Origin of the sequence: Pseudoduganella guangdongensis (assembly GCF_009857475.1) — a bacterium.
Classification (GTDB): Bacteria; Pseudomonadota; Gammaproteobacteria; order Burkholderiales; family Burkholderiaceae_D; genus Rugamonas; species Rugamonas guangdongensis.
This window is the reverse complement of record NZ_WWCJ01000016.1, coordinates 1-56715: the sequence shown is the minus strand read 5'-3', so window position 1 is coordinate 56715 and position 56715 is coordinate 1. Positions and strand designations below refer to the sequence as shown.

The following is a 56715-nucleotide window of genomic DNA, read 5'->3' as shown; positions in this document are numbered from 1 at the left end:
ACGCGCGCGCGGCGTTCGGCGGCCGGCACGCCGAGCAGGTAGAGCGGGTAGTCGACGTTGTCGTGGGCGGTCATGACCGGCACCAGGTTAAAGCCCTGGAAAACGAAGCCGATGGCCTGGCGCCGCAATGCGGTGCGGCGCACGTCGTCGCCGGCCGGCAGGGGCTCGCCGTCGAACAGCAGTTCGCCGCCGTCGGCCGTGTCGAGCAGGCCGCACAGGTTGAGCAGGGTGCTCTTGCCGCTGCCGGAAGGGCCGGTGATGGCGGCGATTTCGCCGCGCACCAGCCCCAGGTCGACCGATTTCAGGGCGCGGATCACGTTGCCGCCCAGGGTGTAGGACTTGCTGGCGCCGCGCAGCGACAGCAGCGGTTCGCCGGCCCTCATTGGCCCAGCTCCTTCAGGCGGGCGGCGGCCTTGGCGACGTGCGGCGTGGTGGCCTGGGTCGCCACCACCTGGCGCAGGTAGCCCACTTCGTCGGCGCTGCGCTTTTCCTCGGCGGCCACGCGCGCGGCGACGCTGAACAGGTTGGCGCGCACCGGGGCCGGCGCCTGGGCCAGGGCTTGCGAATCGAGCGCCGCTTGCAAGGCGCGCTTGCCGCCGCTGCGGCGGTTCATGAATTCGGGCATGGCGAGCAGGGTGCTGGCGGCCACCAGGCGGGTTTCGATGCTGGCCGGAGTGCCGCCCAGCAGCAGGGTGTCGTGTTCCGGCGCCAGCAGCGACAGGGCCTTTTCGATCATGTCGGCGCCTTTTTCGGTGAACTTCATTTTGTCCCAGGGCATGAACGCGTCGCGCCCGCGCAGGGTGAAGCCGGCGCCCTGGTAGGCCAGGTAAACCGGATTGCCGGGCTGGCTGCCGGCCAGCTTTTCAAAGGCGTCGATCGAGGCGTCGCGCGCGGAGGCGTCGCCGCCGGCGCCGGCCACAAATTGCTGGCGTGCGGCGCTGAAGGCGGCGTTGTCAGGTACCGCTGCGGCCAGAGCGTTGCCGTAGGCGAGGGCGATGGCGAGGGTGAGGATGGCGTGTTTCATGGGTGCTCCGTAGTCGTTGTTGATGCTGTAAGACTACGGAGCAGGCACCGGCGGCGCCACCGCGGTGCGACGAAACCCGGTTGCGGCGGCGCGAAACCGGGCTGGATGGCGGGCTAGCCGACGTGGTACACCATGGCCGCGCCGCCGACCGGGGTGCCCTGGGCATTGAGTTCGGCCACATTGATGGTGAACTGTTCGCCTTCTGCGGCACTGGCCGGGATTGTGCTGCGCAGGGCCAGCGGATACATGACAGCAGGTTCCTTCTCCATGCTGACCTTGACCACGGCATTACGGATCTCGACATAGCGCTTGCCATTGCGCAGGACCACGTCGCCGCCTTCCACGCTGACATTGCCCAGGGTGCGTTGGGGCAGGCAGTCGAAGTGGGAGCCTTTGGCCAAGGTGAGGATGCCGCAGCAGCAGCCGAAGCGGGTCTTGACCCGGGTGTCATGCAGGAAGACCAGGCCGCAATCCCGGCCCATGTCGTCCCCGCCATGTTCATGGCCCTGGTCGGGCGCCGGGTCGACCTGGTTCTCGAAATCGATGGCAGGGAAGGCGGAGCCGTCTTCGTCCAGCGACAGGGTAAGCGGCATGTCGTGCGGCAGGCGGCTGCGGTCGATCACCAGCGTCATGCGCGTTTCGCGGTTGAAGCGGTTGCCGGCGATGAAGGGGAAGGCGGCGCCGGCGCCGGCCAGCACGTCGATCACCGTCAGGTTGCGCTGCGCCAGGTTGTTCAGGCGGGCGCTGATCGGGTCGCCCGTCAGCGGCGCGCTGGCGAAGGCGTAGTCGTTGTCGGAATTGACCACGGCCAGCAGGCAGGGGTGCCATGGGTGGTTGGTCTGCCAGCCGTAGAGCGACTCCACCTGCGAGGCCTCGATGCGGAACTTGGCTATGGCCGTGCCGCCCGCCGGCACGCTGGCGAAGCTGGTGGCGATGCCGGTCGGGCTGACGTGGGTGGCGTCCACCGCGGTCCAGTCGGGCGGATACACGAACTGCAGGCCGACATACGGGATGATGCGGGTGCTGACCGTGACGTTGCGGGCGTCGCGCGCGCCGTTGTTGGTGACGCGCACATAGATGTAGTTGGCCTGGCCGCGCTCCACGTTCTTCGACTGCAGCGGGTCGCCCGGCATGAAGACGTTATCGTCGTTGATGCGCACCACAATGTCGGAGAAGTCCCAGAAATTGCCGCCGGTGAAAGGCTCGGCGCCGCTGTCGGACGGGGAGTCCTTGATCATCACGTCGGCCTCGTCGAGGGCGCGGAAGACGTTGATGCGGCCATAGCCCATCTCCTGGTTCCAGCTGCCGTTGGGGTAGCCGGCCGTGCCGGCATAGGCCACCGCGCCCACCTTCTGCGCGGTGCGCTCGATGTGGGCGCGCACCTGCACATTGTCCAGTGTCGGGTAGACGCTGCGGATCAGGGCCGCCAGGCCGGCCACGTGCGGCGTGGCGGAGGAGGTGCCGTTGAACAGCAGCTCGTAGTCGCCCGTGTCGTAGCCGCCGCCGCCCTGGATGTCGGTGGTGGGGATATGCACGCCGGGCGAAACCACCGAGATTTGCGGGCCGAAGTTGGAGCCCCAGGGCTCGCCGTCGGGGCTGAGCGGGGTCTTGCGGTTGTCCACCTCGTCCGAAGCGCCGACCGCGATCACCAGCGGGTTGGTGGCGGGGTAGGTGATGGGGCCGTTGTAGTTGTGGGTGGCCACGCACATCACCAGGTCGTTGTTGAAGGCGTTCTGGATGGCCGGGTCGATGATGGCCGGGCTCCAGGCATTCCAGCCGAAGCTCATGCTGATCACGCTGGCGCCATTGGCCACGGCGTAGTTGATGCCGTTGGCCACTTCGACATCGGTCCAGGCGTCGAAGGCGACCGGCAGGATGCGTGCGTCGCCCGCTACGCCGGTGACGCCGGTGCCGTTGTTGTAGGTGGCGGCCACAATGCCGGCGCAGGCGGTGCCGTGGTTGCCGGTGGGAGAGCCGTCGCCGCTCATGGTGCCCAGGTTGATGCCGTTGGCGGAAAAGCGCAGGTCGGGGTGGCTCAGGTCGCAGCCTTCGTCCAGCACGCAGACCACGGCGGTGGCGATGCCGGTGGTGATGTCCCAGCCGGTGGTGCCGGGGCCGCCGGCCTCAATGCGCGTCATGTCCCATTGCTGCGGGAACAGGGTGTCGTTGGGCGCGATCGAGGTGGGCGTCAGCAGCGGCATGGTCTCGAACTGGAAGTCGGCGATCGGCGCGTTGGGCAGCTGGCGCAGGCGCTCGCGCAGCTGGTAGGCGTTGATCTCCTTCACGTTGGCGATCTGGAAGTAGCGGTGCCCATTCAGGTAGCGCGATTTCTCTGTGACTTCCTGGATCATCGGTTCGGCCGCGCCTTTGCTGCCCAGGCCTTCCGGCAGCTTGGCGGCTTTGTCGCGCGACTGGCGCAGCTTGATGACGGCCACGTGGGGCAGGGGCGCGGCCAGGGCGCGCCGGCCGCGCTGGCCGGCCATGCGGTAAACGGGGCCGAGCCAGTCCAGGCTGAGCGCCGCCCCGGCTTCTTCGATTTTTGCCAGCTGGGCGTCGTCCAGCGGGCGGCGCGCTTGCACGAAGTAGCGCGTCCTGGTGTGGTTGACGCGCTCGCCGGGCACCATGCCTTCGTCGGCTTCGTCTTCCAGGAATAAGTCCAGGCCGTGCAGGAAAGCTTCGACTGCGCTGCGCTCCTTCGGCTGCTTGAGCGCGAGCAGAAGGCGCGTGCGGTCGAGGACCAGCGTGGCACCGGATGCGTGGCTCATCTCTTGCGGAAAGTTCTTCATGATGTCTCCTGGCGAGGTGGGGAAGCCCGCTTTTTGTCGCGGGGTTCAGGCCAGTCTAGGAGGCTTATTTGTTCTGGTTTTGACCTGCGTCTATCATGCGCCATATACCCACCAGGAGACGTATGAAAACCTTCGCCACTGTCCTTGCCGGCGGGGCAGGCCGAAGTCACGGCTTTGCAGGTCGAAATCGCGGCCGGCGTGGAAACGGCTACCCAATAGCACACTTACTATTAAGCAATAGTGCTCAAATCTTATAGTGGGTATATAATGCGCGCTATTTTCGCGGCAACAGACCGCGGCCTGTGGGGGGAATAAGGAGACTACATCACATCACCCACAAGGAAAGAACATGATGAAGTTGTCCAAGATGCATAAGCGTCTTCTGGCAATCGGCGCGACCCTGCCGATGGCCGCCCTGGCCCAGGAAGCAGCCCAGGCCCCAGTCGGTCAGTTGGAAGTAGTGACCGTGACCGCACAACGCCGCGCTGAGAATATCCGCGAAGTGCCGGTATCCGTGTCCATGATCAAGGACGAAAAGCTGGACATCCTGCTGTCCGGCGGCCAGGATATCCGCGTCCTGGCGGGCAAGACCCCATCGCTGAACGTCGAGTCGTCGACCGGCCGTGTATTCCCGCGCTTCTACATTCGCGGCTACGGTAACGCCGACTTCGCCGTGTTCGCGTCGCAGCCGGTTTCCCTGATTTACGACGATGTGGTGCAAGAGAACCCTATCCTCAAGGGTTACCCGATGTTCGACCTGGCCAATGTGGAAGTGCTGCGCGGCCCGCAAGGCACCCTGTTCGGCCGTAACACCCCGGCCGGCGTGGTCAAGTTCGAATCGGCCAAGCCAAGCCTGCGCGGCGTGGAAGGCTTCTACAACGTTTCCTACGCAAGCGACGCCACCGTCAACCTGGAAGCAGCCGCCAACGTGCCGCTGTCGAAAGAGTGGGCCCTGCGCGTATCGACCCTGCGCCAGCACCGCGACGACTTCGTCGACAGCACCTTCACCGGCGAGAAAGACGCGCTGGAGGGCTACAACGAGCACGCCGAACGCGTGCAGGTGCTGTACCAGCCGAACGGCATGTTCAATGCCCTGTTCAATGTGCACCAGCGCGCCACCACCGGCAGCTCGCGCCTGTTCCGCGCCAACATCATCAAGAAGGGTTCCAACACCTTCGTCGACGGCTTTGATGCGGACAAGATCGCCATCAACGCACGCGAAGACCAGGAACTGAAAACCCAGGGCGCCAGCGTGCGTATGAGCTGGGATCTGGGCGCGCACAAGCTGTACTCGATCACCGGTTACGAGACCGTGGCCAAGTACAACTCGCGCGGCGACATCGACGGCGGCAACCCGACCAACGCGCCGGCAGTGCCGTTCCAGGTGGCGACCGGCTCCTTCGTACCGGACATCAAGCAGTACTCGCAAGAGTTCCGCGTTGAATCCAAGTACACCGGCCCGCTGAACTGGCAGGCAGGCGCCTACTTCTTCGACGAGAAGGCAGTGGCAGGCCAGGACAACTTCAACGTTGCCGGCGACCGCACCTCGCGCGTGAAATCGCAGCAGAAGAACGAAGCCTACGCCCTGTTCGGCTCCGTGAACTACGCCGTGAACGACGCGTTCACCGTGCGCGGCGGCCTGCGCTACACCGAAGACAAGAAGGACTTTGAAACCCTGGAAACCACCGGCACCGTGCTGGTGGGCCCGAAGACTGTTTCGCAGTCCAAGGACAAGTTCAACTGGGACCTGAGCGGCACCTACAAGCTGAACAAGGATGTCAGCGTGTACGCCCGTTACGCGACCGGCTTCCGCGCGCCTTCCATCGCTGCTCCTTCGACCTCGGTGCCGATCACCGTGGCCGATGCAGAAACCATCACCTCGATCGAAGCCGGCGTGAAAGCGGACCTGTGGAACCGCCGCGCGCGCGCTTCCCTGAGCGTGTACGACTACGACGTGAAGAACCAGCAGTTGACCGTGGTCGGCGGCAATTCCAACGTCACCAAGCTGATTAACGCTGCCAAGACCAAGGGCCGCGGCATCGAAGGCGAGATCGAAGGCTTTGTCACCAACGACTTCAAGGTTTCCGCCAGCGCGTCGTACAACTTCACCGAGATCCGCGATCCTTCGCTGTCCCTGAACAAGTGCGCACAGTGCACCATCCTGGACCCGATCAACGGTGCCGGCCGCGTTTCCATCGACGGCAACGCACTGCCGCAAGCGCCGAAGTGGATCATCAACCTGAACGCCCGCTACAACTACCCGCTGGCAGAAGGCAACCTGTTCGTGCTGACCGACTGGTCCTACCGTTCCAAGGTCAACTTCTTCCTGTACGAAGCAGTTGAATTCACCGGCGCACCGCTGACCGAAGGCGGCCTGCGCGTGGGCTACAACTGGGCCGGCGGCAAGTATGAAGTGGCAGCCTTTGCACGCAACATCACCGACCAGCGCCGCATCACCGGCGCCATCGACTTCAACAACCTGACCGGCTTCATCAACGAGCCGCGTCAGTTTGGCGTGCAGTTCAAGGGTTCGTTCTAATCCTTTTTGGGGCTGACTCTTGTCAGCCCCAAAATCGATGGCTATAATACGGCCTCTTTTCCCTGATAGCTCAGTCGGTAGAGCGACGGACTGTTAATCCGCAGGTCCCTGGTTCGAGTCCAGGTCGGGGAGCCAGAATTTCAATGCAAAAAGCCCAGCTATATTCGCTGGGCTTTTTGCATTTCAGGTGGCGCATTTGCCAAAGCCTGCCCTGACTCGGCGGTGTATGCCGGCGCATGAAATTTTTGGTCAGACCGAATTTTAAATTGGTCAGTCCGATTGTTGTTTTTTAGTGTGACTGGGTAGATTTGAGCGATTGCAACTTTCCAGCACTTTGCGTCAATATCGACGTTTGTTCGCCAGGATTTCGCGGAATTTAGCGTATTTTCCCGTTTGCCGGCATGCGCTTCCGTTAAAAAAGACAAATTGACAAGAAAATTGGCCTGACCGAATCTGGCTAAGGTGGTCCGGCCAATTCGCATCAGGAGTCACTTCAGCCGGCCCTCCAGCCCACAACAATCAATGGAGACAAGTCTATGAAGAATACGGAACTGAAAATGCTATTCGCCGCTGCCGGACTAGCTGCGGCTGCGGGCGCCATGGCGGGCCCGGTTGGCTACGGCGCGGCCACCACTGGCGGCGGCAACAAGGCGCCGGTGAATGTGTCCAGCCTGGCGCAGATGCAGGCCGCCATCAACGCCTATACCGATAATTCCGGCCTGGTGCTGAACTACACCGGCAAGTTTGACTTCAGCACCATCACGGACGTTTGCGCGCAATGGCAAAAGCCGGCGCAGACGCTGTCAGTCAAGAACAAGAGCAATATCACGATCCGTGGCGCGGCCGATTCCAGTGCCAATTTCGGCATCCATATCGCGGGCAACGCGCACAACATCATCGTGCAGAACATGATGATCGGGCTGCTGCAAGGCGGCGAGGCAGCCGATTCGATTTCGATCGAAGGCATGTCGTCCGGCCAGCCAAGCAATATCTGGATCGACCACAACACTATCTTCGCGTCGCTGACCAGCTGCCCCGGCGCCGGCGACGCATCCTTTGACGGCGGCATCGACATGAAGAAGGGCGCGCACCACATTACGGTGTCGTACAACCACGTCTACAACTACCAGAAAGTGTCGTTGAACGGCTATAGCGACAGCGATACCGCCAATGCCAACGCGCGCACCACGTACCATAACAACCGCTTTGAGAACATCAAGGCGCGCCTGCCGCTGCAGCGTTTTGGCCAGAGCCACATCTACAACAACTACTTCAACAACGTCCTGACCTCCGGCATCAACGTGCGCATGGACGGGGTATCCCTGATCGAATCGAATTATTTCGAGAACGTGAAAAATCCCGTGACATCGCGTGACAGCAGCCGGATCGGCTACTGGGAACTGCGCGACAACTATGTCGGTCCGGGCATCACCTGGGACACGCCGAGCGGCGCGGTCAATGCCACCACTTGGGGCTCGACCCAATCGTATGGCCCGACCGGCTACGCCTATACGGCGATTCCCGGCGCGAACGTGAAGGCCAAGGCGATTGCCACGGCTGGCGCGCGTACCAACCTGGCCCAATAATCCAGTACCTATCGCGAGGGATCATCATGAAATTACTTACGCTGATGGGCGCAGCCATAGCGCTGCTGGCTGCGCAGGCGCACGGCGCCGATATCGATGCCAAATCACTGACTGGCGCCAGCACGCCGTTCCAAAGCGCCGCTTACGGCATACGCAATTTTTCCGCGCCGGTGCTGGATGCGAACGGCAAGCACAGCCCCGCCAATTACAAGCCCGCGCCGGCGCTGCCGCAGTGGCAATTTGCGCTGGCCGATCCGACCGGCGGCGTGCTGTCGTTTGAGCGCCAGACGGCGCCGCAAGATGGCTGGCACACATGGTCGCGCAAGGGCACGGTGGTGGTGACGGGCGGGTCGGCTGCGACGGCCAACCGCGTCTACACGGTGTACAACGGGCAGCAGCTGGTCGCGGCGATCAACGAGGCCGGCAACGAGCCAAAGATCATCCGTGTGATCGGCCATATCGATATGCGTTGGAGCGCCAATAACACGGTGTTCCGCGAGTACACCAGCTTCCAGGATCAGAAGATGGGCGGCTCGGTCATGCTGCCTTCCAACACCACGCTGGTAGGGATCAACGATGCGGGCGGGCGCCCGGCGCGCATCACTGGCACCACCATCCTGATCGGCAATGAGCTGCCGCTTGCGGCCGGCGGCATTCCGGAGACCGACTTCAAGAACTGGATCGCAGCAGGCAAGGATGGCGAGGACTTTCCGACCTGGACCCGCAACATTATCATCCGCAACCTGCAGATCGATACGCCCTGGGACGTGAACCCGGAAGATAGCAGCAACGCCTACGCCGACGGTATTGCCATCTCGCGCGCACAAAACATCTGGATCGACCATGTCACGCTCAGCGATGGGGATACGCCGGATTCGCTCGCATCCGATACCCGCCACGATGGTGCGCTCGACATTGTGCGTGGTTCGGATTATGTCACCGTCGCCAACAGCCGCTTCTTCAAACACGGCAAGCTGACGCTGGTCGGCAACGGCGACAGCGGGCGCGCGTGGAGCGACCAGGGCAGGCTGCATGCGACCTTCAGCGGCAATTGGTGGGACAGCCTGGGTTCGCGCTTGCCGCTGGTGCGCTTTGGACAGGTCCACCTGTTCAATAACCTGGTCAGCGGCGATACGGCGACCAAGAATCCGGACCTGAAATTCGGCAGTGGCCTGGATGCGCGGTACAAGTCGCAAGTGCTGGTGCAAAACCAGTATTACAGCTTTGTGCTGCTGAAGCCGTCCGAGTTTTGCGGCAAGGTGATCAAGGGTTCCGGCTACAGCGGTTTCCGCTCGTCTGGCCACTTGTTCATCAGCACCCGCAACGACTCCGGAGCATGGGTCGGGCCCGCCATTCCGATGGATGGCCAATGTGGCTTGACGCTCGCCAGCGGTGCGGATGCCTGGACTCCGCCGTACTCCTATAACTTGCTGCCTGCTGCGAATACACAGGCTTCGGTGACCGCGAATGCGGGTGCGGGCAAGTTGAACTAAGCCGGGCGGTGTCGCCGGGGGATGTATCCTGGATGGCTTTGTAGGGCGCGAAAAAGCGACTACACTAGGGGCAAAATGGAGGCGCCAATGAAAGCTCGGTTCCTGGCCGTTCTGGCGGCTATCACCCTGGCAGGATGCAGCACCCCGCGACACCAGCCGCCCGGCGAAAACCATGTCTCCGATAAGGGGCCGCAGGCGGGCCAACAGCAGCCCTTCATCTGCCGCACGGAGGAATCCGGGCTGGGGCAGCCCCTGGTAGACAACCAGCAGGGCATCGGCCATCCGGTGCGCGCCGCGGGCGGCGCGGTTATCGGCTACAGCAGCCAGTGCGCCATCCGGACGCGCATCCAGCATTTCTATTTCACGGGAAGCGAATTCAAGCCGCTCGAGGGCGGCGGCGTATCGCTGCCGGCGGATGTGCAAAAGATCGTCGTCAATGGCGCCACCATCCCCTTTGTGGTGCGCGTGGAGGTCGGCACCATCAACCGTTTTATCTACACGATCGCAACGCTGGAGCGCGCGGCCTGGAACCGCAAGCTGGTGTACTGGATGCGCGGCGGTGTCGGCATCGGCCACCAGCAGGGCACGGCCATGTGGATGAATAATGGCTTGAACGGGTCGGAGAAGAAGCTGATGCCCAAGCTGCTGGCCGAGGGCTATGCGGTGGCCAGTTCCTCCGGCAACCAGACCGGGGTCCACTACCATATGCGCCTGGCGGAGGAAACGGCGGCCCAGACCAAGGCGCACTTTGCCGCTACCTACGGCACGCCGCTGTACACGGTGGCTATCGGCGGCTCGGGCGGTGCGGTACAGCAGTACCTGTTTGCGCAGAACCGGCCGGGCATCTTTGACGCGGGTATTCCGGTGCAGCCGTATCCGGACATGGTGACACAGTCGATCCCGATATCCGACTGCCCTTTGCTGGGACAGTACTTCCGCGACGAGGTGGGGCGCAATCCGGCTTCGCGCTGGGCGGTGTGGAGCGCGCAGTCGCTGGTGCAGGGCATGCACGCCAACGATACCGCGCGCAACCCGATCACGGGCACGCCGGGCAGCACGGAGTGCATCAACGGCTGGCGCTTTGCGATGCCGACGGTGCTGAACCCGCGCTATCGGGATGTCCGCTTCGACAAGGCGCTGGAATTCTACGGCTACCGATTGGATGCGCTGGATAAGGTCAAATGGACGCACTGGAACGATCTGGAGGACGTCTATGGGGTGGATGCGGATGGCTTCGCGCCGATCCCGATCGACAATGTGGGCGTGCAGTATGGCTTGTCCGCGCTGGTGGCCGGCAAGATCGATGCCGCCGAATTCCTGCAGCTGAATGCTTGCGTGGGCAGTTGGAAGGAGCAGCGCGACTTCGTGACATGGCAGGCGGAGCGCGATCCCTTCGACGCCGCCAATATGCGGCACAGCGCGACCTGCCGCGATCCGGGCGGGGTTCCGGCGCCAAGGCGGGCGGGTGAGCAAAAGGCGATCCGCGCCGCCTTCGACTCGGGGCACGTGTTCACCGGCAAACGCCTGGGCATTCCGGTGATTACCGTGCTGCCACACCAGGAGGCCACGCTGGATATGCACAATGCACGCCAGCCGTTCTCGATCCGCGCCCGGCTGCTGGCCGCCAACCCGGAGGAGGCCAAGCGCCAGGTGATCTGGTTCGCACGCGCGGACACGGACCTGACGGGGCAGGTGATGGGCGCCTTGTCGGTACTGGACAAATACCTCTCCGGCGGCAGTGCGCCGGCGGAGTTCGCCGACCGCTGCGTGGATAGCGCGGGTGCGGTGATCGGTTCCGGACCGGGCGCCTGGAGCGGCGTCCTGGATGGCGGCAAGCCCGGCGCCTGCACGCAGGCTTTCCCGATCTACAGCAGCCCGCGCATGGTGGCGGGTGAGTCGATCCGTGGCGATACCTTTAAATGCAAGCTGAAGCCCCTGGCGACTGCGCTCGGTGACGGCACTTACGGGCCGTCGCCACGGTTCACCCAAGCGCAGCAGACGTGGCTGGCACGGATATTCCCGCAGGGTGTGTGCGATTACAATAACGGGTTATGAAGATCCCACCACTGAAATACCTGGTTCCCGGCACTGTCGCGGGACTGTTGTTGGCCTATACCGGCATTGGATTCCTGGCTGTGCCGGCGCTTGTGAAGTCGCAAGCTGCGCAACTGGCGGCCGAAAAGCTGCATCGCCAGCTCAGCATCGAAGAAGTGACGTTCAACCCGTTCACGCTCAGTGCGTCCGTGCGCGGCTTGAAGATGATGGAGCCGGATGGCAGCACCGTCTTTGCCAGCTTTGAGCGGCTGGCGGCCGACCTGTCGTGGCAGTCCGTGGCGCGCCTGGCGCCGGTGGTGCAGGAAGTGCGCCTGACCAAGCCTTACGTCCACCTGTCGCGCAGCGCGGCGAATAAATACAATATCGACGATATCCTGCAGCTCGCGGCCAGCCAGCCGCCGTCGCCTGAACCGGCGCGCTTCTCGGTCAATAATATCCAACTGGAAGAGGGTAGCCTGGCGTTCGAGGACAAGCCTGCCGGCGTGACCCATAAGGTGCAGGACTTGAAACTGGGTTTGCCGTTCGTTTCCTCGCTGCCGTCCGATGTGGCGATTTTTGTGGAGCCGCTGTTCAGCGCCAACATCAATGGCTCGCCGCTGCTCTTGAAGGGCAAGGCGCGCCCATTCACCGAACCTAAAGAGTATGCGCTGGACCTTAAGCTGGATAAGGTGGATTTGACGACCTACCTGGGCTACCTGCCGTTCAAGCCCGGCTTCCGCCTGCCGTCCGCGCAGTTCGATGCGCAGCTCAACCTGGCCGTGGTGCAGCCGAAGGATAAGCCGGCATCGCTGACGCTGGGCGGGGAGGCCAGCCTGACGGGAGTGCAACTGCAGCAGCTGGACGGGAAACAGGTGGGCAAGCTGGATGCGCTGAAGGTTAAGCTGGGCAAGCTGGATTTGCTGGCGCAACGTTATGAGATTGCCCAGGTGGGCGTCGCTGGACTGGAGCTGGATGTCTTGCGCGGCAAGGATGGGAAGCTGAACCTGGACCAGCTGGCGCCTGCCGCGCCGCAAGCCGCGCCAGCGCCGGCACCGGCGCCGGCGGCTCCTAAAACGGGGCCGCTCGTCGTGCTCAAGGAGCTGAACGTGACGGGGGCGGCCTTGCGCTATGCCGATGACACGCCCCAGGCGGCCTTGCGCGCCGACCTGGCGAAGTTCGGCCTGCGGGTGCAGGACATCGTTTTTGATGGCGCCAAGCGTACGCTGGATATCGCCGCGGTGACCTCCGAAAGCGCGGAGATCAGTGTCCACCAGGGCAAGACCAGCGGCAAAGCCCCTGCCAAGGCCGGCGCGCCGGCGAAGGATGAAGCGCCGCTGCAAATCAAGCTGGGCAAGTTGGCGATTAATGAATGGTCGGCCAAGGTGCGCGAGGAATTCCACGACGAGCCGACGCTGATCAAGCTGTCGCCCTTGTCGCTGACGATGGAGGGCTATTCCAGCGCTCCCGGAGCAACGGCAGAAGTGGCGTTGAGCACCGGTATCAACAAGGGGCAGCTGGATATCAAGGGCCAACTGGCGCCGGCCCCCTTCAAGGCCGACCTGGCGCTGGACCTGAAGAATTTCGACTTGCTGCCGCTGCAGCCCTATGTCACGGATTATGTGAACCTGCGCCTGGTGCAGGGCGCCGTGACCAGCAAGGCCAGGCTGCGCCTGGATACCGGCAAGGATGGCGCGGTGACCGGCGGCTACAAGGGCGATGTCAGCGTGAACCGCCTGTCCACCGTCGACAAATCCAGTTCCAACGATTTCCTGAGCTGGAAGTCGCTGGCGTTCGGCGGCATGGATGTGAACTTCAAACCGTTCACGCTGAATATCGAGCGCGTGGCGCTGGACGACTTTTTCGCGCGCGTGATCATCGACCCGAATGGCCGCATCAACGTGCAGGACGTGGTACGCAAGGAAGGCGAGGAAGGCAAGAGCCTGACTGAGGCGGGCACCCGCGCGCAGGAGGCGAAAGCCGCCAGGGCGAAGGAGCGCGCTGTTGCACAGGCCCCGGCCGCGCCGGCAGTCGCGCCGGCCAAGCCCGCCGAGCCGCTGCCGCCGATCCGCATCGGCAAGCTGGTGCTGTCCGGTGGCCGCGTGCGATTCACCGACAACTTCATCAAGCCAAACTACACAGCCAACCTGAAAGACCTGGGCGGTACCGTTACGCGCCTGTCATCGAACCCGGCGCACGATGCCAGCGTTGACCTGCGCGGGCAGGTGAGCGGTGCCCCCTTGCTGATTGCCGGCCGCGTGCATCCGCTGAAGCAGGAGTTTTCGCTCGACCTGCGCGCCGATGTGCGCGGGATGGAGTTGTCGCAGCTCTCGGCGTACTCCGATAAATATGTCGGCTACGGCATCGAGAAGGGCAAGATGACATTTGAAGTCGCCTACCAGCTGGAGAACCGCCAGTTGAAAGCCGAGAACCGTCTGCTGCTCGACCAGCTGACGTTCGGCAAGGAGAGCACCAACCCGGAGGCGACCAAACTGCCGGTGCAACTGGCGGTGGCGCTACTGAGCGACCGCAATGGCGTGATCGACATCAATGTGCCGATTGGCGGCTCGCTGGACGATCCGCAGTTCTCGGTGGGCGGCATAATCCTCAAGGTGATCGGCAATGCGATCACGAAGACGGTGACAGCGCCCTTCGCCCTGATCGGCGCCCTGTTTGGCGGCGGCGAGGAGTTGTCGATGCTGGAGTTCGACAAGGGCCGTGCAGTCTTGCTGCCAGCGTCGGAAGGGAAGCTCAAATCGCTGGCCAAAGCGCTGACCGAGCGGCCCGGCCTGAAGCTGGATGTTACGGGCCGCTTCGACGAGGAGGCGGAAAGCGAAGCACTCAAGCGCGTTGCGTTGGAACGCAAGCTGCGCCAGCTTAAGACGCGCGACTTGCAGGCGCGCGGCGCCGCGCTGCCGGAAGGCGGCGTGGTGGTCGCCAGGGAAGAGCAGCCAGCCTTGCTGGCGCGCGCCTACAAGGACGAGACTTTCACCAAGCCGCGCAATGCACTGGGCCTGGTCAAGTCCTTGCCGCCGGAGGAAATGGAAAAGCTGATGCTGGCTAATATCAAGTTTGAGCAGGACGACTTCATCACGCTGGCCAACCGCCGCGCGCAGGCCGCCAAGGACTGGCTGGTGGGGCAGGGCCAGGTGGCGCCGGAGCGTATTTTCCTGGTGGCGCCCAAAGCCGGCGCGGCGAGCCGTGTTGACTTCGCGTTGCACTAGGGGGCGGTGTGGCGCTGCACTATGAGCTGATCGACGGCGATCCGCGCCTGCCTTTGCTGGTGTTCCTGCATGAGGGGCTGGGTTGCGGCGCAATGTGGAAGGGCTTTCCAGAGCGCCTGTGCGCGCAAACCAGCTGTGCGGGCCTGGTGTATGACCGGGAGGGCTACGGGCTGTCCTCCCCGGCCCGCGCGCCGCGCACCATCCACTACCTGCACCTGTCTGCGCTGCAGGAGCTGCCGGCATTGCTGCAGCAGGTTGCGCCGGACCGCGAGCATATCGTGATCGGCCATTCGGACGGCGGCAGCATTGCGCTGATCTACGCCGCCGGCCGTCCCGCTGCCTTGCGCGCTGTCGTTACCGCCGCCGCCCACGTGTTCGTGGAGGACATCACCCTGGCGGGCATTCGTCAAGCGGTCCAGGCCCACGCCGATGGCAAGCTGCACGGCCTGGCGTGCTACCACGGCGAGAAAGCAGGGCAGGTGTTTTCCGCCTGGGCCGATACCTGGCTGGCGCCGCCTTTCAGGCATTGGAATATCGAGTACCTGCTGCCGGCCATCGCTTGCCCTGTGCTGGCGCTGCAGGGGGACGACGACCAGTACGGCTCGGGCGCCCAACTGGACGCCATTGCGCGCGCGGTACCGGGCGCCCGCTCCCTGCTGCTGCCAGGCTGCGGCCATAGCCCGCACCTGGAGCAACCCGAGGCCACGGCGCAGGCCATGGCGGCTTTCATCAATTCTTTGGCGGCGGGCTGACGGCAGGCTTGTGCGGCTTTGCGTGCTTGAGCATTGCTGCCAGCAGGGTGACGTCTTCGTCGCTCTCCACCGGGGCTGCGCTGCGCGCCAGCGGCGCCGCCTGCTGCGCCGGGCGCCTGGCTTGCTTTGCCGGCTCCCTGGCCGCAATGACCGCTTTTCCGGCTGGCGCCGCGCTGGCCGCTGCGGTGCTAATGGCCGGCGCCTTGGCCATTGGCGCTTCGGGAGCGTTTGCCTGACTAACAATGGTCGCCGCCTGCGGCTCGCTGGCCTCGACCAATTTGCGCGGCGCGGCTACCGCCACCGCGCCTTGCGGAATCGCTGGTGCCGCCTGTTCCGCCGATGGCTGCGGCGCCTGCGGGCTTTGCAGCCACAGCCAAGCCAGCGCACCCAGCGACAGCAGTCCGGCGGCCACCGCCAGCCGTGATTTCAGTGTCGCGCCCAGACTCCAGCCACCGGCGCGCGCCGGCACATTGCCGCCGTGCGCCAGGCGCGCCAGGATCCGATAGCTGTCATCCCTCTGTACTGGCCCCACAAACAAATTTGGCTGCATGACGTCTCCCAAAGCTTGATTTCGCTCGACCCGCAAGGGCGCGGGCCGGCATAGGATGCCAGTGTCGCGTGCTGCATGCGCTTTCGTATTGATGGAACGCACCATGTTGCTATTTACCGTTGCGGGCATCTTCATCGCCGCCGTCGCCGCCGGCTGGCTGTTGCTATTTCCCCCCAAACGCAAGCCAAGCCCGCGCCAGCGGCGCTATTTCCTGGCGGGGGCGGGCACCCTTGCCCTGGCCGGGCTGCCGCCATTGCTGGTACGGCTGATGCGCCCGCAGCAGATGCTGCCGGCCTTCGAGGCCAGCGCGCACGCGGCCGATCCGCAGATCGGAGCCTTACTGCAGGGAGAGCAGCTGGTCGCGCCGCCGCCCCTGCCGCCGCTGGCTTTTACCACGGCGGAGGTGGAGCTGCTGCGTCCCATGTTGTCGCTGGCGGACCGCGACTGGCAGCGGCTGGACCAGGACTTTGCGCGCCGGCTGCTGCTGGTGTTCAATGTGATGCGCGAGCGCCACGGTTACGAGATGGCGTTGCTGGAGGGGTACCGCAGCCCGGAGCGGCAGGACCGCCTGGCCGCCGCAGGCAGCCATGTCAGCAACGCGCGCGCCTTCCAGAGCTTCCACCAGTTTGGCCTGGCCGCCGATTGCGCCTTCGTGCGCGAGGGGCGCCTGGTGATCAGCGAGCGCGATCCCTGGGCCATGCGCGGCTATCAACTGTATGGCGAGGTCGCCGAATCGCTCGGCATGGTATGGGGCGGACGATGGACGATGATGGATTTTGGCCACACCGAATTGCGCAAGCGCGATGCCAAGGCTTGAGGCGGCTCAAGGGCTGGTGTTGCGCTTGGTGGCAACATCGGCCAACCTGCCTCCCTTTCCCTGCCCATCATGCTGCAACGAATCTGGTACGCGATCACCGACCGTCGCCTGTTGAACATACTGGCCTTTGTGCTCCTGGCCGGCTTGCTTTTCCTGGGCGCCGAACTTTTGCAACTGGCCCTGATCTGGGCGTTCGGCGCGCTGCTTGCCGTCGCGCTGCTGGCGCTGGCGGTATGGGGCGCAAAACGCTATCGCGAGCGACGGCGGCAGGAGGAGCCGGCGCCGGCTGAAACGCGCGCCCAGGCAGACCTTGATGCCGTGCGCAGCGCCATGCTGGAGGCGCTGGGAACGATCAAGAACTCGCGCCTGGGGCGCAGCACCGGCGCGCGGGCACTCTATGAGCTGCCCTGGTATATGGTGATCGGCAATCCGTCGGCGGGCAAAAGCAGCGCGATCACGCAATCCGGCCTGCAGTTTCCCGTCGCCGGGGCGAAGGCGATCCAGGGCGTGGGTGGCACGCGCCATTGCGACTGGTTCTTCACCGCCGAGGGCATCCTGCTCGACACGGCCGGCCGCTATGCCGTGCAGGCGGCCGACCGCGCCGAGTGGCAGGGTTTCCTGGGACTGCTGAAGAAGCACCGGCCGCGCGCCCCGGTCAACGGCATCATCATCGCCGTCAGCATTGCGGAACTGGGCGGCGACGATCCGGAGGCGGTACTGCAACTGGCGCGCAGCTTGCGCCAACGGGTGCAGGACCTGATCGAAAAGCTGGAGGTGTTTGCACCGGTGTATGTTATGTTCACCAAGGCCGACTTGGTGGCGGGCTTCGCCGACTTCTTCGGCGATGCCGAACCGGCGGAGCGTGAGCGCATCTGGGGCGCCACCATGCCTTTCAAGCACAAGTCGGGGAGCCGCGACCTGCTTGCCTTCTACGAGCAGAGCTTTGACGAGTTGTGCGCCGGCCTGCATGAGGTGGCCATTGCCACCATGACGCAACGCCGGCGCGAGCTGGTGCCGTCCGGCGTGCATACTTTCCCGCTGGAGTTTGCGGCGCTGCGCGCGCCGCTCAAAGCCTTCCTTGCCACGCTGTTCGAGGACAACCCTTTCCAGTTCCGCCCCGTGTTCCGGGGCTATTACTTCACCAGCGCGCTGCAGGAGGGACAGCCATCGTGCGCCCAGTCGCTGCACGTGGCGCAGCGTTTCCGCCTGTCGCTCCCGGCGGGCGGGAAGCCGCGCGCCGGCGGCCAGACGGGCTACTTCCTGCCCCAGCTTTTCCGCGAAGTGATTTTCGCCGACAAGGACCTGGTGGCGCGCTATGCAAGCCGCAAGCAGCGCTGGACGCGCAACGGCGCATTCGCGGCGGCCATTTTGCTACTGGGGGCGGCGCTGGGGGCGTGGACCTGGTCGTACTCGGGCAACGCGCAATTGGTGGCCAATACGGCGGCGGACCTGGACAAGGCGGTCAAAATGCAGGCGCAGCGGGCGGACCTGCAATCGCGGCTGGAGGCGCTGCAACTGCTGCAGGACCGCATCGAACAGCTGGACAGACTGGATCGCGACAAGCCATGGCTGCTGGGCATGGGGCTGTACCAGGGCGAGGCGCTTGGACGCAAGCTGCGCGACGAGTATTTCAAGGGCATGGCGGAAATCCTGCTCAAGCCGGTAGCAAGCAGCCTTGAGTCGCAGCTGTACGCCATGGGCCGGCGCGAAGCGGGCAGCGTGGAGGAGGCCTACAACGCGCTGAAGGCCTACCTGATGCTGGCCGAAAAATCGCACGTGGAGACCGGCCATCTGGGCGACCAGCTGACGCGCCACTGGCGCGGCTGGCTGGAAACCAACCGCGGCGCCATGCCGCGCGAAGAGCTGCTGCGGCGGGCCGAGGGCTTGCTGGCCTTCTTTCTGTCGCAGGTGAGCGACCCGTCCTGGCCGCGCATTGAAGCCAGGCTGGCATTGGTCGACGCGTCGCGCGAGCAGCTGCGGCAGGTGGTGCGCGGCATGACGGCGCGTGAACGGGTCTATGCCGAGATCAAGGCGCGCGCCAGCACGCGCTATCCGGCGATGACGGTGGCGCGCATGGTCGGGGAACAGGATCGCGAGCTGGTGCAGGGCAGCCACGCGGTGTCCGGCGCCTTCACGCGCGAAGCCTGGGAGGGCTATGTGCGCGGCGCGATCCGCGATGCGGCCAATAGCACGCTGCAGTCGAGCGACTGGGTGCTCAAGACCGCCGAGCGCAACGACCTGACGCTGGAGGGCAGCCCGGAGCAGGTGCAAAAGGCGCTCACCGAAAGTTACCTGGCGGACAAGGCGGCCGGCTGGGGCGAGCTGCCGCTGCATGAATGGCTGCGCGCCGTGGTGAAAGACCCGGCGCAGCTGGCGCAGTTTGATGAGCTGCTGGGAGGGTCCGCCGCTACGCCAGCCTGAGGCCTGGTGTATGATCCGCGCCATGAACACCATGCCACGGCGCCCGATGTGCGCCACCTGCCTGCGCCCCGCCGCCACCTGCATCTGCCATTGGGCGGCGCCGGTGGCCAGCGCGGTCGACGTCCTGATCCTGCAGCACCCGATGGAAGTGGCCAATGCCAAAGGCAGTGCGCGCCTGCTGCACCTGTGCCTGCCGGGCAGCCGCATGGAAACCGGCGAGCAATTCGAGGAAGCGGCGCTGGCCGCGCTGCTGGGCCGCGGCGGGCGCCAGCCGGTGCTGCTGTATCCCGACACCCCGGGCGACCGCTCGCTCGGCATCGCCCCGCCGCCGGCCTACGAGGCCGCGCTGGCGCCGCAGCAGGTGCAGTTGATTGTGCTGGACGCCACCTGGCGCAAAAGCCGCAAGATGCTGTATCTGAACCCGCTGCTGCAAGCCTTGCCGCGCCTGCCTTTGCGCGACACGCCGCCCTCGCATTACCTGATCCGCAAAGCGCATGCGCCGGACCAGCTGTCCACGCTGGAGGCGAGCTGCTACGCGCTGGCGCAGCTGGAAGGGGACGAACACCGCTACGACCGCGTGATCGCGGCCTTCGATGGCTTTGTGGCGCAGCAGCAGGAACAGGCCGCGCACGGCGGGCGCGCTAGCTGAGAAGTTTGAGGCCGGGCGGCAGGGCCTCGCCCAGCATGCGTTGTTCGCTGGCCTGGTCCAGCTGCACCACTTCGCGCACCATGGCAGGCCAGCTGGGCGGCGCACCGGCACTCTCCAGCCGGCGCTGCACCTCGGCGCGCAGGGCATCGTTGATGTCGCGCGAGCGGTCGCCGGTCATGCGCGCCAGGTGGGCGGCGGCAAAGCCGGCCGGCTCCACCTTGCGCCAGTCCAGTTGCATGACCGCCTGCAGCCATTGTTCGACCGCTTCCACCGGCGCCACATCGTGCGCGCTGCCGTGGAAGGGACGGCGCGCGCCGACCCGACCCAGCGCCCACAGGTAGCGCGTCTGGCTCGCCAGGTTCTTCGCCTTGGGCAGTTCGCCCACCATCCAGTTGCCGATTTCGGCCTTGTAGGCGGACGGGATGCGCTCCAGCGACGCGCCCAGGCGCAACATGTCTTCCTCGCTGCCGTTGACCAGGGTGGCCGGCCGCCGTCCGCGCTCACCGGCATCGGCCTGCAGGTTGAAGGCGAAATCGTCCAGCAGGCGCAGTTGCGCTGGCGGCGGCAAGCCGCCCGCGACGCGGCGCCACAAGGTCCACCATTCGGCGCAGACCTGGCTGTCCTTGTGGTGCTGCACCCCCGTGTCGAAAATCGCCCACAGCTGCCCAATGCGCCATGCGTCGAGCGGATGGCCGAAGCCGGGGCGCAGGCAGTAGCCGGCCAGGTTCAGCCAGACGCGTTCGTGCTCCGGCGAGCGGCGCCGGCCTTTGGCGCGCTCCATCAGGGCGTCGAACAGGCTGCGTAGCAGCGGCGTGGTCCAGCGTTCGCGGCTGGTCAGCAGGTGTTCGAGCTGGCTGCGCAGCTGGCGCACTTCCTTGACGTCCACCTGCTGCGCGCGGCTGCCGAAGATGCGGTCGATCTTGTCCAGCGCCTCGGGCAGGCGGGCGGGCAGGGCCGGATCGGTGGCGCTTTCCGCCGCGCTGCCGGCGCCGGCGTCGTCGTTTGCCTCACCGTGCTCGCGCAGCTGGAATTCCAGTTGCCAGCGCTGGCCATCGGCCTCGCAATGCACTTCCAGCGTGCCTACTTCGGTCAGCGCGGCGGCCAGTTGCACGGTGATTTCCTTGCGCGCGCCGGCATCGCTGCTGTCGCGCAGGACGGTGGCGATGGCGGGCAAGGCGCTCAATTCGTCGGGCGCCAGGTCGGCCACGTCGCCGGCTTGCGGCGGCACCGCGTCGGCCAGGGTGGTGGCGATGTGGAAGCGTACCGGGCGCCCCAGGCGCAGGGCGAAGCTGCGTTCCGCCAGGCGCACTTCCTGCCCGCTGGCGGCGCCGCGCGGCAGCAGGCAGACGGCACGGCGCGTTACGCCGGGCGCGCGCGCATTGTCCAGCAGCAGCCAGTAGCTGCGCGCCGAGCCGCCGGCAATGGTCGGCGCCAGGCCTTGCTTGCCGAGGGCGTAGGCCACGCCGCCGCGCGCCACGGCGACATCGGGGTCGTCGTTGTGCAGCACGCGTACCGGCTGGCCGCGCCAGGCGCCCAGCGTCGCGGCAAGGCGTTCGGACAGCCTGGCGGCGCGGAATACGCCGCCATTTAGCAGCAGGGTGTCGGGCACCGGCAGGCGGCCGTCGTCGGGCAGGCCAAGGGCATGACGCGCGGCGGCGGCATGCTGGCGCAGGAAGCTGGCCAGGTGGCGCGTGACGGCCGGGTCGCTGGCGTAGGGCAGGCCGAATTCGACGATGCCGCCGCGCTTGGCCTGGGCCGGCTCCTGCGTTGCGTTGAGGGGGAAGAAGCCGTCCAGCACGATGCGTTCGACGTCGGCGCGGGTCAGCACGACGGAACGGCTGCCGCCGATCAGGCGCGCGCCCGCGCCCAGCAGGGTGACGTTGACCTGCTCCGGCGCGTCGTGCGCCAGCAAGGCTTCCTTCGCTGCGCGGCAGCGTTCCGTCAGCTGCGCCAGGCGCGCCGCCGACAGCCGCTGCGGCGGCGCATCGGCGGCGGGGGTGGCCAGGCGCTGTTCGGCCAGGTGGGCCAGCGCCAGGTCCATATTGTCGCCGCCGAGGATCAGGTGGTTGCCGACACCGATGCGCGTCAGCTGCGGCGCGCCGTCCGCCATTTCCACTTTGACCAGCGTGAAGTCGGTGGTGCCGCCGCCGACGTCGGCCACCAGCACCAGGCGCGCATCGGCCAGCTCCTGCGCCAGCGTGGCACGGTGCCGGTACAGCCAGTCGTACAAGGCCGCCTGCGGCTCTTCCAGCAGGCGCAGCGCAGGCAAGCCCGCCATGCGCGCCGCTTCCAGCGTGAGCGCACGCGCGCCCTCGTCGAACGAAGCGGGAATGGTCAGGACCAGCTGCTGCAGTTCCAGCGGCGCGGCGGGGAAGCGGGTATTCCACGCGGCGCGAAGATGCGCCAGGTAGCTGGCACTGGCCGCCACCGGCGATACGCGCGCCACGTCGTCCGCCGCGCCCCAAGGCAGGATGGGCGCCATGCGGTCCACGCCGGTGTGCGACAGCCAGCTTTTGGCGCTGGAGACCAGCCGCCCCGGCACCTGTCCGCCGAGCTGGCGCGCCAGGCGGCCGATGACGGCGCCGGCCGGCGCCCCTTCAACCGAAGGCTGCGCCCAGGGCAACGCCAGGTCGCCGTCGGCGATTTCGCCGGCAGCGGGGTGGTAGCGCGAGGAGGGCAGCAGCTTGGCGCTTGCCACCTCGCCGGGAGCGCTGAGCTGCTCGATTTCGAATAGCTGTACCGCGCCGCCCGGCGCCGCATACGCCAGCACCGAGTTGGTGGTGCCCAGGTCGATGCTGACCAGGTACTGCGTCATTGGCCTTCGCCGGCGCTTCGCACGTCGAATTCGACCTTCCAGCGCTGGCCATCCTGCGCCACCGCCAGCAGTTCCAGGGTGCCCGCTTCGCTGGCATAGGCATGCAGGCGCACCTGCACCACCTCGCCCACGGTGCGGCCTTCCGGCGACAGCGTGGCCTGGATCTCGTTCAGCTCAACCAGCTCGTCCGGGCCCCAGAAATCGAGCACGCTGCCGATCTGGTCCTGGCGCCGCACGGAGGAGCCGAAGAAGCGGAAGTGCACCGGCTCGCCCACTACCAGGCCGAACTCCTGGCCCGGCAGTTCCAGCTCGCTGCCTTCCTCCATGCCGAACGGCGCCACGCACAGCGCCTGGATCGGCGGCTCCATGCCCGGGATGGCCGGCATCGACGATTCCACCGCAACGTAGTAGGAACGCGCCGTGCCGCCGCGAATGCGCACACCGGCGCCGCGCCGCACGTAGCTGTAGTAGGCCGCGCCGCGCGCCACCGCCAGGTCCAGGTCCGCGCCGCCCAGCATGCGTGCCGGTTCTGCGCCTTCCATGTAGAGCCAATCGTTGATGGTGTCCATCATGCGCGTGGCCAGCAGCTCCGACTTGAACACGCCGCCGTTGAACAGCACCGCGCTCGGGTGCAGGAAGCTGTGCTCCGCGTTCACGCGGCCGGCAAAGCCGTCCAGTTCCGCCGTGGCGCCCACCTGGCGCGCCAGGAAGGCTGCCAGGTGCTTGGTGATGGCCGCGTCCTGCGCGTACGGCAGGCCAAGCTGGGTCAGGCCGGCGCGGGCGCGCACAGCGGGCCGCGCCGCCGCTTCCACTTTCGGGAAGAAGCCGTCGGTGATGAAGGTGGTGACTTCGGCGCGCGTCAGCTCGGTGCGGATCGAGCCGCCGATCAGTTTCGAGCCGCGGCTTGGCACCACGATAGGCCACGTCTCGGCTTGCGCGTTGGCCAGCAGGTTCTCCTTGGCAGCGCGGCAGCCGTAAGTCAGCGCGCGCATTTGCCAGGCGTCGAGCTGGGTGCCGTTGGCGGCCAGCTTGCGCGCCACCAGGTGGGCCAGCGCCAGGTCCATATTGTCGCCGCCCAGCAGGATATGGTCGCCCACCGCCACGCGGTGCGGTTCCAGCACGCCGTCGCGTTCGAGGATGGCGATCAGCGAGAAGTCGCTGGTGCCGCCGCCCACGTCCACCACCAGGATGATGTCGCCCGGCTTCACTTCCTTGCGCCAGCGGCCGTCGCTGTTCTGGATCCAGCTGTAGAGGGCCGATTGCGGCTCTTCCAGCAGGGTGATGCTGGCGTAGCCGGCGGCGCGTGCCGCCTCGGCGGTCAGTTCGCGCGCGGCCGGGTCGAAGGAGGCCGGGATGGTGACGGTCACCGCCTGCTCATTGAACGGCGCCTCCGGATGGGCATTGTCCCAGGCGGCGCGCAGGTGCTGCAGGTAGCGGGTGGAGGCTTGCAGCGGCGAGATGCGCGTCACTTCCTCCGGCGCGTCGTGCGGCAGGATGCCGGCGCGGCGGTCCACGCCCGGGTGGCACAGCCAGCTCTTGGCGCTCGACACCAGGCGGATCGGCGTGGTGGCGCCACGGCTGCGCGCCATTTCGCCGGCCACGGCGGCCTGGCCTTCCGGCGCGGCCCAAGGCAGGGTCAGTTCGCCCGGCGCCAGTTCGTCGGCGTGTGGCAGGTACAGGAAGCTTGGCAGCAGCGGCAGCTCTTCCACCGTGCCCGGCGCGGTCAGCTGCGGGATGCCCAGCACGCCGTGCTTGGTCTTTTCACCGTCGCTGCCCGCCAGTTCAACATAGGACAGCGCGCTGTGGGTGGTGCCAAGGTCGATGCCGATGGCGTAACGCGGATCGCTCACAGTTCCACCTCGGCCGGTGCCAGGACTTTGGCGTCGTGCGCTTCGGCCAGTTTCGGCAGGCGCACGCTGGCGGCGCGCCAGCCGCGGTGGCTCAGGGTGCCGCTGAACGGCGCCTTGCCCACCACGTTGCCGGTCAGGCGCACGGCGGACGCGTCGAAGCCTTCCGGCAAGGTCACGCGGCTGCCTTCCGCTTCGCTGCGGATGGCCTCGATGGCGAAGTGCTCACGCAGCACTTTGGCGCAGCCTTCGTGCACCACGCGCGCGGCGGCGCCGATATCGGCGTCCGAATAGGCCGCCAGGTTTTCCTGCGTGAAGTCGATCAGGCGCGCTTCGCGCTGGAACAGCGACAGCAGCTGCAGTGCGGCGTCAGGCGTGGCTTCGCGCAGCGGCGCGGCAGCTGGGGCGGGCGCCGGGGCCGGCGCCGGAACTGGCGCAGGTGCAGCCGCCGGACCGATGCCGTCGTCGCGCACGCGCGCGGCGAATTCGGCGTCGCCCAGGGTCTTGAAAAAGGCGCCAATGGCGAGGGAAATCCTGCTGCCGAAGGAAGGCAGATTGGTAGTTTTGCTCATTTATTGCTCTTAGAAGGTCGGGGGGGGATCCCGGAGAAGTGCGCATGATACCAGCTTGGCTTGCAGGCGAGGCGCGGGCGGTTTATGATACTGTATAAATACACAGTATTTTGCTTTGGGGCGCCGCATGCAGGACCACGACCTAGAGGGGCAGGTGATGCTGCCGCCGCAATCGCGCAAGGCCCAAAAAGGGCGTGGCGCGGTATCTAATATGCAAGGCAGGTATGAGTTGCAGGGGCGCGAGGCCTTCGATGACGGCTGGGCGCCCGATCCGGACGACGCCGATGCGGAAAAGCTGCCGCCGCGCACCATCGTCACCGAGGAGACAGCCAAGACCATCCTCACGCGCAACCAGTCGCCCGATATTCCCTTCAGTGTTTCACTGAATCCTTATCGCGGCTGCGAACATGGCTGCATCTATTGCTTCGCCCGTCCGTCGCACAGCTATCTCGGCCTGTCGCCGGGGCTGGATTTTGAAACCAAGCTGTTCGCCAAGATCAATGCGCCGGAACTGTTGCGCACCGAACTTTCGAAGCCGGGCTACCAAGTCGAGTCGCTCGCCCTTGGCGTGAATACCGACGCCTACCAGCCCTGCGAGCGCGACTACCAGTTGACGCGGCGCGTGCTGCAGGTGCTGGCCGAGTGCCACCATCCGGTTGGGCTGATCACCAAGTCCTCCCTGATCGAGCGCGATATCGACATCCTGGCGCCGATGGCCGAGCGCAACCTGGCCGCCGCCTCGATCACGCTCACCACGCTGGACAGCAAGATCTCACGCACGCTGGAGCCGCGCGCCGCCGCCCCGGCGCGCCGCTTGCGCACGATTGAAACCCTGGCCCGGGCCGGCATTCCGGTCGGCGTGTCGATCGCCCCCATCATTCCCTTCGTCACCGAGCCCGATATTGAAAAAATCATGGCCGCCGCGCGCGATGCCGGCGCCAGCATGGCCACCTACGTGGTGCTGCGCCTGCCGTGGGAAGTGAGCCCGCTGTTCAAGGAGTGGCTGGAAGCCCATTTCCCCGACCGCGCCGCGCGCGTCATGAACCGCGTGCGGGATATGCGCGGCGGCAAGGACTATGAGGCCGAGTTTGGCGCGCGCATGCGCGGCGAAGGCGTGTGGGCCGACCTGATCCAGCAGCGCATCGAGAAAGGCATCGCCCGCTACGGCTTCCACAGCCGCCACAGCAAATTCCGCACCCTCGACCGCAGCCAGTTCCAACGCCCCGACCACATCCCACCCTCCGGCGCCAAAGCGCGCGCCGCCGCCAAAGCGGGGCAAATGGATTTGTTCTAAGCAGCGGAGATCATCACGGGCTGGTTTCTGGTCAACATCGATGTGCCTCAGGGCGCTTTTGACGTTACTAAACCGGTGCCGAGTAAGGACTCAATCGCGTGGACGTGCTCGTCGTGGTGCCCCATGTCGCGTAACGCGGCGGCCAGGCGCAGCAGGTATTCCGTATTGGGGCCGCTAGGGCCGGCGGCGGCGGCGATGTGGCGCGCGATCTCTTCAACCGGCGCTTCCCCCAGCCAGGCCGCGTTATCCTCGGCGGCGATGTAGATCAGGCCTTCCTCGGTGCCGCCGGCTGCAAAGTGGATGTCGATCGCCACGCGCAGGTAGCCGTTCTTTTCACGGTGGTCGAGGTGGGCGAATTCCTCCGGCGTGACGAGGTAGGCCATGCCGTGGCAGACGGCGCCCTCGGCCGGCACCAGGGTGGCGACGCGGCCCGGTGCTTCGGGCGTGCCGCGATGGTCGTGCGAGCCTTGCCAAAAGCGGCGCGACCAGCCGACGATGTGCGCCGGGCGGCGCTCGATAAAGGGGAAATCCGCTTTGTAAATCAGCGAGCCATAGCCGAACAGCCACACCTGGTGGTGGCCGTCGAACTTGTCCATAGCCTGGTTGGCATCAATCGTATTGTGCGACATGCCGCAAATTATAGGGAATAGTCGCCGAGCATGCTGATGAAGCGCTCCGCAGCCGGGGAGGGCGTGCGCGAGGTCTTGGTGTAGATGAAAAATTTACGCGTGAGTTCCGGTTCCACCAGCGGCCGCATGTCCAAACCGTACAGGCGCACCATCGGCGCCGCATAGGGCAGGCAGGCGGTGATGCCCAGGCCGGCCGCCACCATGGCCAGCGCGGTGGTCATGAAGGTCACCTCGTTGTAGGGCGCGAGCGTGGTCATATCGCGCAGCAGGCGTTCGGTGAACTGGCCTTGCAGGGCAATGAAGGAATGCTGGTTGACCTCGGACCATGCCACGCGCTGCCGCGCCGCCAGCGCATGGCCGGGCGGGAACACCACCACAAAGGGCATCTCGAACAGCAGTTGCGCATCCACCTCGGCGGTCACGTCGCGCTCGGGGCCGATGCCCACGTCCACCTCGCCGCTCACCACGCGCGCCGCCACGTTATCGACCGGGCAATCCACCAGTTGCACCTGCACGTCCGGGTAGGCGGCGCGGAACTGGCCGATCACCTGCGGCAGCAGGGTGCAGGCCATCATCTGCGGCGCCGCCACGCGCACGATGCCTTTCTTTAAAGCCTTGCGGCTGGCGATATCGGCCATCGCCCCGTCCAGGTCCTGCAGCATCTTGTCGAACAGCGGATACAGCTCGCGCCCCACCTCCGACAACTGCACCCGCCGCGTATTGCGCTCCACCACCTTCACGCCCAGCAACTGCTCCAGCTCCTTGATCTGGCCGGAGAGGGCGGACTGGGTGACATGCAGCAGGTCGGCGGCGGCGGTGAAGCTGCCGGTGCGGGCGACGGCGACCAGGGCGCGCATCTGGCGGATGGTGGGATTCATCAGGAAAATTAATAAATCAACGTGAAAATATCGTTTGTATGATAGCTGAAACAGGCGTTTAATGGCGGAATCGCAAAGGAGCCCCGCCATGAAAATCAAGCAAATCCACCACGTTGCCTACCGCTGCAAGGACGCCAAGGAAACCGTCGAGTGGTACGTCAAGCACCTGAACATGAACTTCGTGCTGGCCATCGCCGAAGACGAAGTGCCGTCGACCAAGGCGCCGGACCCGTATATGCACGTGTTCCTGGACGCCGGCCAGGGCAATATCCTGGCCTTCTTCGAACTGCCGACCCAGAAGGATATGGGGCGCGACGAAAACACCCCGGCCTGGGTGCAGCACCTGGCGCTGGAAGTCGGTTCGATGGATGAGCTGCTGGCCGCCAAAGAGCGCCTGGTGGCGGGCGGTATTGAAGTACTGGGCCCGGTCAACCATACCATCTTCAAGTCGATCTACTTCTTCGACCCGAACGGCCACCGCCTGGAGCTGGCGGCCAACACCGGCACCCCGGAGATGATGCAGAAGCTGGACGATGTGAAGTGGGAAATGCTGGAAGAATGGTCTAAAACGAAAAAAGCGCCCAAGCACGCCGCCTGGATGCACGCACCACAGAATTAAGGAAATACATGAAACTCGCCTCCCTCAAAGACGGTAGCCGCGACGGCCGCCTGGTCGTCGTCAGCCGCGACCTGAAATCCTGCCAGCCGGTGCCGACCATCGCCGCCACCATGCAGGACGCCCTGGACAACTGGGACAGCGCCGCGCCGCAGCTGAAGCAGATTTACGCCCTGCTGAACCAGGGCAGCGCTTCCGGCGCTCAGCCCTTCGACGAAAACCAGGCGCATTCGCCGCTGCCGCGCGCCTACCAGTGGGCCGACGGTTCCGCCTACATCAACCACGTGGAGCTGGTGCGCAAGGCGCGCAACGCCGAAGTGCCGGCCTCTTTCTACACCGACCCGCTGATGTACCAGGGCGGCTCGGACAGCTTCGTCGGCCCGCGCGACGCCATCTACGCGCTGGACGAAGCCTGGGGCATCGACCTGGAAGCGGAAGTCGCCGTCATCACCGGCGACGTGAAGATGGGCGCCAGCGATGAGGAAGCTGGCAACGCGATCCGCCTGGTGATGCTGGTGAACGACGTGTCGCTGCGCAACCTGATCCCGAACGAGCTGGCGAAAGGTTTCGGCTTCTTCAACTCGAAACCGGCCAGCGCCTTCTCGCCGGTGGCCGTGACCCCGGATGAACTGGGCAAGGACTGGCAGGACAACAAGCTGCACCTGCCGTTGCTGGTGCAGATCAACCGCCAGCCGTTCGGCAAGCCGAACGCCGGCGAAGACATGACCTTCAGCTTCGCGCAATTGGTGGCGCACGCCGCCAAGACGCGCGAGCTGTGCGCCGGCACCATCATCGGCTCCGGCACCGTGTCGAACAAGCAGGGCAACCTGCACGGCTCCAGCATCGCCAATGGCGGCGTGGGCTACTGCTGCCTGGCCGAAGTGCGCATGTACGAGACCATTGAGAGCGGCAAGCCGCAGACCGGTTTCCTGCAGTTCGGCGACAACGTGCGCATTGAAATGCACGACGCGCAGGGTAAGACCATCTTCGGCGCCATCGACCAGACGGTGCGCAATTACGAGGAACGGGCATGAAGCTCTATACCTACTTCCGCAGTTCGGCCGCCTACCGCGTCCGCATTGCGCTCAACCTGAAAGGCCTGGCGTACGACGCGCTGCCGGTGCACTTGCTGCGCGACGGCGGCGAGCAACTGGCGCCGGCCTACCGCGCCGTGAACCCGGCCGGGCTGGTGCCGACGCTGGAGGACAACGGTATTGTACTGACGCAGTCGCTGGCTATCATCGAGTACCTGGAGGAGGTGCATCCGCTGGTGCCCTTGCTGCCGCAGGATGCAGTGGGCCGCGCGCGCGTGCGCGCGCTGGCGCAGACCATTGCCAGCGATACGCACCCGATCACCAATTTGCGCGTGCTGAAGTACCTGAAGGGGCCGCTGGGGCTGTCCGAGGAGCAGAAGATGGAGTGGTATCGCCATTGGATGCGCGAGGGCATGGCCACGCTGGAGGCGCATCTGGAGCGCGATGGCGATATGGGACGGTTCAGCTATGGCGATACGCCGACCATTGCGGATTGCTGTCTGGTGCCGCAGGTGTTCAATGCGCACCGCTTTGAGATCGATCTGGCGCCGTATCCGAATGTAGCCCGCATTGCGGAGAATTGCGCAGAGCTGCCGGCTTTCAAGGCTGCGCATCCTTCCGCCCAGCCGGATTTCGAGTAAGGCGGTATTGGCCGGTTTCCCGGTTCAAAACTGCACTACCCGATTACGCCCTTCCTTCTTGGCGCGGTAAAGGGCCTTGTCCGCCCGCACCAGCAGCGATGACGGCGTATCCGGCGCGCCAGTCGGATCGGCCGCCGACACGCCAATGCTGATGGTGAGCGCCACTTCCGACCCGTCTTCCGCGAGCATGCGCAGTTGCGCTGCCTTCTCGCGCAAGCGCTCCGCCGCATGGGCCGCCACGGCGATCGGGGTTTCCGGCATCAGCAGCACGAACTCCTCCCCGCCGAAACGCGCCACCGCGTCCACCGCGCGCAAATGCGCCGTCAGCAGGGTGGCGGTATGGATAATCGCCTGGTCGCCGACTTCATGGCCGTAGGTGTCGTTGATGCGTTTGAAATGATCGATATCCACCATCAGCAGCGACAGCGGATGGTGGAAGCGGCGCGCGCGCTCCAGTTCCTGCGCGATCTGCTCCGTCATCTTGCGCCGGTTGGCAATGCCGGTCAGCGGGTCGGTGGTGGCCAGCTCCTCCAGCTTGCGGTTGGCCTGCAGCAGCTCCAGCGTGCGCTGCAGGATGCGGTCCTCCAGGTTGTTGCGTTCCGACGCCAACTCCTTCATGGTGCGCCGGCGCGAGCGCAGCGACAGCACCAGGGCCGTGATCAGCACGCCCTCAAAGACCACCAACCCGATCACCGACACGATCTGCCAGCGGTACAGCTCCCACACATTGTGCGGCCGGTTCAGCATGACCGCATCGTGCGGGATATTCCGCAGCCCGGCGCGGCGCGCGGTCGGGTAGTCGAAGTAATAGCCCTGCACCTGGCTGTCCATCGCGGGCTGGCCGAGCAGCAGGCGCGCCATCATGCGCCCCACGGCTTCGCCGCTCACCACATAGCCGCCCGCCACGCCGGGCATGACCAGCGATTCGGAGTGGGTGAAAATCGGCGCGCGGGTCGCGCCGGCGATTTGCAGCGCCAGGTCGCGCGGCTGGACCCGGGCTGACCCTTCGTTGCGTAGCGATGCCAGCATGAAGACGGCGCTATTGCCGTCCAGCCTTGCGGCGCGTGCGCGCAGTTCGCCGATGCTGCCGCCGTCCCAAATCTCGAAGCGGATTTGCGGGAAGTGCGCGGTGGCGCTGCGCAGGCGATCAAGCCAGAGCTGGCCGCGCGCGGTGCTGTCGCCGATCACCGCCACATGCCGCACATGCGGCGCCACCATGGGGATCACGCCGAGCGCCCGCTGGAAATCGGAAGTGACTTCGTAGGCCACGCCGTCGCGCGGCTGCCATTGGTCGCGGCCGTGGTTGACGTAGTGGCGCGGCACGCCCGGGAACAGTTCGGGGTGGCTGGCCAGGAAGCGGGAGGCGACGAAGTTCTCGGTGACGATGGCGTCGAATTTTACGTCGGCGTATTTGGTTGCCAGGTAGGGCGCCATGCCCTCGACCGCCTTGTCCTCGCCGACCCGGTTGGCGTCGAAGCGTTCCTCGAAAATGGCCGGCGTGGCGCCCTGGCTGCTGCGGCCCAGTTCTTCGTACATGCCTTTGTGGACCAGCCTTTGCCAGGCCGAGGAGGAGTCGGCGCCCAGCGAGTACAGCACCAGCACGCGCCGGTCATCGGCGACCGCGTGGGCCGCCGCGCTGGCGAGCCAGCAGGCAGCCGCCAGGCGCAGCAACAGTCGGCGATGGGCGTGGTTCAGCATGGGCTGCAAAGTGTAGCACGCCCGTGCGGATTTTATTTCCCTATCAGCAACATAAGTGGAAAATTTGCAACAAACTAGTGCTTCGCCAGCAGGGAATACAGCTGCGCCGGCGTAATCGGTTTGACCAGGTGGGCGGCAAAGCCGGCGGCACGCGAGCGGGCCTGGTCCGCTTGCTGGCCGTAGCCGGACAAGGCCACCAGGCGCGTGTTGTCAAAGCCCGGCTGGCGCCGCAGCTCGCCGGCCAGCTCATAGCCGTCCATGCCGGGCAGGCCGATGTCGAGGATGGCCAGGTCGGGGACGAAGCTGGCGCAGGTGCGCAGCGCGCTGGCCGGGTCGGCCACGGCCTGCACCTCGTGCCCGCGCACCTCGAGCAGGGCGCGCAAGCCTTGCAGCACGTCCTGGTTGTCGTCCACCAGCAGCACCCGCATCGGCGACGTCGTGGCGGGCGCTTCGGGCCCGGCGTCCGGGCACGGCGCCATGGACAAACGGGCATGCTCGTCGGCCAGCGGCACGCGCACCACGAACTCGCTGCCGCTGCCGGTGCCGTCGCTGAAGGCGGAAATCTGGCCGCCGTGCAGCTCCACCAGGCTGCGCGCGATCGACAGGCCCAGGCCCAGGCCGCCGCGCGAGCGGTCCAGCGATTGCGGCGCCTGCACGAATTTGTCGAACAGCTGGGGCAGCATGTCCTCGGCGATGCCGATGCCGGTATCGCGCACCGCCAGCACGGCGCGCCCTTGCTCGGCCCAGGCGCGCACGGAGATGTGGCCGCCCGGGTTGGAATACTTGGCGGCGTTGGTCAGCAAGTTGACCAGCACCTGCACAAAGCGCATCGGGTCGGCGTTCAGGGCCAGGCCGCTGTCCGGCACCGCCAGCGCCAGGCTTTGCTGGCGTTCTTCCAGCAGGCCGCTGACCGTCTCCAGCGCCTGCGCCAGCAGCCTGGAAAGCTCCACGCGCTCGAGGCGCAGGGCGATCTTGCCCTGGGCGATGCGCGCCACGTCCAGCAGGTCGTCCACCAGGCGCACCAGGTGATGCGCCTGGCGCTCGATCGCCGCATGCTCGCGCGCCAGGCTGCCCAGGCCCTTCAGGCGCATCAGCTCGAGCGCGATCAGGATCGGCGAGAGCGGGTTGCGCAGCTCGTGGCCCACCATCGCCAGGAAGTCGTCCTTGGTGCGGTTAGCCAGTTCGGCGTCGCGCCGCGCGCGCACCAGCTCCGTCACTTCAAAGGCGACGATCACAATGCGCTCCACCTCGCCGCGCGCATTGCGCACCGGCTGGTGTACGTAATCGAAATAGCATTCCTGCAGCTCGCCTTCGCGCTTGAGCATGACCAGGCGCGCCTTGCCGATCACCGGCGCGCCGCTGGCCAGGGCCTGTTCCAGTTCCTCCGTCATGCCCTGGCCCTCCAGCTCAGGGAAGGCGCTGCGCAGCGGCCAGCCCACCAGGTCGCGGTGGCCGCTCAGCTCCACGAAGCGCTCATTGGCCAGCTCGAAATGCAGCTGGCGCCCGCGCACGATGGCGATGGCCGCCGGCGCCTGCTGGAAGGTGTCGGCCATGCGCGCCATGTGGGCGCGTTCGGTCTGGCGGATGCGCGCGCGCATCAGCTGCGAGTCGACCCGCGTCACCAGTTCGCGCGCGGAGAAGGGCTTGACCAGGTAATCGTCGGCGCCGGCGTTCACGCCCTCGATGCGGGCCTCCTCGCCGGCGCGCGCCGACAGCACCAGGATCGGTATGTCGTGCAGGGCGTGGCTGGTGCGCATGGCGGCGATCAGGCCAAAGCCGTCCAGCTCCGGCATCATGACATCCGACACCACCAGGTCGGGCAGCGCGCCCTCCATCAGGCGCAAGGCCTCGCGCCCGTTGGCGGCGGTGCTGACATGCCAGCGCAGGCGCAGCAGGCGCGCCAGGTAGTCGCGCATGTCGGTGTTGTCGTCCACCACCAGCACGTGGGCGCCCACAGTCAGCACGCTGTCGTCGTCGGCCAGGTCGAGGAAGCCATCCTCCTCGTCCGCCTCCGGCAGCCAGCGCTGCGCCTCCATCAGGAAGGCGTCGCGCGCGTGGCCCAGGCCGCCGCCCGGCGCGCTGGTCAACTGCTCGTCGCGCAGGTGGGCGCGGCCCAGCGGCAGGGTGATGGTGAAGGTGCTGCCGACGTCGGGCGTGCTGTGCAGGGCGATGCTGCCGTGCAGCAGCTCCACCAGGTCGCGCACCAGCGCCAGGCCGATGCCCGAGCCTTCGTGCGTGCGCGAGCGCGCGCCTTCGATGCGGTGGAAGCGCTCGAAGATGTGCTGCTGCTGGTTGGGCGCGATGCCGACGCCGGTGTCGCTCACCGCCAGCACGGCGTGCTGGCCCTGCTGGTGCAGCGTGACGCTGATGCCGCCCTCAAAAGTGAATTTGAAGGCGTTCGACAGCAGGTTGAGGACGATCTTCTCGAACAGCGCCACGTCGACCCAGGCATGGCTGGACAGCGGCCCGCAGGCGACGTTCAGGCGCAGCCCGGCGCCCTCGATGACCGAGCGGAAACCGCTGGCCAGGTCGCGCGTGAGCGCCTCCAGGTCCACTTCGGCAAAGCTGGCCTGCATGCGGCCGGCCTGCACGCGCGAGAAATCGAGCAGGGTGTTGACCAGTTTCTGCAGGCGCAGGGCGTTGCGGCGCGCCAGTTGCAGGCGCTCGTGGTGGGCGGACGGCAGGCGGTGCACGGCATCCTGCAGCGCTTCCTCGATGGGGCCGAGCAGCAAGGTCAGAGGGGTGCGGAATTCGTGGCTGACGTTGCTGAAGAAGGCGGTCTTGGCGCGGTCCAGTTCAGCCAGCGCTTCGGCGCGCTGGCGCTGCTCGGCGGCGGCGCCGGCGTTCTGCACCGCCGCCGTGACCTGGCCGGCCACCAGTTCGCAGAACGTGCGGTACTCGGTGTCGAGCCGGCGCGCCGGGCTGATGCCCAGCACCAGCACGCCGTCGGTCACGGGCAGGGCCAGCGCTTCGCGCACCGGCTGCCCGGCCAGGCCAAGCGGCAAGCCGGGCAGGGCGGCGGTGGGCACGACCCGCGCGGCGCCGCTGGCCAGCACTTCCTGCACCGGCCACAGCGCCATGTCGCAGGCCGCTTCCGCCACGTGCGCAGTCTGCTGCAGGCGCACGCCGTCGCCGGCGCGCTTGAACAGCAGCGCGAACGGAATATCGTCCGGGTTCTCGGTAATGGTATGCATGGCGGTGGCGCAGGCGCTGGCCACATCCTGCTCGCGCAGGGCGGACGCCGACAGGGCCGAGAGCGCGGCCAGGCGCCGCGCGTTCAGGCGCGTGGCCGTGGTGTCGGTGGAGGGGCAGAACAGGCCGCCGACGGCGCCCGCTTCGTTGAAAATCGGGCTGTACGAGAACGAGTACCAGACTTCTTCCACCCAGTCGCCGCGGTTCATAAAGAGCTGCACCGCGTCCACATAGCTTGGCTGGGCGTGCTGGAACACCTTGTCGGCCAGCGGGCCGCAGTAATGCCAGATCTCGGACCAGACTTCCTGCGCCGGGCGGCCCAGGGCCCACGGATGCTTGGCGGCGCCAAGCACGTCGATATAGGCGTCGTTATAGAGGAAGGTGGCCTGCGGGCCCCAGCCGATCCAGATCGGGTGGCTGGAGTTCAGCATCAGGTTGACCGTGGTGCGCAGGCTCTGGGGCCAGGCGTCCAGCGGCCCGAGCGGCGTCGCCGACCAGTCAAAGAGCGCAATTTGCTGGCCCAGGGTGCCTGGGGAGGCGAGGAACTGCCATCCGGTTGAACTGGTCGTCACGTGTTTCTCAATCTGGAATTTTTAGCAATTCTGCACTGTACGAAACTTGCGGGGCGCACACAAGCCCCGCCGCCGGGCGCGTTTGACAGCGCCCGGCAAGGCACGGATACTGGAATGATGACAACGCCGCTGATTCCGCTCCGGAAGGAGTGCCCGCCGGGCGCCTGCGACTGCCAGCGCGAGGCGCTGCTGGAGGACCCGCATGCCGACCTGCGTATCCTGCGCCTGACGAAGGAGGAGGAGAAGCGCCTGCTGGAACGCATCGAGACCATTGCCAGCTACCCGGAGCTGATGCGGGTGGGGCAGCGCCTGGAAGAGCAGCTGGGGGTGCAAATCCGCATCGCGCCCGGCCCGAACGAGGTGCGCACCGTGCGCGGGTTCCAGATCGAGCTGTCGCAACGGCCCGGCCTGTGCCGCAAAACGCGCCAGTCTGTACCCGCCGCGATACGAAAATGCCTGGATCGCCACCCGGAAATCGCCTTTGCCATCCTGAATGCCCACGATTTGTTTGCTGGGCAGTAAAATACTTTTCCTTCTGATTGAGCTAGGGTCGTGCATGTGCCGCAACCTTACGCGCTGGTTTAGCGCGTCCATCCTGGCCGCCGGGCTGTGTCATCTGGCGGCCCAGGCGCAAGATGTTTCCACCCTGCGCAGCCGGCTTGGCCAGTTGCGCGAACACTCCTATCTGGCGCCGAAAGCAACCCTCGCCGAGCTGCAAAAGCTGAAACCGCAAGTGGACAAGTGGCCGGCAGGCGAACAGGCCCGCTACTATTCGCTGGTGAGCAATGCCGCCCGCGAAGTGGACAGCAAGCTGGCGCTGGCCGCCGCCGCCGAGGAAGAACGCATCGGGCGCGCGCTGGGCGACGACGCCATTGTCGCCAGCAGCCTGGTGGACCGGGTATATGTGCAATCCTCGATGGACGACATGGGCGAGGTGAGCAAGAACGTGGCGCTGGCCTACGAGCTGGCCGGCAAAACCAGCGACCCGGCGATCCTGGTCAAGACCACCATCACCGCCGGCCAGGACGAGATCCGGCGCGGCAATGGCCGCAAAGGGCTGGAATATATCGACCGGGCGGTGGTGCTGGCCAATGGGTCAGGGCAGGCGCTGCTGCAGTTCACCGCCTTGCGCGCCCGGGCCTATGCCCTGAGCGGGCTGGCCGGGCGCGGCTCCGAGGCGCTCAAGGCGATCGACGAGCTGAAGGCCAAGGCCGTCGCCATCCCGTTCGACGGGCCGGTGACGCGCGCCCGCCTGGCCGAATACCAGATCGCCGACGATGCGGGCCAGCTGGCCCGGGCGCGCGAGGCGCTGACCGATGTCGTGCAGTCGCTGCAGAAACGGCGTATGGAGGAGCTGGTGCCGGATCTGCAGGTGACCCTTGCCGACCTCAGCTTGCGGACCCAGGATTACCGCGAAGCCCTGCGCCTGAGCCGGGAATCGAAGGTGGCGGCGCGCGCCATCGACGACACCATGTCGGTCGAGATTTCGCAGTTCAATGAAGGCATCGCCCTGATCTACCTGGGCCAGCTGGAAGAGGGACGGGCGGCCATCGAAGCCTCCAACGAGGAATTCATCGACGCCGAAGCGTTGTTCGAATACGCGCGCGCGCTCGATTACGTGGGCCAGAAGGAGTTTGCGCTGAAAGTCTATGCCCGCGCCACCCGCAAGGCGGCCGCCGCCAGCGCCGCCAAGGTGCAGCAGCAGAAGGAGAGCCACGAGAAAGAGGAGCTCCTGCGGCGCGAGGAGGAAAACCTGAAGGAATCGCAGAACCAGAGCAAGCTGCAGCGCGCCTGGTCGGTTGCCGCCGCGCTGGCCTTGCTCGGCCTGCTCGGCGTGACGCTCATGTTCCGCAAACTGCGCGCCGCCAACGCGCGCCTGGAAAAGTCCGAAACCTGAGTCGCCGGCAGCGGACAGGGAGGCGGTGATTGCGCTACAATCCTCCCTTTTTCGCGTCCGATTTCCCTGCCATGACCATTGCCGAGCCTATCCTGAGCGCCGTCAGCCTGGCCCACGCTTCCTGGCACGAGATCCTGCTGCGCGGGCTGGAAAACATGGATGCGGCCGATCCGGCCTACCTGCCGGCGCTGGCGGCGGACCAGTTCCTGCCGACGCAGGGCCGTTTGTTTGCCGCCTTCGCGCAACCGCTGGACCAGGTGAAATATGTACTGGTGGGCGAGGGCCCCTACCCACGCGCGGAAAGCGCGACCGGGGTCTGCTTCATGGACGGCGCGGTCGGCAGCCTGTGGTCGGACGCGGCCGGCGGCGCCCTGTCCAAGCCGGTCAACAAGGCCACCTCGCTGCGCAATTTCATGAAAATGCTGCTGGTGGCCGACGGCTTGCTGGACGAGGAGGGCAGCACCGGCCCGGCCCTGGCCGCCGCCGCCCAGCGTGCGCGCACCGCCGCCGACTGTGCCGAGACCCTGGGCCACATCCAGGACAAGCTGCACGCCAACGGCTTCCTGCTGCTCAACGCCTCGCTGGTATTCCGCGCCCACGTGGCGCCGGTGAAAGACGCCAAAGCCTGGCGCCCCTTCTTCGACACGGTGATGCAGGCCCTGGCCGCGCACCAGCCGAAATTGATTCTTTGGGGGAAGATTGCCGCCGACCTCAACAAGCTGGCGAGCGTGCAGGCGCTGCCGCAGATTGTGGCCGAGCACCCGTATAACGTGAGTTTTATTGGCAATAAGGAAATGCAGGCGCTTTTCCGACCGATGGCGCTGCTGCGGCGCTGAGGCGCCCCGGGCAAGGTCTGCACAAGTCTGGTATACTTGACTAAATCGTTCAAGTAATCCGGGTATTCCCGGCGAGACAGAGCGATATTTTAACTGAGTTGAACCGAGGTTGTGATGCGTCTGACCACCAAAGGCCGTTTTGCCGTTACCGCGATGATTGACCTGGCTATGCGCCAGGGCAAGGGTCCGGTCACGCTGTCCGGGATCAGCCAGCGCCAGTCCATTTCCCTGTCGTATCTCGAACAATTGTTCGGCAAGCTGCGCCGCCATGAAATCGTGGAGTCGATCCGCGGTCCCGGCGGCGGCTACAGCCTGGCGCGCAAGGCCGACAAGGTGACTGTCGCCGACATCATTATTGCTGTTGACGAACCGCTCGATGCAACCCAGTGTGGCGGCAAGGAAAATTGCCACGGGGCAGACCATGCGAATGGCACCCGCTGCATGACCCACGAGTTGTGGGCCACGCTGAATGAGAAAATGGTCGATTACCTGGATTCCGTGTCGTTGCAGGACCTGGTCGACCAGCAGAAAGCCAAAGCCGCCGCAGAGCAGCCGGTGCATGTGCACCGCAACAGTAACCAAGCAGCCCTCGGTTAACCGAATTGGAGTAATTTAGATGAACGCCCCCGACAAGAACATCGCCCAGGTAGCACCGGTAGAATTCAAGACCGCGCCGCATTTCCCGATCTATATGGACTACTCGGCCACCACGCCGATCGATCCACGCGTTGCGGACAAGATGATCCCTTACCTGCGCGAACAATTCGGCAACCCCGCCTCCCGTAGCCATATGTATGGCTGGACGGCGGAAGCAGCGGTGGAAGAAGCGCGCGGCCACGTGGCCGCCCTGGTCAACGCCGACTCGCGCGAAATCATCTGGACCTCCGGCGCCACCGAATCGAACAACCTCGCCCTGAAAGGCGCGGCCAACTTCTACAAGTCGAAGGGCAAGCACATCATCACGGTCAAGACCGAGCACAAATCCGTGCTGGACACCGTGCGTGAGCTGGAACGCCAGGGCTTCGACGCCACCTACCTGGACACCCAGGACAATGGCCTGATCACCATCGAGCAGCTGGAAGCGGCGGTGCGTCCGGACACCATCCTGATCTCGGTCATGATGGTCAACAACGAAATCGGCGTGATCCAGCCGATCAAGGAAATCGCCGCCTTCTGCCGCAAGAAAGGCATCATCTTCCACTGCGACGCCGCGCAAGCGACCGGCAAGGTGGCGATCGACCTGCAAGACCTGAAGGTCGACCTGATGACCTTCACCGCGCACAAGACCTACGGCCCGAAAGGCGTGGGCGCCCTGTACGTGTGCCGCAAACCGCGCGTGCGCATCGAAGCGCAAATGCACGGCGGCGGCCATGAGCGCGGCCTGCGCTCCGGTACCCTGCCGACCCACCAGATCGTGGCGATGGGCGAAGCGTTCCGCCTGGCGAAAGTGGAGATGGAGTCCGAGATCGCGCGCATCCGCGCCCTGCGCGACCGCCTGGCCAAGGGCCTGCAGGAAATCGAAGAAACCTACATCAACGGCGACATGGACCACCGCGTGCCGCACAACCTGAACGTGAGCTTCAACTACGTGGAAGGCGAGTCGCTGATCATGGCCGTGAAGGACCTGGCCGTGTCGTCCGGTTCGGCCTGCACCTCGGCCTCGCTGGAGCCGTCCTACGTGCTGCGCGCCCTGGGCCGCAGCGACGAACTGGCGCACAGCTCGATCCGTTTCACCATCGGCCGCTTCACCACCGAGCAGGACGTCGACTTCGCCGTCGAACTGCTGAAGTCCAAAGTGGGCAAGCTGCGCGAACTGTCGCCGCTGTGGGATATGTACAAGGATGGCGTGGATATTTCCACCATCCAGTGGGCAGCGCACTAAATTTACAGAATCAAGGAGCATCAAAATGGCATACTCGGAAAAAGTCCTCGACCACTACGAAAACCCGCGCAACGTCGGTTCCTTTGAAAAAGGCGACGAGACCGTCGGCACCGGCATGGTCGGCGCGCCAGCTTGCGGCGACGTGATGAAGCTGCAGATCAAGGTCGGCGCGGACGGCAAGATCGAAGACGCGAAATTCAAGACCTACGGCTGCGGTTCGGCCATCGCTTCCAGCTCGCTGGTCACCGAATGGGTGAAGGGCAAGTCGCTGGATGAAGCGCTGGCCATCAAGAACACCCAGATCGCGGAAGAGCTGGCCCTGCCGCCGGTGAAGATCCACTGCTCGATCCTGGCGGAAGACGCCATCAAGGCAGCTGTGAACGACTACAAGGCCAAGCACGGCGCATAAGCGAGGACGTTATGGCAGTCACCCTGACCGAAAAAGCAGCCAAGCATATCAACCGCTACATCGAGCGGCGCGGCAAGGGCATTGGCCTGCGTTTTGGCGTGCGCACGACCGGCTGCTCCGGTCTGGCCTACAAGCTGGAGTATGTGGACGAAGTCACGCCCGAGGATTCGGTGTTCGAATCGCACGGCGTGAAGGTCTTTGTTGACCCGAAAAGCCTGCCGTATATCGACGGCACCGAACTGGACTTCGCGCGCGAAGGCCTGAACGAAGGCTTCAAGTTCAACAACCCGAACGAGAAGGATGCTTGCGGCTGCGGCGAAAGCTTCCGTATTTGATATCGTGCAGAACCATTTCGACCTTTTCCAGCTTCCCCAGCAGTTCGCGGTCGACGCGGCGTCGCTCGACGCCGCCTACCGTGAAGTCCAGAGCCGCGTCCATCCCGACAAGTTCGTCAACGCCACCGACGCGGAAAAGCGCGTCGCCATGCAATGGTCGACCCGTTCCAACGAGGCCTACCAGACCCTGAAGAATCCGCAAAAGCGCGCGCAATACCTGTGCGAGCTGAATGGCGTCGACCTCAAGGTGGAATCCAATACGGCCATGCCGATGGAATTCCTGATGCAGCAGATGGAGTGGCGCGAAGAGCTGGCCGAGGCGCGCGCCAACAAGGACAGCGAACTGCTCGACAAGCTGGACGGCCAGCTGCGCGCCGCGCGCAAGGCCGAACTGGCGCAGATTGAGCAGCAATGCAATACCGGTGACTTCCACGCCGCCGCGCAAGGCGTGCGCGCGCTGATGTTCATCGAAAAATTTGGCGAAGAAGTGCGCTTCGCTTACGACGCCATCGAGGCGTAAAAGAACAAATACAGGTTTCACCATGGCTCTTTTGCAGATTTCCGAACCGGGCATGTCGACCGCCCCGCACCAGCATCGCCTGGCGGTGGGCATCGACCTCGGCACCACCAATTCGCTGGTTGCGACCGTGCGTAGCAGCATTCCAGAAGTGCTGAACGACGAGGAGGGCCATGCGCTGCTGCCTTCCGTGGTGCGTTACCTGCCGAACGGCCATGCCAATATCGGCTTCAAGGCGCAAGCCCACCAGACCACCGATCCGAAAAACACCATCGTGTCGGTCAAGCGCTTCATGGGGCGCGGCCTGAAGGACATCGCCTACGCCGAGAACCTGCCGTACGATTTCGTCGATGCGCCCGGCATGGTGCAGCTGAAGACCGTGGCCGGCGTGAAGTCGCCGGTGGAAGTCTCGGCGCAAATCCTGGCCACCCTGCGCCAGCGCGCGGAAGATGCATTGGGCGACGACCTGGTCGGCGCCGTCATCACCGTGCCGGCCTACTTTGACGAAGCGCAGCGCCAGGCCACCAAGGACGCCGCGCAGCTGGCCGGCATCAACGTGCTGCGCCTGCTGTCCGAGCCGACTGCGGCGGCCATCGCCTACGGCCTGGATAACGGCTCGGAAGGCATCTTTGCCGTCTACGACCTGGGCGGCGGCACTTTCGATATCTCGATCCTCAAGCTGTCCAAAGGCGTGTTCGAAGTGCTGGCCACCGGCGGCGACTCCGCGCTGGGCGGCGACGATTTCGACCACCGCCTGTTCTGCTGGGTGCACGAGCAGGAAAAGCTGGCGCCCCTGTCCGACGAGGACACCGCCACCCTGATGGTGAAGGCGCGCGAAGCGAAGGAACTGCTGTCCACCAAGGCCGAAGTGACGATCGACGCCGTGCTGCGCTCGGGCGAGGAAGTCCACCAGCGCATCACCCCTGAAATTTTCGCCGAGATCACCAAGCACCTGGTCGGCAAGACCATGAACGCGGTGAAGAAGGCCCTGCGCGACGCCAACATCGACGCCGACGATATCGACGGCGTGGTGATGGTGGGCGGCGCCACCCGCATGCCGCATGTGCAGCGCGCGGTGGGCGAGTACTTCCACACCATCCCGCACGCCAATATCGACCCGGACAAAGTGGTGGCGCTGGGCGCCGCCATCCAGGCCAACCTGCTGGCCGGTAACCGCGCCGCGGGCGACGAGTGGCTGCTGCTGGACGTGATCCCGCTGTCGCTGGGGATTGAAACCATGGGCGGCCTGGTCGAGAAGATCATCCCGCGCAACTCCACCATCCCCTGCGCCCGCGCCCAGGAGTTCACCACCTTCAAGGATGGCCAGACCGCGCTGGCGGTGCACGTGCTGCAGGGCGAGCGCGAACTGGTGAGCGATTGCCGTTCGCTGGCGCGCTTTGAACTGCGCGGCATCCCGCCGATGGCGGCCGGCGCGGCGCGCATCCGCATCACCTACCAGGTGGACGCGGACGGCCTGTTGTCGGTGTCGGCGCGCGAACTGCGCTCGAACGTGGAAGCCTCGATCACCGTCAAGCCGTCCTACGGACTGGCCGACGACGACGTGGCGCGCATGCTGTCCGAATCGCACACCGAGGCGGAAGCGGACATGAAGGCGCGCGCCCTGCGCGAGGAGCAGGTGGAAGCCGAGCGCATCATGCTGGCGACCCAGGCCGCGCTGGATGAAGACGCCGCGCTGCTGGCGGACGAGGAGCGCGCGACCATCCAGGCGCTGATGCAGGCGACCATGGACGTGCTGGTCAAATCCGGCAGCGGCGAAGCCGACCACTACGCGGTGAAAGCCGCATACGAAGCCCTGGCCCAGGGCACCGAAGAATTCGCATCGCGCCGCATGGACCGCAGCGTGCGCAGCGCACTGGCCGGCAAGACGCTGGACCAGGTTGTTTAATTGACCGAGGAATAGAAGTGCCACAAATCGTCATCCTGCCGCATGCCAAGCTGTGCCCCGAAGGCGCCGTGATCGAAACCGAAGCAGGGAAGTCCGTGTGCGACGTCCTGCTGGAGAACGATATCCATATCGAACACGCATGCGAGAAATCCTGCGCCTGCACCACTTGCCACGTGCTGGTGCGTGAAGGTTTCGACTCGATGAACGAGGCGACCGAAACCGAAGAAGACCTGCTGGACAAGGCCTGGGGCCTGGAGGCGTGCTCGCGCCTGTCCTGCCAGTCCATCGTGGCGGACGCGGACCTGGTCATCGAGATTCCGAAGTACACCATCAACCACGCCAGCGAAGGCGGCCATTGAGCCGAGGGTGCACCATGCTGAAATGGACCGATGTCACGGCGATTGCCGAGGCGCTGTACGACAAGTATCCGGATATCGATCCGGCGGGCATCCGTTTCACGGACCTGCATAACTGGATCGTCGACCTGGAAGATTTTGACGACGACCATAAGCGTGGCGGCGAGAAAGTGCTGGAAGCGATCCAGCAGGCGTGGATCGATGAAGCGCAATAAGCCCGCCGGCGGCGCCAAGGCCGCGCCGGCAGCGCTGCCGACCACCGTCACCGACATCCCTGAAGTCAAGCCCGGCCAGTCGGTCGCGCTGCTGCAGGAGCTGCATATCCTGACCCGCGACGGCAAGCTGAACCAGGATTCGCGCCGCAAGCTGAAACAGGTCTACCACCTGTACCAGTTCATCGAGCCGCTGTTGAACGATGTACGTTCGGCCAAGGGCGCGGTATCGCTGGTGGACCACGGCGCAGGCAAGTCCTACCTCGGTTTCATCATCTACGACCTGTTTTTCAAGGCGCTGGGCGACGACTCGCATATCTACGGCATTGAAACGCGCGAAGAGCTGGTGGCGCGCTCGGAAGAACTGGCGCGCAAGTTCGCCTTCCCGGGCATGAGCTTCCTGCCGCTGTCGGTGGCCGAATCGACCACCTCCGACAAGCTGCCGGAGCAGATCGACATCGTCACCGCGCTGCACGCCTGCAATACCGCGACCGACGACGCCATCGACTTCGCGCTGAAGAAGAAGGCCAAGCACATTGTGCTGGTGCCGTGCTGCCAGGCCGAAGTCGCGTCCGTGCTGCGCAAGAACAAGGGCTCGGCGCTGGGCAAAAACGTGCTGACCGAATTGTGGCGCCACCCGATCCACACCCGCGAGTTCGGCAGCCAGATCACCAATGTGCTGCGCTGCCTGCAGCTGGAGTCGCACGGCTACCAGGTCACCGTCACCGAGCTGGTTGGCTGGGAGCACTCCATGAAGAATGAGCTCATTGTCGCCACCTACAAGAACCTGCCGCGCCGCAAGCCCGCCGAACGCCTGAAGGAAGTCCTGAGCACCATCGGCCTCGACGAAATGGGTGAACGCTTCTACACCGGCGGCGCCACCGCCGGCGCCGCGTCGGCCGATGCCGAGGTGGCGCCGTGAGCACGGCCTATCCGGCCGCCGCCAGCGCCCAGCCAAGCGCCGCGCCTGGCGGCGCACGCTGGATCGACCTGCGCAGCGACACCGTCACGCAGCCCAGTGCCGCGATGCGCGAAGCCATGCGCAGCGCCGCCGTGGGCGACGACGTGTACGGCGACGACCCCACGGTCAACGCCCTGCAAGCCTATGCCGCCGAAACCTTCGGCTACGAAGCAGCCCTGTTCGCGCCGTCCGGCACGCAGACCAACCTGATCGCCTTGCTGGCTCACTGCGGCCGCGGCGACGAATACCTGGTCGGGCAGGACGCGCACACCTACAAGTACGAAGGCGGCGGCGCCGCAGTCCTCGGCAGCATCCAGCCGCAGCCGCTCAGCAACCAGCCGGACGGCAGCATCGCTCTGCACGACATCGAAGCGGCCATCAAGCCGCACGACGTCCACTTCGCCCGCAGCAAGCTGCTGGCCCTGGAAAACACCATCGGCGGCAAAGTCCTGCCGCCGCAATACGTGCAGCAAGCCACTGCGCTTGCGCACCAGCGCGGCCTGGCCACCCACCTGGATGGCGCCCGCATCTGCAACGCCGCCGTCCGGCAAGGCATCACCCTGCGCCAAGCCGTGCAAGGCTTCGACAGCGTCTCGGTCTGCCTTAGCAAAGGCCTCGGCGCCCCGGTTGGCTCCGTCCTGTGCGGCAGCAGGCAACTGATTGAAGAAGGCAAGCGCTGGCGCAAGATGCTGGGTGGCGGCATGCGCCAGGCCGGCATCATCGCCGCCGCCGGCCTGTACGCCCTGCAGAACAATGTGCAGCGCCTGGCCGAGGACCACGCCAATGCCACCTGGCTGGCGGCCGAACTGGCCAAGATCGGCGCGCTGCAAGTCAGCACGCCGCAAACGAACATCCTGTTCGTCACCATGCCGCGCGACGCCTGCCAAGGCCTGAACGCCGCGCTGGCGGCAGAACGCATCCGTGTCTCGATGGCGCCGACCCTGCGCCTGGTGACCCACCTGGACGTCACCCGCGCCGACCTGGAACAGGTCGCCGCCGTGTTCGCCCACTACTTCCAGCAATAATGAACAACGACGACAACACCGTCCGCCTCGCCAAGCGCGTGGCGGACATGCTTCCCTGCTCGCGCCGCGAAGCCGAAATCTATATCGAAGGCGCCTACGTCAGCGTGGACGGCCAGATCGTGGAAGAACCGGGCGTCCGCGTCGCACCGCACCAGCAAGTGGTGCTGGCGCCCGACGCCACGCTGCTCGAAATCACCCCCGTCACCATCCTGCTGAACAAGCCGGCCGGCGCCGACCCGCTGGCCTGCCTGCTGCCTGAGGCGCGCAGCGCCGACGCCCAGCGCACCCGCTTCCTGTCGCGCCACCTGCGCAACCTGACCGCCTGCCTGCCGCTGGAAAACAGCGTATCGGGCCTGTTCGTCTTCACCCAGGACTTCCGCGTCACGCGCAAGCTGGTGGAGGAGGGCGCCCTGGTCGAGCAGGAACTGATCGTCGACGTGGAAGGCGCCATCGCCGACAACGGCCTGGCGCAACTGAACCAGGGCAATGGGAAAGTCAGCTGGCAAAATGAACAGCGCCTGCGTTTTGCCGTGCGCCCGCCCAAGCCGGCCCTGGTCGCCAAGCTGTGCGCCGACGTCGGCTTGAACGCCACCGCCGTCAAACGCCAGCGCATCGGCCGCATCTCGATGGCCGGCCTGCAGCCGGGCGAGTGGCGTTACCTGCAGGGCTACGAACGTTTCTGAGCCCGTGGCCCTGGGCTGAAGCTGTAAGCCGCGAAACAAATTGTAATTCTTGCCTTTTCCTGCCGCATCCGTGGCTAAGATTTAAACCAGGATAACCGAGGAGACTGCCATGAGCTACACCACCATTCCGTACTTCACCAAACTGACCCAGTACGAAATGGCCTATGCGCCACGCCTGTCGATGCTGGCCTATAACGCGCACAACTACGAGAACGCGGTGCAGTACACGGCCAACTACGCCGGCGCCGCCGGCGCCGCGGTGTTCAGCTTCAAGGGCATTGCGGGTGCCATGTACTCGCTCAGCTCCACCAGCTACAAAGACCCGGACGTGCTGCTGGTGTTCGACGACCGTGGCAACGCGATTGCCGAGGATGACCTCAGCGGCGGCTGGGGCTACGACCACGTGACGTTTGTCGCCCCTTACACCGGCACCTACTATGTGGACGCTTCCTGGTGGCAGGGCGCGGGCGCCGGCCAGCAAGCCGTGACGCTCGGCATTTACGAGGACCTGTCCACCCTGACCGGCAACAATATCGACGGCAGCATCAAAGGCGAGGACATCAACGGCACCGCCGGCGACGACAATATCTTCGGCTATGAAGGCCGCGACTCCCTGCTGGGCGGCCGGGGCAGCGATTACCTGGACGGCGGCACCGGCCTGGACGAAGCCTATTACAACGGCAAGCGTTCCGAGTACTCGGTGCGCGTCGATGGCGACCGTATCATCGTGACCGACCTGATGGGCAATGATGGCAAGGACTTGCTGTCGAATATCGAGCGTATCGATTTCTCGGATATCGATGTGGCCTTCGACGTCAACGGCGCCGCCGGCCAGGCCTATCGCCTGTACCAGGCCGCCTTCAACCGCGCGCCCGACCTGGAAGGCCTGGGCTACTGGATCAATGCGCTGGACAGCGGCTACTCCCTGCTCAATGCGGCGGCCGGATTCATCAACTCCAATGAGTTCCGCAACGTCTACGGCACCAACCCCGACAATGCGGATATCCTGCTGCGCCTCTACCAGAACGTCCTGCACCGCGCGCCGGACAGCGACGGCTTCCGCTACTGGCTTGACGTGCTGGACAATAACAAGGCGCCGCTGTCGAGCGTGCTGGTTGGCTTCAGCGAGAGCGAGGAAAACTATGCCGCACTGGTGGGCAGCATGCAGAACGGCATCGAGTTCAAAGCCTGGGTTTAATGCCAGCCTTAGCGCAGCGCGGCGGAAACGCGCTGCGTCAGGCGCTGCACGGTCGGCGCGATCAGCATCACGCTGACAAAGGCCGCCGGCCAGGCCGCCAGGAAGGCGTGCAGCCAGCGGTCGGCGTAGTTGGGCTGGAAGCCCACGTTCAGCCAGGTAATCCAGCCGCTCATGATCACCGACATCATGAGCGACATCAGGGCCGCAAAAATCATACGGGTGCGCAGGTCAGGCATGGCGTATCTCCTAGAGCTGGTTCAATGGCTCAAGCGTAATCAATTCCACTGAAGTACACTAGAGATGAAATTCCAATCTCTAATTCCAAATATGGAATCATGTTAGACGACCTCGCCCTGTTTGTCGCCATCGTGGAGGCGGGCAGCCTGAACGCCGCCGCTGAAAAAGAGGGCCTGCCCACCGCCACCGTCACGCGCCGCCTGCAACGGCTGGAGGCCTCGCTCGGCTATCGCCTGCTGCACCGCAGCGCACGCCGCACCCAGCCCACGGCGGAAGGTGCCCAGTACTACGAGCAATGCCGCCCGCTGGTGCAGGCGCTGCGCCAGGCCACCATGCGGCTGGACGCCACGCTGGGCGCGGTCGAGGGCACGATCCGGGTGCTGGCGCCGGTGAATTTTGCCAGCGAAATCCTGGCGCCGGCCTGGGCCAGCTTCCTTGAGCAGTACCCGCTGGTGCAGCTGGAAATGGAATTGTCGAACGAGGTGCAGGACCTGGTGGGGGCCGGCGCCGACCTGGCCATCCGCATCGGCGCGCAGGCCGACTCCACCTTGACCCAGCGCAAACTGGCCGAGGTGCGGCTGGTGCTAGCGGCGGCGCCGGCCTACCTGGCGCGGCACGGCACGCCGCGCAATGCGGCGGAACTGGCAAAGCATGCCGCGATTGCCACGCTGCCGCTGCGCGAATGGCGCCTGCGCGATCCTGTCAGTGGCACGGAGAGCGTGCTGCGCCCGGAGCCGCGCGTGCGGGTGAACGAGGTACGGCTGGCGGTGCTGATGGCGGAGGCGGGGCTGGGCATCGTGCTGGCGCCGGAGCTGCAATGCGATGCCAGCCTGCAGTCCGGCGCGCTGCAGCGCGTGATGCCGGGCTGGACCCCGCAGTGCCGCACGGTGTACGCGGTCTGGCCGCAGCAACGCTACCTGCCGGCCCGCGTGCGCGCGTTGCTGGAACACCTGGCGGCCTTCACGGCGCGTCATCCTTTGCTAAGTAGTAACATCAGCCCATGAACACCAGTTTTTGCCTGGTACGGCGCTGCCTGGTGCCGGCCGATGCCTTCATCCTGTGCGGCTGCCTGCGCGCGGCGGGCCTGCACGCTACGGTCATGGACGACCAGCACGTGCAGGCGGCGCTGCTGCTGGCGCCGGCCATTGGCGGCGCGCGCGTGATGGTGCCCGAGTCCGAGCTGGAACCGGCGCTGGAGATATTGGCCGCGTTCGAGCGTGGCGACCTGGCCCTGGATGACGATGAGGATGTGGGCGGGGCCCGCGTCTACGATTTTCCGCCCAAGGGATCGAAGTAATGCGCGCCTTCCTGCTGGCATGCCTGCTTGCCCTCATTGCCAGCCCGGCCCTGGCCGCCGACCCTTGTCCGCAAGGCGGCGACTGGTCGGCCAGTTGCCTGGAGACGGCAGGCAAGGTGCGCCAGGTGAAGCGGCAATACCTGGACCGCCTGGAGCTGAACAAGTCCGGCATGGCGCTCATCGTGATCGAGGCGCCGCGCGAGCTGGTGGCGGTCAACCGGCGCGGCGTGGTCGTGGTGCCGGGCATCGCGCACACCGGCGATTTCGATTTCCCCGATGCCGAACAGGGCGTGGGACGGTTTACCGCGCAAGGCAAATGCGGCTATTTCCGCGCCGGCTCCTTCCGCATCGTCGTCCCGCCCGTCTACGATGCCTGCCTGGCGTTCCGGAACGGCGAAGCGCAAGCGTGCCAGGATTGCGTGCGGCGCTGTACCGTCCCAGAGTGCCAGGACTCCAGGCTGGTGGGCGGCAAGGGATTTGTCTTCAACGCCAAAGGCGCCTTGCTGCGTAAATTCACGCCGCCTGAGTAAGCGCGCCTAGACCTCGCAGGTGAAGACGATGGCCTGCATGCGGGCCTCGCTAGGGCCGGGCCCGAACTTTTCGGCCAGCGCCGCGGCGGCGGCATCGGTCGCTTCCTGCAGCCGTCCCGGCGCGCGCGCTTCGATATCGGCGCGCAGCGGGGAGCCTTGGCATAAGGCCATGGCGGTGATGTGGGCCGATTCGGCGCGGCTGCTGGCGGCCACCACTTCGTGCGTGACGGCGCCGCTAAAGCCGGCGCGCGCCAGTTCGCTGCGGATCAGCTCAACGTCGTGGTAGCCGAAGGGGACGCGCGGCAGGAAGCGCGGCGGGTCGTCGGGAAATACTTTGGCCAGCGCGTGATTGATGGTGGCGGAAAAGTCGTTATGGCTGATGCCATCCCACACGTTAAAACAATACAGGCCGCCCGGCCTGAGCACGCGGCGCGCTTCGCTGAAGGCGCGCAGCTTATCGGGGAAGAACATCACGCCGAACTGGCAGGCCAGGGCGTCGAAATCGGCGTCGGGGAAGGGCAGTTGCTGGGCGTCGGCCTGGCGCCATTCGACGCGCGGCGAGGCGACGGCGCGGCGTGCCTGCTCCAGCATGGCTTCGTTCAGGTCGGTGGCAACGATGTGCGCCTGCGGGCATTCCTGCAGCAGGTGGCGGGTGACGGCGCCGGTGCCGGCCGCGACCTCCAGGATGCGCTGCGGCCGGCGCTGTCCCAGGCGGCGCGCCATGTCGGTGGCGTACGGCGCGAACAGTAGCGGCACCAGGGCGCGCTCATAAGTTTCCGGAATGGAACCGGTAAAACTGCTGTCTTTGTCCATGGTGACCTCCCTTTGTCCCAATCCAGTATAGCGCGCCAATCGGGCCACAATAGCTCTACTGCAAGCTTGCCATTTCGTCGTTGGGCGCCTGCCACGTGCGGTGATTATTGGTGATATTTGGTGATAATTGCCGCTAGGCATGCTACTATCAGTTCCAGTAGGAAATCATCCTAAACAATGATCAACGCGCCGGCTGCAGGCGAAAGCCTCCCCAGACAAGCCTGTGCTGACAGGAATCAAATGAAAACAGTTGTTCAATCGCTGCTGTTGGTCGTTGCTGTCGCGCTGGCACATGACACGCATGCTGCAAGCCGCTCGGCCAGCATCCAGGTCAGCTTCACCATCGTCGAATCCTGCAAGGTGCAGGCCACTGCGCAGCAGCAGTCCGTTCACTGCGACCTGGCCACGCCTTATGCGATCAGCCAGCCCACCGCCGTTACGGCGCCTGCCCCGCAAATCCTCGCCGGCACCGACAGCAGCGCCGCCAAGGCCGCCAACGCCGCCGATCCCAAGCTCGTCACCATTACGTTCTAAAACGCGATGGTGGCCTGCACCGTATCGCTGTAGTCCCCTGGCGCCGGCGTAGTCTGGGCCGGCACCATCCCGTAAATCGTCACTCCCGTCGTATTGCCTGTGCCGGTGCCCGTATGCACCGCCGTGCTGCCTGTGCCATCGCCCCAGATCGGCCCGTCCAGCGTTTGCGACAGGCGGTAGGCGATGCGTCCGCTGCCGCTGGCGGGCTTCATTTTGCGCGCTGTCACGTCACTCGCCACGCTGCCCCCGTTCAGGGTAATCCGGTAGGCATTGTTATTGGTGCACCGGACCGAAAGCGATCCGGTGGCGCGCACCGTGCCATTCAGCACGCCGTTGCTGCCGAAGTTCACCGGCGCGGCGGAAATCGTACAGTCGTTGATGACCGTGGCGTTGACCTGGAAGGTGAAGCTGGCGCTGCTGCCGGCCGTGCAGGCTGGCGCCACCAGGTTGTAGAAGGCGTAGTTGATCGTGGCGTTGCCGGCGAAGCTGGAGGTGTACACGGTATCGCTGTCGCTGCTGGTCGGAACCGCCGCCAGCGCCGCGCCGGCCGGAATCTTGCCGTAGACCGTGAAAGGTATATTGATGGTGCCGCCCGTGATCAGGTTGGGCGAGGTGCCGCCCACGGTCAGCGGGGTGGGCGTGGCCGGCGTGGCCGGGCCGCCGAAGATGGCGGCGGCGGAGTAGGTGGCGTCGCGGTACAGGTTGTATTGCAGGCGGTTGGCGCCGTTGCCCAGGGTGCGCGGGGTGGTCGCGCTGGAATTGCTGCCCAGGCCGATGTTCACGCAGACCGTTACTTTCGGCAGTAGCAGCAGGAAGGGCGGCGTGGGGTTGAGCAAGCTCCAGCTGCAGCTGACGTTACCGCTGGCGCTGGCGTAGATATCGCTGCCAGTGATCGGGCTGACATTGCCGAAGTTCAGGTTGCTGAGCGAGGCGCTGCAGAGGTCGGCGTGCGCCGCCGGGGCGGCCGCCAGCAGCAGCAGCAGGGCCGGCAGGGCCAGCCGGTTCGGCGGACGCAGGCGGTGCGCGCGCTTCATGGCGCCCCTGGGCCGGGTTGGCAGGCCAGCGGGCCGATGCGCGTAACCGGCGTGTCGGGCGCCGGCTGGTAGCGGAAGCTGGTGCTGCAGGCGCTGGCGCCGCTGCCGGCCTCCAGGTGGTTCTGCTCCCGCAGGCCGTCGACAAACACCACGCCGTCGTAGCCCACCACCGTTTCCGCCCCGCTTTCGCGGTGGCGCACCGGCGTGCCCGGCGCCAGGTGGCGGCCGGCGGCGTCGGTCAGCACGATGCTGGCGGCGCGGTAGCGCGTGATCGGGAAGCGCAGCAGCAGCCCGCTCAGGTTGCGCGGGGCGACGTTGGCATGGGTGGTGCCGACGTTGATATCGGCGGCGACATTGGTCACGTCCAGCGAAATACGGTTGGCGGTGAAGGGGTTCAGGTTCGGCACCAGCAGGTAGCCGCTGCTATTGGTTTTGCCGAGCACGCGGTTGTCGTGCACCACGGGCAGCCCTTCCAGCGTGGCCGAGACCAGCGCAAAGCCGTTGCCGACGCTGCGCGCCGCCGCCAGCGTGCCGTCCATGAGCACCACGGCGCCCGCCAGTTCCAGCGCCGCGCTTTCCGAATCGCCGCTTTGCTGCACGATGGCGCTGGCCTGGCCGTAGCGCCCCAGGTACTGCAACTGCGCTTGGCGATAGGTGCTGCTGCCGATGGCGCCTTGCTGCAGCGACCAGCCGGTACCGCCCTCGAAGTCGGGCGGGCGCACCAGGCTGAAGTTATGCTGCCGGTTGCCGTTCTGGCGGCCGGCATTGGCGCTGGCCGAGGTGCGCTCGCCAAAGGTGGTGGATAAGCTGAAAAAGAGCGACTTGTTGCTGCGCTGGCGGTAATCCTGGAAGGCCGATACGGTCAGGAACAGGCTGCGCCCGAGATAGGTGGACACCGATAGCGAGCCAATGCGCGCCGGGGCAGACTGGGGCGTGTCGAAGGCAATGTAGCTGACGGCGATGCTGCTGGCCTGGCCCAAGGCCATGCTGACGGCGGCGCGGTCGGTGCGGCGCGCCGGCTGCGTGCCGTCGGCATTGGCCAGGTCCTGGTAGCGCGCGTCGGCGCGCAGCGCGGCCAGGTCCACGCTGAAGCGCCGGCTGATGTACTGGTAGCCCAGGCCGGCCTGCCGGCCGCCTTGTTTGCTGAGGGCGGCGTTGGCGCTCAGCACGCCGGCCTGGCCCAGGCCCCACAGGACGCTGCCGCCGGCTGTCGCGCCGGAGGCGGCGCCTTCCGCATGCGCCTCCAATGTCAGGCGGTCGCTGGCGCCATAGCGCAGCGAGGCGCTGGCGAGCGGCGATTTGCGGTAGGCGAAGGAGCGGCTGCCGTAGTCGCGCCGCATGAAACCCGCCTCCACGGAATATTCGGACAGGCCTTGCGCCAGCAGGCGGGTATCGACGTACAGCGGCACCTCGATGACATTACTGCGCCCCATCTCGTCGCGCGTGACGACAGTGGCCTGGCCGGCGCCGCTGAATCCTGCCACGCGGTTCACCACATATGGCCCGGCCGGCACGCTGGTGCCGTATTGCTGGATGCCGTTCACGTACACGCTCAGCGCCGAAGGCACGAGCGCGCTGCCTTGCACCGAGGCCACCGGATAGGTCAGCAAGTCGGGCCGCAGATCGAAGCTCTTGCGCCACTGGATGCCGCCAATGCGCACCGCGCGGCTCCATGGCAGCGAGGAGGTGATGGCATCGCCCACCTTCCAGGTGCGCAGGGTGTCCGGGTCGGAGCTGCTCCACGCGCTTTCATAGCGCAGGTAGTCGTTGCCCTGGCGCGACAGCGTGAGCAGGCCGGTGCTGGAGAAAACGCCGTGGTCGTTGAAATAGCGCAGTTCATTGAAGGCGATCGCCGAGCGCTGCGGGCGCACCTGGCCGATGACGTCATAGTTCAGCACGACGCCCGGCGTGGCGCGCTGCGGCGGCGCTTTGTCGTCCACGCGCGCATCGAGCCGCAGCGGCTCGCGCAGGGCGTCGTCCAGCAGCAGGGCAATGCGCTGGCGCGCGCGGTCGTAGTCGTAGCGCAGGCCGGGCAGGGCGCCCAGCGCCACCTCCTCTTCGCCGCCGCGCAGGCCGAGGCGGCGCACGTCGATGCCGAGCAGGCGCAGGTTGGCCGCGCTGGTGCGCAGGCCGCCCGCACCTTCCCGGAATCGCAGCAACTGGCCGCTCGCTTCACCGTTCACACTCACCTCCAGGAATAACTCCACCGTTGCCGGCGCCAGCGTTTGCGCTTGCCCCTGCGCGTTGGCCGGGTTGGCCGCCAGGCCCAGCCCCAGTACCAAGGCCATGGCCGGGAGCGCAAGAGCGGCAGCGCCTTGCCCGACGCTCACCGCGTGACAGGCACCGTAAGCGACGCAGGCTTGCCATTGACCTGCGCCTCGACCTGCACCTCGGCTGCCAGCGGCGTCGCGGCAGGCAAGGGCAGCAGCCACTCGCGCGTGCGGCCCGGCAGCACATAGCCGAACAGGCCTTTACTGATTTCGTGCGCCGCAGCGCCCGGCGCGGCCATGGTCATCGCGCCGATCTGGGCGTGCATGCCGCCGCTATTGGCGATGGACAGCATCCAGCCCGCCTCGCTGCGGAACAGGCGCCAGGCCAGGCGCGGCGGCTGCGGCTCGCCGGCCGGCCGCATGAACAAGGGGATCGAATAGCGCAGGCGAAAATCCACGCCCGCCGCTTGCGGCTCGCCTTCGCGCGTGATTTCGTCGATCAGCACGCGGTAGGTGCGCTCCTCTTGCGCCGCCGGGCCAAGCCGGATCAGGCGGATCAGCTGCGTTTCGCCGGGGCCGACCTGCACCAGCGGCGGGCTGGCGGCGACATCCTGCGTTGGCTGCAGCACATCCTCGCTGCCCTTCTGGTCCCAGGTAAAGACGCGCACCTGGCCGAAGATCGGCGCCTCGCCGGCGTTGCGCAGCTGGAGCGCGGTAGCGCTTTGCTCGCCGCGCAGCAGCAGGGACACGGGGGAAATCTGCAAGCTGGCCGCACCCGCGGCGGCAGCCGGCAAAGCGAGGAACAGCAGGAGTGCCAGCCTGCGCATGCCCTAGAAGTACACCGTCGCAGTGATGGTGGAACGGTAGGTGTCCGGCATCGGCGTGGTCTGGGCCGGTACCTGGCCGTACACGGTCAGCGGCTGGGCATTGCCGTTGCCGGTGCCGCCCACGGTGTTGGTGCCCTGCGTATCGCCCCACAAGGTGGCGCCAGCGGTCTGGAACAGGTTGAACGCCACCGTGGCGGTATTGCCGCCGGTGCCGCTCATGTAGCGGGTGGTGCCGGTCGAGCCGCTGCCGCTGCCGGCGCTCAGGCCGACGTTATATGGCGTGGTGTTGGTACAGGTGACGCTCAGCGAGGTATTGACGTTGACGGCGGTGTTCAGTACGCCTTGCGATTGGCCGAAATCCAGGGCCGATGCCGAGATAACGCAGTTGGCGATGATCTTCATCGAGACGTCGAACGTGGTGGTGCCGGTGCCGTTGCTATATGTGGCGGCAAAGCCCGGCACGAATGTGTTCAGGACAAGGATGGTGCCGACGATGCTCAGCTTAACTCGTAACATGATTCCTCCAACAAAGGGGGGGGGTGTCACGGTTGATACGGCGGTTTCAGGGGCGCACGAACCAGGACCAGGCAAGGGCGGCCGCGCGTCTCAGTCGGGGACGGCAGCCTGGAATCAAGTATATCTGGACGGAAAAAGGCGTGATTTTGCCGGCGGCGAAGGGGCTTTTGCTGGCGGGGAAAAATCGCGTTTGTGCTACACAAACGCAACAGTGGATTTCACTGCTTAAGCTGTTTTTCGGGCTTCGGCAGCTGAACCAGGCGGGTGCCGGCCAGCTTGTCGTGCAGGAACTGGCGGTCCTTGTCGAGGAAGGCGGTCAGCGACCAGGCCAGCACGCCGCCCAGCAGCGCGTACAGCGCATGCCAGCGCTCCAGGTGGAGCAGATAGTCGAGCAGGATGGCCGGCACCACCCACAGCCAGGCCAGCAGGTAGCGCAACATGGCGGTGCCGACCGGCAGGCTGGCAAAGCCCGGGCGCACCACTTTGATGCGCCAGGTCTGCATGGCCAGGGTCTGGCCCTTGCGCGTCCACTGGTGCACAAAATAGATGCCCAGCACCACGAAAACCGTGGCTTGCCGGATATGCCAGGCGAACGGCGTAATGGCGGCCTGGGTAGCGAACTCCACGATCAGCAGCGGCAGGAAGAGGGCGGCGACGGCCAGCAGGATTTCGTAGATCATCGACGTCAGGCGGCGCTTGACGGTCGGCACAGCGTTATTTGCTTGCATTGGGAACCACGGTTGGGGCGTTGGGCGCGGCAGGTGGAGTGGCGGCCGGCGCGGCGGCATCGGGCGGGCTGGCCGACGGGGCGCTGGCCGGCGCGGCCGCGCCTGGCACGGC

The 56715-nt window shown here is 65.8% G+C and carries 50 protein-coding genes and 1 tRNA gene (1 of these 51 only partly in view); 33 read left to right on the top strand and 18 right to left on the bottom strand.

Going from position 1 to position 56715, the window contains the following annotated elements:
• The 3 genes from GTP41_RS19960 to GTP41_RS19950 all read right to left on the bottom strand — a co-directional run.
• Positions 1-383: the 5' portion of an ABC transporter ATP-binding protein gene (locus GTP41_RS19960; protein ID WP_161027334.1), read on the bottom strand. Its footprint begins 316 nt before the window's first position; only the first 383 of its 699 coding nucleotides appear in the window; its start codon is at positions 381-383; the stop codon falls past the left edge of the window.
• Positions 380-1024 (bottom strand): hypothetical protein, encoded by a 645-nt coding sequence (locus GTP41_RS19955; protein WP_161027333.1) that lies wholly within the window; start codon positions 1022-1024, stop codon positions 380-382. Before GTP41_RS19955 ends, GTP41_RS19960 begins: the two co-directional genes overlap by 4 nt.
• 113 nt (positions 1025-1137) lie before the next feature.
• Positions 1138-3810 (bottom strand): S8 family serine peptidase, encoded by a 2673-nt coding sequence (locus tag GTP41_RS19950; protein ID WP_161027332.1) that lies wholly within the window; start codon positions 3808-3810, stop codon positions 1138-1140.
• A 349-nt stretch (positions 3811-4159) separates the two neighbouring features.
• On the opposite strand from GTP41_RS19950, the gene GTP41_RS19945 reads away from it, so the two are divergent.
• From GTP41_RS19945 to GTP41_RS19915, 7 genes are all read left to right on the top strand, one after another.
• Complete coding sequence (locus GTP41_RS19945; protein WP_161027331.1) at positions 4160-6349, top strand: TonB-dependent receptor; 2190 nt, start codon at positions 4160-4162, stop codon at positions 6347-6349.
• A 59-nt stretch (positions 6350-6408) separates the two neighbouring features.
• Positions 6409-6484, top strand: a tRNA-Asn gene (locus GTP41_RS19940).
• A 401-nt stretch (positions 6485-6885) separates the two neighbouring features.
• Positions 6886-7935, top strand: coding sequence for a pectate lyase family protein (locus GTP41_RS19935; protein ID WP_161027330.1), 1050 nt, complete (start codon positions 6886-6888; stop codon positions 7933-7935).
• Positions 7936-7961: 26 nt separating this feature from the next.
• The gene (locus tag GTP41_RS19930; RefSeq protein WP_161027329.1) at positions 7962-9428 is read left to right on the top strand and encodes a pectate lyase family protein; all 1467 of its coding nucleotides are present in this window, start codon (positions 7962-7964) and stop codon (positions 9426-9428) included.
• An 87-nt stretch (positions 9429-9515) separates the two neighbouring features.
• The gene (locus tag GTP41_RS19925) at positions 9516-11483 is read left to right on the top strand and encodes a DUF6351 family protein (protein ID WP_161027328.1); all 1968 of its coding nucleotides are present in this window, start codon (positions 9516-9518) and stop codon (positions 11481-11483) included.
• The gene (locus tag GTP41_RS19920) at positions 11480-14683 is read left to right on the top strand and encodes a DUF748 domain-containing protein (protein WP_161027327.1); all 3204 of its coding nucleotides are present in this window, start codon (positions 11480-11482) and stop codon (positions 14681-14683) included. The genes GTP41_RS19925 and GTP41_RS19920 overlap by 4 nt, the downstream gene beginning before the upstream one ends.
• An 8-nt stretch (positions 14684-14691) precedes the next feature.
• Positions 14692-15435: an alpha/beta fold hydrolase gene (locus GTP41_RS19915; RefSeq protein WP_161027326.1), complete on the top strand. Its 744-nt coding sequence runs from the start codon at positions 14692-14694 to the stop codon at positions 15433-15435.
• On the opposite strand, the gene GTP41_RS19910 is transcribed toward GTP41_RS19915, so the two are convergent.
• A complete protein-coding gene (locus tag GTP41_RS19910; protein WP_161027325.1) occupies positions 15413-15985 on the bottom strand; it encodes a hypothetical protein in 573 nt (190 codons plus the stop codon). The genes GTP41_RS19915 and GTP41_RS19910 overlap by 23 nt on opposite strands.
• A 103-nt stretch (positions 15986-16088) precedes the next feature.
• Between GTP41_RS19910 and GTP41_RS19905 the strand changes: the two genes are divergently transcribed.
• The 3 genes from GTP41_RS19905 (at position 16089) to GTP41_RS19895 (ending at position 19872) form a co-directional block, all read left to right on the top strand.
• Positions 16089-16802, top strand: a complete 714-nt coding sequence (locus tag GTP41_RS19905) for a M15 family metallopeptidase (RefSeq protein ID WP_161027324.1) — start codon at positions 16089-16091, stop codon at positions 16800-16802.
• 69 nt (positions 16803-16871) lie between these two features.
• A complete protein-coding gene (gene tssM, locus GTP41_RS19900) occupies positions 16872-19223 on the top strand; it encodes a type VI secretion system membrane subunit TssM (RefSeq protein ID WP_229502977.1) in 2352 nt (783 codons plus the stop codon).
• 22 nt (positions 19224-19245) lie between these two features.
• On the top strand, positions 19246-19872 hold the full coding sequence (locus tag GTP41_RS19895; RefSeq protein WP_161027323.1) for a tRNA-uridine aminocarboxypropyltransferase: 627 nt from the start codon (positions 19246-19248) through the stop codon (positions 19870-19872).
• On the opposite strand, the gene GTP41_RS19890 is transcribed toward GTP41_RS19895, so the two are convergent.
• The 3 genes from GTP41_RS19890 to GTP41_RS19880 are packed head-to-tail and all read right to left on the bottom strand — an operon-like array spanning position 19865 to position 25106.
• On the bottom strand, positions 19865-22687 hold the full coding sequence (locus tag GTP41_RS19890; RefSeq protein ID WP_161027322.1) for an Hsp70 family protein: 2823 nt from the start codon (positions 22685-22687) through the stop codon (positions 19865-19867). The genes GTP41_RS19895 and GTP41_RS19890 overlap by 8 nt on opposite strands.
• Complete coding sequence (locus GTP41_RS19885) at positions 22684-24537, bottom strand: Hsp70 family protein (RefSeq protein WP_161027321.1); 1854 nt, start codon at positions 24535-24537, stop codon at positions 22684-22686. Before GTP41_RS19885 ends, GTP41_RS19890 begins: the two co-directional genes overlap by 4 nt.
• Positions 24534-25106: a DUF2760 domain-containing protein gene (locus GTP41_RS19880; protein ID WP_161027320.1), complete on the bottom strand. Its 573-nt coding sequence runs from the start codon at positions 25104-25106 to the stop codon at positions 24534-24536. Before GTP41_RS19880 ends, GTP41_RS19885 begins: the two co-directional genes overlap by 4 nt.
• A gap of 127 nt (positions 25107-25233) precedes the next feature.
• On the opposite strand from GTP41_RS19880, the gene GTP41_RS19875 reads away from it, so the two are divergent.
• Entirely contained in the window at positions 25234-26400 is a 1167-nt protein-coding gene (locus tag GTP41_RS19875) for a PA0069 family radical SAM protein (RefSeq protein WP_229502976.1), read from the top strand.
• A 47-nt stretch (positions 26401-26447) separates the two neighbouring features.
• On the opposite strand, the gene GTP41_RS19870 is transcribed toward GTP41_RS19875, so the two are convergent.
• Both GTP41_RS19870 and GTP41_RS19865 read right to left on the bottom strand, forming a co-directional pair.
• Positions 26448-27029 carry a gamma-glutamylcyclotransferase gene (locus GTP41_RS19870; RefSeq protein ID WP_161027319.1) on the bottom strand — a complete coding sequence of 194 codons (582 nt, stop codon included), beginning with the start codon at positions 27027-27029 and terminating at the stop codon, positions 26448-26450.
• Positions 27030-27037: 8 nt separating this feature from the next.
• On the bottom strand, positions 27038-27907 hold the full coding sequence (locus tag GTP41_RS19865) for a LysR family transcriptional regulator (RefSeq protein WP_161027318.1): 870 nt from the start codon (positions 27905-27907) through the stop codon (positions 27038-27040).
• 88 nt (positions 27908-27995) lie between these two features.
• On the opposite strand from GTP41_RS19865, the gene GTP41_RS19860 reads away from it, so the two are divergent.
• Genes GTP41_RS19860 through maiA form a run of 3 tightly spaced genes read left to right on the top strand, consistent with a single transcriptional unit; the run spans position 27996 to position 30198 of the window.
• Positions 27996-28526: a VOC family protein gene (locus tag GTP41_RS19860; protein ID WP_161027317.1), complete on the top strand. Its 531-nt coding sequence runs from the start codon at positions 27996-27998 to the stop codon at positions 28524-28526.
• 8 nt (positions 28527-28534) lie between these two features.
• The gene (locus GTP41_RS19855; protein WP_161027316.1) at positions 28535-29557 is read left to right on the top strand and encodes a fumarylacetoacetate hydrolase family protein; all 1023 of its coding nucleotides are present in this window, start codon (positions 28535-28537) and stop codon (positions 29555-29557) included.
• Entirely contained in the window at positions 29554-30198 is a 645-nt protein-coding gene (gene maiA, locus GTP41_RS19850; protein WP_161027315.1) for a maleylacetoacetate isomerase, read from the top strand. The genes GTP41_RS19855 and maiA overlap by 4 nt, the downstream gene beginning before the upstream one ends.
• A 24-nt stretch (positions 30199-30222) precedes the next feature.
• Here the strand turns inward: maiA and GTP41_RS19845 are convergent, their stop codons facing one another.
• Both GTP41_RS19845 and GTP41_RS19840 read right to left on the bottom strand, forming a co-directional pair.
• On the bottom strand, positions 30223-31896 hold the full coding sequence (locus GTP41_RS19845; RefSeq protein WP_161027314.1) for a GGDEF domain-containing protein: 1674 nt from the start codon (positions 31894-31896) through the stop codon (positions 30223-30225).
• A 74-nt stretch (positions 31897-31970) separates the two neighbouring features.
• Positions 31971-35660, bottom strand: coding sequence for an ATP-binding protein (locus GTP41_RS19840; protein WP_161027313.1), 3690 nt, complete (start codon positions 35658-35660; stop codon positions 31971-31973).
• 117 nt (positions 35661-35777) lie between these two features.
• On the opposite strand from GTP41_RS19840, the gene GTP41_RS19835 reads away from it, so the two are divergent.
• The 15 genes from GTP41_RS19835 (at position 35778) to GTP41_RS19765 (ending at position 47877) form a co-directional block, all read left to right on the top strand.
• The gene (locus tag GTP41_RS19835) at positions 35778-36182 is read left to right on the top strand and encodes a hypothetical protein (RefSeq protein WP_161027395.1); all 405 of its coding nucleotides are present in this window, start codon (positions 35778-35780) and stop codon (positions 36180-36182) included.
• A 34-nt stretch (positions 36183-36216) separates the two neighbouring features.
• On the top strand, positions 36217-37557 hold the full coding sequence (locus tag GTP41_RS19830) for a hypothetical protein (protein ID WP_161027312.1): 1341 nt from the start codon (positions 36217-36219) through the stop codon (positions 37555-37557).
• Between the two features lie 71 nt (positions 37558-37628).
• Positions 37629-38393, top strand: coding sequence for a uracil-DNA glycosylase family protein (locus GTP41_RS19825; RefSeq protein ID WP_161027394.1), 765 nt, complete (start codon positions 37629-37631; stop codon positions 38391-38393).
• 114 nt (positions 38394-38507) lie between these two features.
• Positions 38508-38990: a Fe-S cluster assembly transcriptional regulator IscR gene (gene iscR / locus GTP41_RS19820; protein WP_028104363.1), complete on the top strand. Its 483-nt coding sequence runs from the start codon at positions 38508-38510 to the stop codon at positions 38988-38990.
• 19 nt (positions 38991-39009) lie between these two features.
• A complete protein-coding gene (locus GTP41_RS19815; protein ID WP_161027311.1) occupies positions 39010-40275 on the top strand; it encodes an IscS subfamily cysteine desulfurase in 1266 nt (421 codons plus the stop codon).
• Positions 40276-40300: 25 nt separating this feature from the next.
• Positions 40301-40684 carry a Fe-S cluster assembly scaffold IscU gene (iscU, locus tag GTP41_RS19810; protein ID WP_028104361.1) on the top strand — a complete coding sequence of 128 codons (384 nt, stop codon included), beginning with the start codon at positions 40301-40303 and terminating at the stop codon, positions 40682-40684.
• A gap of 11 nt (positions 40685-40695) precedes the next feature.
• On the top strand, positions 40696-41019 hold the full coding sequence (gene iscA, locus GTP41_RS19805) for an iron-sulfur cluster assembly protein IscA (RefSeq protein ID WP_161027310.1): 324 nt from the start codon (positions 40696-40698) through the stop codon (positions 41017-41019).
• Between the two features lie 4 nt (positions 41020-41023).
• Entirely contained in the window at positions 41024-41539 is a 516-nt protein-coding gene (gene hscB / locus GTP41_RS19800) for a Fe-S protein assembly co-chaperone HscB (RefSeq protein ID WP_161027309.1), read from the top strand.
• Positions 41540-41561: 22 nt separating this feature from the next.
• On the top strand, positions 41562-43442 hold the full coding sequence (gene hscA, locus GTP41_RS19795; RefSeq protein ID WP_161027308.1) for a Fe-S protein assembly chaperone HscA: 1881 nt from the start codon (positions 41562-41564) through the stop codon (positions 43440-43442).
• 17 nt (positions 43443-43459) lie between these two features.
• Positions 43460-43801: an ISC system 2Fe-2S type ferredoxin gene (fdx, locus tag GTP41_RS19790; RefSeq protein ID WP_161027307.1), complete on the top strand. Its 342-nt coding sequence runs from the start codon at positions 43460-43462 to the stop codon at positions 43799-43801.
• A 17-nt stretch (positions 43802-43818) separates the two neighbouring features.
• Positions 43819-44013: a Fe-S cluster assembly protein IscX gene (iscX, locus tag GTP41_RS19785; RefSeq protein ID WP_161027393.1), complete on the top strand. Its 195-nt coding sequence runs from the start codon at positions 43819-43821 to the stop codon at positions 44011-44013.
• Complete coding sequence (locus tag GTP41_RS19780) at positions 44000-44932, top strand: class I SAM-dependent methyltransferase (protein WP_161027306.1); 933 nt, start codon at positions 44000-44002, stop codon at positions 44930-44932. The genes iscX and GTP41_RS19780 overlap by 14 nt, the downstream gene beginning before the upstream one ends.
• Positions 44933-45000: 68 nt before the next feature.
• Positions 45001-45996, top strand: a complete 996-nt coding sequence (gene ltaE / locus GTP41_RS19775; RefSeq protein ID WP_260115406.1) for a low-specificity L-threonine aldolase — start codon at positions 45001-45003, stop codon at positions 45994-45996.
• Complete coding sequence (locus GTP41_RS19770) at positions 45996-46679, top strand: RNA pseudouridine synthase (protein ID WP_161027305.1); 684 nt, start codon at positions 45996-45998, stop codon at positions 46677-46679. The genes ltaE and GTP41_RS19770 overlap by 1 nt, the downstream gene beginning before the upstream one ends.
• 109 nt (positions 46680-46788) lie before the next feature.
• On the top strand, positions 46789-47877 hold the full coding sequence (locus GTP41_RS19765; protein ID WP_161027304.1) for a DUF4214 domain-containing protein: 1089 nt from the start codon (positions 46789-46791) through the stop codon (positions 47875-47877).
• 8 nt (positions 47878-47885) lie between these two features.
• Here the strand turns inward: GTP41_RS19765 and GTP41_RS19760 are convergent, their stop codons facing one another.
• Positions 47886-48113, bottom strand: coding sequence for a DUF2798 domain-containing protein (locus tag GTP41_RS19760; RefSeq protein ID WP_161027303.1), 228 nt, complete (start codon positions 48111-48113; stop codon positions 47886-47888).
• Positions 48114-48212: 99 nt separating this feature from the next.
• Here GTP41_RS19760 and GTP41_RS19755 point away from each other — a divergent pair, with 99 nt between their 5' ends.
• Genes GTP41_RS19755 through GTP41_RS19745 form a run of 3 tightly spaced genes read left to right on the top strand, consistent with a single transcriptional unit; the run spans position 48213 to position 49941 of the window.
• The gene (locus tag GTP41_RS19755; RefSeq protein WP_161027302.1) at positions 48213-49118 is read left to right on the top strand and encodes a LysR family transcriptional regulator; all 906 of its coding nucleotides are present in this window, start codon (positions 48213-48215) and stop codon (positions 49116-49118) included.
• Positions 49115-49411: a putative signal transducing protein gene (locus GTP41_RS19750; RefSeq protein WP_161027301.1), complete on the top strand. Its 297-nt coding sequence runs from the start codon at positions 49115-49117 to the stop codon at positions 49409-49411. Before GTP41_RS19755 ends, GTP41_RS19750 begins: the two co-directional genes overlap by 4 nt.
• Positions 49411-49941 (top strand): hypothetical protein, encoded by a 531-nt coding sequence (locus tag GTP41_RS19745; RefSeq protein ID WP_161027300.1) that lies wholly within the window; start codon positions 49411-49413, stop codon positions 49939-49941. Before GTP41_RS19750 ends, GTP41_RS19745 begins: the two co-directional genes overlap by 1 nt.
• Positions 49942-49947: 6 nt before the next feature.
• Here the strand turns inward: GTP41_RS19745 and GTP41_RS19740 are convergent, their stop codons facing one another.
• Positions 49948-50754: a class I SAM-dependent methyltransferase gene (locus tag GTP41_RS19740; protein ID WP_161027299.1), complete on the bottom strand. Its 807-nt coding sequence runs from the start codon at positions 50752-50754 to the stop codon at positions 49948-49950.
• Between the two features lie 240 nt (positions 50755-50994).
• Between GTP41_RS19740 and GTP41_RS19735 the strand changes: the two genes are divergently transcribed.
• Entirely contained in the window at positions 50995-51288 is a 294-nt protein-coding gene (locus GTP41_RS19735; RefSeq protein WP_161027298.1) for a hypothetical protein, read from the top strand.
• Here the strand turns inward: GTP41_RS19735 and GTP41_RS19730 are convergent.
• From GTP41_RS19730 to GTP41_RS19710, 5 genes are all read right to left on the bottom strand, one after another.
• The gene (locus GTP41_RS19730) at positions 51285-52322 is read right to left on the bottom strand and encodes a Csu type fimbrial protein (protein ID WP_161027297.1); all 1038 of its coding nucleotides are present in this window, start codon (positions 52320-52322) and stop codon (positions 51285-51287) included. The two genes, GTP41_RS19735 and GTP41_RS19730, sit on opposite strands and share 4 nt — an antisense overlap.
• The gene (locus GTP41_RS19725; RefSeq protein WP_161027296.1) at positions 52319-54610 is read right to left on the bottom strand and encodes a fimbria/pilus outer membrane usher protein; all 2292 of its coding nucleotides are present in this window, start codon (positions 54608-54610) and stop codon (positions 52319-52321) included. The genes GTP41_RS19730 and GTP41_RS19725 overlap by 4 nt, the downstream gene beginning before the upstream one ends.
• A gap of 38 nt (positions 54611-54648) precedes the next feature.
• Positions 54649-55359 carry a fimbrial biogenesis chaperone gene (locus GTP41_RS19720; RefSeq protein ID WP_161027295.1) on the bottom strand — a complete coding sequence of 237 codons (711 nt, stop codon included), beginning with the start codon at positions 55357-55359 and terminating at the stop codon, positions 54649-54651.
• A 3-nt stretch (positions 55360-55362) separates the two neighbouring features.
• On the bottom strand, positions 55363-55875 hold the full coding sequence (locus GTP41_RS19715; protein ID WP_161027294.1) for a Csu type fimbrial protein: 513 nt from the start codon (positions 55873-55875) through the stop codon (positions 55363-55365).
• Between the two features lie 218 nt (positions 55876-56093).
• Positions 56094-56603 carry an RDD family protein gene (locus GTP41_RS19710; RefSeq protein ID WP_161027293.1) on the bottom strand — a complete coding sequence of 170 codons (510 nt, stop codon included), beginning with the start codon at positions 56601-56603 and terminating at the stop codon, positions 56094-56096.
• Positions 56604-56715 lie beyond the last annotated feature (112 nt).

What these genes read in the sequence shown, in the direction of transcription:
- GTP41_RS19725 (WP_161027296.1), bottom strand. Translation starts at nt 54,610, where the DNA reads ATGGCCTTGGTACTGGGGCTGGGCCTGGCGGCCAACCCGGCCAACGCG.
- GTP41_RS19875 (WP_229502976.1), top strand. Translation starts at nt 25,234, where the DNA reads ATGCAGGACCACGACCTAGAGGGGCAGGTGATGCTGCCGCCGCAATCG.
- GTP41_RS19830 (WP_161027312.1), top strand. Translation starts at nt 36,217, where the DNA reads ATGTGCCGCAACCTTACGCGCTGGTTTAGCGCGTCCATCCTGGCCGCC.
- GTP41_RS19745 (WP_161027300.1), top strand. Translation starts at nt 49,411, where the DNA reads ATGCGCGCCTTCCTGCTGGCATGCCTGCTTGCCCTCATTGCCAGCCCG.
- GTP41_RS19945 (WP_161027331.1), top strand. Translation starts at nt 4,160, where the DNA reads ATGATGAAGTTGTCCAAGATGCATAAGCGTCTTCTGGCAATCGGCGCG.
- GTP41_RS19765 (WP_161027304.1), top strand. Translation starts at nt 46,789, where the DNA reads ATGAGCTACACCACCATTCCGTACTTCACCAAACTGACCCAGTACGAA.
- GTP41_RS19855 (WP_161027316.1), top strand. Translation starts at nt 28,535, where the DNA reads ATGAAACTCGCCTCCCTCAAAGACGGTAGCCGCGACGGCCGCCTGGTC.
- GTP41_RS19895 (WP_161027323.1), top strand. Translation starts at nt 19,246, where the DNA reads ATGAACACCATGCCACGGCGCCCGATGTGCGCCACCTGCCTGCGCCCC.
- GTP41_RS19715 (WP_161027294.1), bottom strand. Translation starts at nt 55,875, where the DNA reads ATGTTACGAGTTAAGCTGAGCATCGTCGGCACCATCCTTGTCCTGAAC.
- GTP41_RS19920 (WP_161027327.1), top strand. Translation starts at nt 11,480, where the DNA reads ATGAAGATCCCACCACTGAAATACCTGGTTCCCGGCACTGTCGCGGGA.
- GTP41_RS19845 (WP_161027314.1), bottom strand. Translation starts at nt 31,896, where the DNA reads ATGCTGAACCACGCCCATCGCCGACTGTTGCTGCGCCTGGCGGCTGCC.
- maiA (WP_161027315.1), top strand. Translation starts at nt 29,554, where the DNA reads ATGAAGCTCTATACCTACTTCCGCAGTTCGGCCGCCTACCGCGTCCGC.
- GTP41_RS19710 (WP_161027293.1), bottom strand. Translation starts at nt 56,603, where the DNA reads ATGCAAGCAAATAACGCTGTGCCGACCGTCAAGCGCCGCCTGACGTCG.
- GTP41_RS19760 (WP_161027303.1), bottom strand. Translation starts at nt 48,113, where the DNA reads ATGCCTGACCTGCGCACCCGTATGATTTTTGCGGCCCTGATGTCGCTC.
- GTP41_RS19925 (WP_161027328.1), top strand. Translation starts at nt 9,516, where the DNA reads ATGAAAGCTCGGTTCCTGGCCGTTCTGGCGGCTATCACCCTGGCAGGA.
- GTP41_RS19930 (WP_161027329.1), top strand. Translation starts at nt 7,962, where the DNA reads ATGAAATTACTTACGCTGATGGGCGCAGCCATAGCGCTGCTGGCTGCG.
- GTP41_RS19740 (WP_161027299.1), bottom strand. Translation starts at nt 50,754, where the DNA reads ATGGACAAAGACAGCAGTTTTACCGGTTCCATTCCGGAAACTTATGAG.
- GTP41_RS19890 (WP_161027322.1), bottom strand. Translation starts at nt 22,687, where the DNA reads ATGACGCAGTACCTGGTCAGCATCGACCTGGGCACCACCAACTCGGTG.
- hscA (WP_161027308.1), top strand. Translation starts at nt 41,562, where the DNA reads ATGGCTCTTTTGCAGATTTCCGAACCGGGCATGTCGACCGCCCCGCAC.
- GTP41_RS19910 (WP_161027325.1), bottom strand. Translation starts at nt 15,985, where the DNA reads ATGCAGCCAAATTTGTTTGTGGGGCCAGTACAGAGGGATGACAGCTAT.
- iscA (WP_161027310.1), top strand. Translation starts at nt 40,696, where the DNA reads ATGGCAGTCACCCTGACCGAAAAAGCAGCCAAGCATATCAACCGCTAC.
- GTP41_RS19730 (WP_161027297.1), bottom strand. Translation starts at nt 52,322, where the DNA reads ATGAAGCGCGCGCACCGCCTGCGTCCGCCGAACCGGCTGGCCCTGCCG.
- GTP41_RS19860 (WP_161027317.1), top strand. Translation starts at nt 27,996, where the DNA reads ATGAAAATCAAGCAAATCCACCACGTTGCCTACCGCTGCAAGGACGCC.
- iscU (WP_028104361.1), top strand. Translation starts at nt 40,301, where the DNA reads ATGGCATACTCGGAAAAAGTCCTCGACCACTACGAAAACCCGCGCAAC.
- GTP41_RS19825 (WP_161027394.1), top strand. Translation starts at nt 37,629, where the DNA reads ATGACCATTGCCGAGCCTATCCTGAGCGCCGTCAGCCTGGCCCACGCT.
- tssM (WP_229502977.1), top strand. Translation starts at nt 16,872, where the DNA reads ATGCTGCAACGAATCTGGTACGCGATCACCGACCGTCGCCTGTTGAAC.
- GTP41_RS19880 (WP_161027320.1), bottom strand. Translation starts at nt 25,106, where the DNA reads ATGAGCAAAACTACCAATCTGCCTTCCTTCGGCAGCAGGATTTCCCTC.
- GTP41_RS19950 (WP_161027332.1), bottom strand. Translation starts at nt 3,810, where the DNA reads ATGAAGAACTTTCCGCAAGAGATGAGCCACGCATCCGGTGCCACGCTG.
- GTP41_RS19815 (WP_161027311.1), top strand. Translation starts at nt 39,010, where the DNA reads ATGAACGCCCCCGACAAGAACATCGCCCAGGTAGCACCGGTAGAATTC.
- GTP41_RS19955 (WP_161027333.1), bottom strand. Translation starts at nt 1,024, where the DNA reads ATGAAACACGCCATCCTCACCCTCGCCATCGCCCTCGCCTACGGCAAC.
- GTP41_RS19905 (WP_161027324.1), top strand. Translation starts at nt 16,089, where the DNA reads ATGTTGCTATTTACCGTTGCGGGCATCTTCATCGCCGCCGTCGCCGCC.
- GTP41_RS19835 (WP_161027395.1), top strand. Translation starts at nt 35,778, where the DNA reads ATGACAACGCCGCTGATTCCGCTCCGGAAGGAGTGCCCGCCGGGCGCC.
- GTP41_RS19870 (WP_161027319.1), bottom strand. Translation starts at nt 27,029, where the DNA reads ATGTCGCACAATACGATTGATGCCAACCAGGCTATGGACAAGTTCGAC.
- GTP41_RS19935 (WP_161027330.1), top strand. Translation starts at nt 6,886, where the DNA reads ATGAAGAATACGGAACTGAAAATGCTATTCGCCGCTGCCGGACTAGCT.
- GTP41_RS19780 (WP_161027306.1), top strand. Translation starts at nt 44,000, where the DNA reads ATGAAGCGCAATAAGCCCGCCGGCGGCGCCAAGGCCGCGCCGGCAGCG.
- GTP41_RS19755 (WP_161027302.1), top strand. Translation starts at nt 48,213, where the DNA reads ATGTTAGACGACCTCGCCCTGTTTGTCGCCATCGTGGAGGCGGGCAGC.
- GTP41_RS19865 (WP_161027318.1), bottom strand. Translation starts at nt 27,907, where the DNA reads ATGAATCCCACCATCCGCCAGATGCGCGCCCTGGTCGCCGTCGCCCGC.
- GTP41_RS19735 (WP_161027298.1), top strand. Translation starts at nt 50,995, where the DNA reads ATGAAAACAGTTGTTCAATCGCTGCTGTTGGTCGTTGCTGTCGCGCTG.
- GTP41_RS19770 (WP_161027305.1), top strand. Translation starts at nt 45,996, where the DNA reads ATGAACAACGACGACAACACCGTCCGCCTCGCCAAGCGCGTGGCGGAC.
- GTP41_RS19750 (WP_161027301.1), top strand. Translation starts at nt 49,115, where the DNA reads ATGAACACCAGTTTTTGCCTGGTACGGCGCTGCCTGGTGCCGGCCGAT.
- iscR (WP_028104363.1), top strand. Translation starts at nt 38,508, where the DNA reads ATGCGTCTGACCACCAAAGGCCGTTTTGCCGTTACCGCGATGATTGAC.
- GTP41_RS19720 (WP_161027295.1), bottom strand. Translation starts at nt 55,359, where the DNA reads ATGCGCAGGCTGGCACTCCTGCTGTTCCTCGCTTTGCCGGCTGCCGCC.